The sequence below is a fragment of the Pseudomonas sp. NPDC089401 genome (assembly GCF_044749485.1).
GTDB lineage: Bacteria > Pseudomonadota > Gammaproteobacteria > Pseudomonadales > Pseudomonadaceae > Aquipseudomonas.
Genome location: NZ_JBIVIA010000006.1, coordinates 99,450 through 157,120, shown reverse-complemented (window position 1 = coordinate 157,120; position 57,671 = coordinate 99,450). Strand labels below are relative to the sequence as shown.

The following is a 57,671-nucleotide window of genomic DNA, read 5'->3' as shown; positions in this document are numbered from 1 at the left end:
GGCCGGGCTGGGTGGTGGTGCGCACGTTGGTGCCGAACTGGCCGGGCACGGCGCCGGGGCAGGTGCGTACGCCCTGGTCCTTGATGTAGCCGCTGCCGTCGATGGCGATGAACTGGCCGTCACGGGCCCAGGGCAGGCCGGTGATCTGCACCGGGCCCTTGATTTCCGGCAGGGCGCGGCTTGGACGAATCACATACGGCGCCTTGCCCACCGCTGCGATCTCGATGCGGTAGTGGCCGGGGTTCTGGTTGCTGGTTTCGATGGCCCAGCGCAGGGTGCCGGGCTGGCCATCGTCGCTGTAACGGTCGACCTTCAGGGTTTCGCTGGCCGAAGCGGCGGCCAGGGCGGGCAGGGGCAGCAGCGGCAGCAAGGCCGCGAAGAGGGGGAGCAGACGCATGGGGCAGGTATCCGGAAGCTGTTGTTTTTATAAGCAGTTTGCAGGCGATTCTAGGGGAGCGGGCAGGGCTTGAGCAGGGCGCTGGGGCCGAATCGGTGCGGTATTCGCCCGCAGATTCACCGTTCGGCTTGAAGCCGGAAAATCGAATGAAACTCCTGGCGAGGACCATCGGTCCACCGACTGTCGACACGGTCCACGTGTCTCCATTTGCGGGAGATTTGCCATGAGCGGCACCAAAGACAAAGCGAAAGGCCTGGCCAATGAAGCGGTCGGTAACATCAAGCAGGGCGTCGGCAAGGTGACCGGCAACGACAAACTGCGTGCTGAAGGCAAGGCCCAGGAGTTGAAGGGCGAGGCGCAGCAGATCAAGGGCAATGTGAAGGATGCGGTGAAGAAGCCTTGATCTAGGTTGGCCTGTACCGGCCTCTTCGCGGGTAAACCCGTTCCCACAGGTATCGTGCAGACCTCAAGGGCAGTGCAGTACCTGTGGGAGCGGGTTTACCCGCGAAGAGGCCGGCACAGGAATAAGTAGGAATTTTCCTCAGTAAGCCAGGGAGCAGTACATCGAACGCGAGGTCTATTAGACTTACCCGTTGTACCCCAGAATCAAGCGGCGAAAGGAGACGCTATGATTTTCCCTGACCTGCGCGGCCTGCCCATGCACCGCGTGCTGGTACGCACCGTCAAGGAATTCCTCGACGACGAGATGTCCACCTATGCGTCGGCGCTGGCCTACCAGATGCTGTTTTCGCTGTTCCCGTTCATTCTCTTCCTGATTGCCCTGATCGGCTTCCTGCATTTGCCCGACTTCTTCTCCTGGCTGCGCCTGCAGACCGAGCTGGTGCTGCCGCCCCAGGCGCTGGAGCAGGTGAACCCGGTGATCGACCAGTTGCAGCAGTCCAAGGGTGGGCTGCTGTCGGTGGGTATCGTCATCGCCCTGTGGACCGCGTCTGCCGGTGTGCGCCTGATGATGAGCGCCATGAACGCTGCCTACGACGTGCCCGAGGGCCGCCCGGTATGGAAGCGCATCCCGCTGTCGATCTTCTACACCATCGGTATCGCCGGCATGCTGCTGGCGGCTGCGGCACTGATGGTGCTGGGGCCGCAGGTGATGGAGTGGATCGCCTCGCAGGTCGGCATGCAGGAGGTGATCGTCACGGTCTGGACCATCCTGCGCTGGCCGGCCATCGTCATCCTGCTGATGGTCGCGGTGGCACTGATGTACTACGTGATGCCCGATGTGAAGCAGAAGTTTCGCTTCATCACGCCCGGTTCGGTACTGGCGGTAGTAGTATGGATCATCGCCTCCCTGGGCTTTGCCTACTACGTCAAGACCTTTGCCGACTACAACGCCATGTACGGCAGCATCGGTGCGATCATCGTGCTGTTGCTGTACTTCTACATTTCTGCCGCCGTGCTGCTGCTGGGCGCGGAGATGAATGCGGTGATCGAGCACATGTCGGCCGAGGGCAAGAACCCGGGCGAGAAGGATTTCGCGGGCGAGAAACCCAAGGAAACCCTCACCGTGCTCGGCCATGAACACCCGGTCGAGCCGCAACCGTCCGAGCCGAACACCCAATGATCCGTGACATTCTCAAGATGGGCGACGAGCGCCTGCTGCGCATCGCCCCGCCGGTGCCCGAGCGCCTGATCGGCAGCGCCGAACTGCAGCAACTGATCGACGACATGTTCGAGACCATGCGCCATGTCGGCGGCGTGGGCCTGGCGGCGCCGCAGGTCGGCATCGACCTGCAGCTGGTGATCTTCGGCTTCGAGCGCAGCGAGCGCTACCCGGATGCCGAGCCTGTGCCGCAGACCATCCTGCTCAACCCGCTGATCACGCCGTTGACCACCGAGGTCGAGGACGGCTGGGAGGGCTGCCTGTCGGTGCCCGGCCTGCGCGGGGTGGTGCCGCGTTTCAAGCACATCAGTTATGCCGGCATCGACCCCCAGGGCAATCCGATCAACCGCTTCGCCGACGGCTTCCATGCGCGGGTGGTGCAGCATGAGTGCGATCACCTGATCGGTCGGCTGTACCCTTCGCGCATTCAGGACTTCGCCAGGTTCGGCTACACCGAGGTGCTGTTCCCCGGGCTGGATGCCAGCGACGACTGAGCGCGTACCATCGCCACCAGGCTCTTGCTGCGCTGGTAGCGGAGCAGGCGTGATGCCAGGGCTTCGGGCAGTTCGGTCGTGCCGACGAACCCCAGGCGCTGGTACCAGGCCTCGAGGTCGGGGTGGCAGAACAACCAGGTCGGGCCGTCGTGGTGCGCCAGCGCCGCTTCGACCAGTTCGGCCGCGACCCCGCGCTTGCGTTGTGCCGGGGCGACGAACAGGCCGGTCAGCCAATGGCCGTTGGCGACTGCGCTCAGGCACAGGCCGGCGACGATCCTGTCGCTGCGCGCAACCCACAATTCACCGTCATTGGCAGCGCGCATGCGCGAGCCGTGCTGCTTGTAGAAATGTTCCAGCAACCGGCGTTCGAGGCCGGTGAGCGGGGCGCAGTGCAGGGGTGTCATGGGGTGTCCTGGAACGGGTGGCTCTAGCACGGATGTTCGAGGCCGGCAGGCCGCTTCGCTTTGTCGCAGATTGTTGCAAAAGCTGCAAGGGTGAATGTCCGAGTTCAGGGTTCAACTATTGCCGCCGAGGAGTAGACTTTCACTTATCCCCCCTGGCAGTACGACATAGCGGGATCGGTACTTCGTGTCATCTTCGCAGTCGATGACAACTTCTCCGCGCCATTGACGGCATCAAGAAGTCACTCGATCAGCTGGATTGCTTCAAAGGTCAAAACCCATGAAACCATTACTGATTCTTGCACTGGTCGGTATGTCCTCGTTCGCCCTCGCCGATGAGGCCAAGCCGGTCTCCAGCGAGCCTGTGGCCCAGCAGTACGACTATTCCATGAACCTCGACATCAAACGGGTGATCAACCTGTCGACCATCCCCAATGTCTGCGAAGTGGTGCCTGCGACCATGACGTATGAAGACCATCATGGCCAGGTGCACACCATCCAGTACCGGGCCATGGGCGAAGGATGCCAGCAAGGCTGATGCCATCGATGGCCCTGTCACCGCAACGACGGCGACAGGGCCATGCGTTTACCAACCCACCTCGTGGCGATTAGGATCGGTATACACCTGTACCGATGAAGGAAAATCGCCCATGTTCGACCTCGCCGCCCTGCGCGAAGCCGCCGCTTTCGTTCACCAGCACCTTCCCCCGACCCCACAGCACGTCTGGCCGCTCCTTGCCGAGCGGGCGGGTTGCCAGGTATGGGTCAAGCACGAGAACCATGCCCCGACCGGTGCCTTCAAGGTGCGTGGCGGGCTGGTCTACGTGCGCTCGCTGCTGGCCAACGGCAAGCCACCACGCGGGCTGGTCACCGCCACCCGCGGTAACCACGGCCAGAGCATGGCACTGGCCGCCCGCCAGGCCGGTGTGCCGCTGGTGATCGTGGTGCCTGAAGGCAACTCCAGGGAGAAGAACGCCGCCATGCGCGCGCTGGGCGCCGAGCTGGTGGAGCATGGCGTCGACTTCGACGTGGCCCGTGAGGAGGCGGCGCGGCTGGCTGACGAGCTGGGCTACGACATGGTGCCGTCGTTCCACCCGGAGCTGGTGCGCGGCGTCGCAACTTATGCCCTCGAACTGTTCGAAGCCGTAGGCGAATTGGACTGCGTCTACGTGCCGATCGGCATGGGCTCGGGCATCTGCGGGCTGATCCAGGCGCGCAACCTGCTGGGGCTGAAGACCGAGATCGTCGGCGTGGTGTCCAGCGCTGCCGACGCCTACGCGCGCAGCTTCGAGCAGGGGCACATCGTCACCACCGCGACGGCCGACACTTTCGCCGACGGCATGGCCTGCCGCGTGCCGCACCCGGAGGCTTTCGCCCTGGTGCGCGAGCATGCCGCGCGCATCGTGCGGGTGACCGACGCTGAAGTGGCGGCGGCCATGCGCCTCTACCACGAAACCACCCACAACACCGCCGAAGGCGCAGGTGCCGCGGCGCTGGCGGCCTTGCTGCAAGAACGAGATCGCCAGGCGGGCAAGCGCGTGGCCGTGGTGCTGAGTGGGGCGAATATTGACCGCGAGCGTTATGCGCAGGTGCTGACCGAAAAATCCTGAATCGATATCGGGGAAAAAGTGCTATCTTAATTTGATAGCATTTTCCAATGAACACTCGATACCGCAAAATCTACGACGCCATCTTCAGGGCACCAACGACGGCGTCCTTGGCCTTCGCCGAGGTCGAAGCCCTGGTGCTCCACCTCGGCGGACAAGTGCTGGAGCGGCAAGGCTCCAGAGTCAAGCTGGTGCTTGGCGGCCAGATTTGGCGGTGCCATCGCCCCCATCCCGGCAAGGAAGCCAAACGGTATCAGATCGAAGAAGCCCGCGAATTCTTGCTGCGGGCAGGAGTCAGCCTATGAGTTGCATGCGCTACAAGGGCTATGTTGCCCGTATCGAATACGATGAGCGTGACGACATTTTTGTTGGCCGCGTGCTGGGCATGCGCGACATCATCAGTTTTCACGCAAGCTCGGTCCCCGCGCTTCATGAAGCCTTCCGCGGGGCGCTGGAGGATTACCTGGCCGACTGCGCGGAGCAGGGCATCGCCCCGGAAAAGCCCGCATCGGGGAAGGTCATGCTGCGCATTCGGCCTGAAGTGCACGCTGCTGCCAGCGTCGCTGCCCGTGCTGCCGGCAAAAGCCTGAACCAGTGGGCCGATGAAGTGTTCGAGCAGGCTGCCCTGGCCTGACCGAACGCAACGTCTGCTGGCGGCTTTTGCGGTCAGCGGCGATTTTCTGCCATTTTGCGGTGCCTGTGATGGTTTCGGGCTACCGTGAATTCATCCTTGCCAGCCCACCGCTCACCCGAGGCCCTCATGACCCTGCAACCGATCTCCCCGGCGCGCCATGAAGACGGCCGTACGCTGTACCTGGCCGGTTTCGCCGAACGCTTCGGCATGAACGACCTGAGCGGTCTGCCGTTGCTTTGGCAACGCTTTGCGCCACACATCGGGCATGTGCCCGGACGGCACGGGCATGACAGCTATGGGGTCTGCTACAACCCCGACGAGCAGGGCGGGTTCGACTACCTGGCGGGTGTCGAGGTCAATGCCGGCCAGGTACTGCCCGACGGGTTCAGCACCCTGACCCTGACCCCGCAGCATTATGCGGTGTTCGAGCACCGTGGCAGCCTGCAATGCCTGAAGGCGACCTTCGATGGCATCTTCCAGTGGTTGCCCCGGTCGGGTGAACGGCAGGCCGATGCGGCCTTGTTCGAGCGTTACCCGGCCGGCTTCGATCCTGCCGACCCCGACGCCGTGATGGAAATCTGGATCCCACTGCAGCGCAAATAATTCCAGCGGCCTGTCGATCTCGGCGCCTGCCGTTCGACCAAGAGCTGAAGGTACAGGGCGACCCTGTACCGAAACGCTCATGAGTGATCGGAGGTAACGCCGATGAACACCGCAGCCGAAAGCGAAATCCGCCAACTGATCGATACCTGGATGCAGGCTGTACGCGACCGCGACATCCCGGGCATCACCGCGCCCTACGCCGACGATATCGTCGCCTTCGACGCCATCCAGGCCCTGCAATTCAAGGGCAAGGCCGTCTACCAGAAGCACTGGGAAATGTGCATGAACATGTGTACCGGGCCCATGGTCTTCGAACTCTCCCAGCTCACCGTTCACGCCGATGGCGACCTGGCCCTGGCCCACTGGCTCAACCGCTGCGGCCCGGGCGATGACGAAAGCCAGTGCGGCTTCATGCGCGCCACCGTCGCTTACCGCAGAACAGGCGGCAGATGGCAGGTGATCCACGAACACTGGTCGGCACCGTTCGACATGGAAACGCAGAAAGCACTGTTCGATCTGAAACCCTGAGCCGCTATCGCCAAACGCACGTTGCCAATGCCTGGAGGCAGCCATGAAATACCTGTGCCTGGTCTATTGTGACGAAGGGCTGCTGCACAGCCTGCCCGACAGCCCGCAAGACGCCGAGTGCATGGCCTACGCCGAGTCGCTGCAAGGCGCCGGGCGCATCATCGCCGCCGAGGCGCTGAAGACCGTGCAGACCGCCACTACCGTGCGCGTGCGTGGCGGGCGAATGAGCATCACCGATGGCCCGTTCGCCGAAACCAAGGAGCAGCTCGCCGGCTTCTACCTGGTCGATGCCCGCGACCTCAACGAGGCGCTGAACATCGCCAAGGGCATCCCGGCGGCACGTGTCGGCAGTGTGGAAGTGCGCCCGGTGCGCGAGCTGCAACCCTGACAGCTACGGAGAACAACAAGAATGAACCCGACTCACGCTGCCACCGCGCAGCACGAATTATCCATCAGCCGCCTGATCGATGCGCCGCCTGCCAAGGTGTTCCGCGCCTGGACCGAACCCGAATGGCTGATGCAGTGGTGGGGGCCGCACGGCATGACCACGCCCGAGTGCGAGATGCAGCTGTGGAGCGGCGGCCTGTTCCGCACCCTGATGCGCGCGCCGGATGGTACCGAATACCCGACCCAGGGCGTGTTCCTGGAGATCGCCGCGCCCCGGCGGCTGGTGTTCACCGATGCCTTCCTGCCGGGCTGGGTACCCTCGGCCAAGGCGTTCATGACGGCGGTGATCAGCTTCGACGAGGAACAGGGCAAAACCCGCTACACCGCCCGCGCCTGGCACTGGAGCGCCGCCGACAGCCAGGCCCATGAGGAAATGGGCTTTCATCAGGGCTGGGGAGAAAGCCTGGACCGCCTGGTGGAGGTGGTGACCCAGCGGATGCCCGACTGATGGCGGCGCTGGCGCAAGTGCGCGGCGAAGTCGAGGCGGTGTATCGGCGCGATTCGCGACGCATCCTGGCGACGCTGATCCGCCTGCTGGGGGATTTCGACCTGGCCGAGGAGGCCCTGCATGATGCCTTTTTCGTCGCCGTCGAGCGCTGGCAGCGTGACGGTATCCCCGCCAACCCGCGCGCCTGGCTGGTGTCCACCGGGCGCTTCAAGGCCATCGACGCGCTGCGCCGGCGCGCCCGCTTCGACCGCTCCCAGGCCGACTTGATCATGCTGATCGAGGGCCAGGGGCAGGACCCCAGTGAAGAAGAGCTGCTGGCCGACGACCGCCTGCGGCTGATCTTCACCTGCTGCCACCCGGCCCTGGCGGCCGACGCCCAGGTACCGCTGACCCTGCGCGAGGTGTGCGACCTGACCACCGAGCAGATCGCCCGGGCCTTCCTGCAAAGCCCGGCGACCATCGCCCAGCGCATCGTGCGCGCCAAGGCCAAGATCCGCGATGCCGGCATTCCCTATCAAGTGCCCGAGCTGCAGGAGCTGCCCGAGCGCCTGGAAAGCGTGCTGCGGGTGATCTACCTGGTGTTCAACGAGGGGTATTCGGCATCTTCGGGCGAAGCCTTGCTGCAGCTGGAACTGAGCGATGAAGCGATTCGCCTGGGGCGGCTGCTGGTGCAACTGTTGCCGGATGCCGAGGCGGTCGGTTTGCTGGCGCTGATGCTGCTGCAGGCCTCACGCCAGCGCGCGCGTCTCGACAGCGAGGGCAACCTGGTGCTGCTCGAGCAGCAGGACCGCAGCCTGTGGAATCGCGAACAGATCGTCGAAGGGTGCGAACTGGTGCGCCTGGCGCTGGGCAGCCGGGCGATCGGTGCCTACACCGTGCAGGCGGCGATCGCGGCGGTGCATGCCGAGGCAGCCACGGCGGAGGATACCGACTGGGCGGAAATCGTCGGACTCTACGACGTGCTGCAGCGGCACTGGCCATCAGCGGTGGTGGCGCTCAACCGCGCGGTGGCGCTGGCCAAGCGTGATGGCGCGCAGGCGGGGCTGGTGGCGGTGGAGGCGATTCTGGCGGCGGGGGAGTTGCGTGATTATCACCTGGCCCATGCGGCACGGGCGGAGCTGCATCAGCAGCTGGGCAATGTCGAGGCGGCGCGGGCGGCCTGGCGCGAGGCGCTGGAGCTGACCCGGCAGGTGCCGGAGCGGCGGCATATCGAGCGGCGTCTGCGCGAACTCATGTAGTGGCTGTTCTGGCCTCTTCGCGGGTGAACCCGCTCCCACAGAGTCCGTGTAGGAGCGGGTTCACCCGCGAAAAATCCAGTACCGGTATCAGCTGGCGACGAAGTTCGGCGGCGATACCAGCTCGACGGTCTGTTGCTTGCGCGGCGCGAGGATCTCGGCCTCGCCCTGGACTACCAGTTCGTCGTTCTGGTTGTACACATTGGTGGCGATGCGCACCTTGAACTTGGGCAGCTTCTCGAGGATTTCCAGGCGCACGGTCAGGGTGTCGCCGATCTTCACCGGCTTCTGGAAGCTCATCTGCTGGCCCAGGTAGATGGTGCCGGGGCCCGGCAGGGTGCAGGCCACTGCGGCGCTGATCAGCGCGCCACTGAACATGCCGTGGGCGATGCGCTCGCGGAACATGCTCTTGGCGGCGAACTCGGCGTCCAGGTGCACCGGGTTATGGTCCCCGGACATGGCGGCGAACAGCTGGATGTCGCGCTCTTCGACGGACTTCTGGTATTCGGCCTTCTGGCCGACTTCGAGGGCTTCGTAAGGCGTGTTGGTGACCTGGGTCATGGGGCTTCCTTAAGGGGCGGCGAGAGCGCTTGTCATTCACTGCGAGCCGGGCGGCCAAGGGCCAGCGCCTGCTCGAGCCAGGCGATTATATCGCCGGTGACCTCGTCGCGATTGAGTTCGTTCAGCACTTCGTGCCGCGCCTCAGGATAGACGCGCAGCTGTACATGTCGATTGCCGGTCGCGCGCAGTGCGTCGGCCAGATGGGTGAGACGCTTGCCGGCACTCACCGGATCACATTCGCCGCCGATCACCAGCATGGGCAGGTTCGGATCGATCTGCGCCAGGTTGCGCGGCTGGCTGATCTGCGTCAGCCCTTGCAGCAGGTCGAGCCACAGCTGGTTGCTGCAACGAAAGCCGCACAACGGATCGCTGACATACTGGTCGACCTGCGCCGGGTCGCGGCTGAGCCAGTCGAAGGCCGTGCGGTTGGGCTTGAAGGCCTTGTTGAACGAACCGAACGACAACCATTCGATCAACGCGCTCTGCCCCCCGGGCCCCTGGCGCCAGGCTTCCAGGCGGGCGATCTGGCGGGCCACGCGGTACAGCGCCGGCGGTTGGAAGTTGGAGCCGCTGAGGATCGCGCCGTGCAGGCTGGCGCTGTGGTGCAGCAGGTAGGCCTGGGCGATGTAGCTGCCCATGCTGTGGCCGAACAGGAACAGCGGCGTGCAGGGGAACTGCTGGCCGATGTGCTGGGCCAGCAGGCCGAGGTCGTTGACCACGGCATTCCAGCCATGATGCCGGGCGAAAAGGCCGAGGCTGCCCAGCTCGGCAGTGCGACCGTGGCCGCGCAGATCCGGCGCCAGCAGGGCGAAGCCATGCGCGCTCAAGGCATGGCCCAGGTGCTGGTAGCGCCCGGCGTGCTCGGCCATGCCATGCGCCAGCAGCACCACGGCCTTGACCGGCGTGCCCGGCAGCCATTGGTGCACGTACAGGCTGCAATGCTGACTGGCGGGCAGCCAGAAGGCGTCGTGGGGCATGGCGAATCCTGTGCGCGAGGGGTACCCGCACAGTGTATGCGCAACCGCGCGGATTGCAGGACGGGCATAAAAGAGATTCACAATGTTAATGGCGGCACTTGGCGTGTATGCCACCCCGGGCTTACCTGCTAACGTCTTTTCAACGCCCGTTTGCCATTCGGCAGGCGGGGCAGGGAATCAGCGCGGGCTCAGGCAGAGGAACAATAATAAATGCAAGCCGACTTCTGGAATGACAAGCGCCCGGAGGGCGTTCCTTCCACCATTGACATGCACGCGTACGCCTCGGTGGTCGAAGTGTTCGAGCGCTCCTGCAAGCGCTTCGCCGACCGCCCGGCGTTCAGCAACCTCGGCGTGACCCTGAGCTACGCCGAACTCGAGCGCCATTCAGCGGCCTTCGCGGCGTGGCTGCAGCAGAACACCAGCCTTCAGCCGGGCGACCGCATCGCGGTGCAGATGCCCAACGTCCTGCAATACCCCATCGCGGTGTTCGGTGCCCTGCGCGCCGGGCTGGTGGTGGTCAACACCAACCCGCTGTACACCGAGCGCGAGATGCGCCACCAGTTCAAGGACGCCGGGGTACGTGCCCTGGTGTACCTGAACCTGTTCGGCAAGCGCGTGCAGGAGGTGCTGCCCGACACCGGCATCGAGTACCTGATCGAGGCGAAGATGGGCGACCTGCTGCCCGCAGCCAAGGGCTGGCTGGTCAATACCCTGGTCGACAAGGTGAAGAAAATGGTGCCGGCCTACCAGCTGCCCCAGGCCATCGCCTTCAAACAGGTGCTGCGCGAAGGGCGTGGCCTGGCCCACAAGCCTGTGCCGCAGGCCCTCGGCGACATCGCCGTACTGCAATACACAGGCGGCACCACGGGCCTGGCCAAGGGCGCCATGCTCACCCATGGCAACCTGGTGGCCAACATGCTGCAGGTGCTGGCCTGCTTCGCCCAGCACGGGCCGGATGGCCAGCAATTGATCAGGGAAGGGCAGGAGGTGATGATCGCGCCGCTGCCGCTGTACCACATCTATGCCTTCACCGCGAACTGCATGTGCATGATGGTGACCGGCAACCACAACGTGCTGATCACCAACCCGCGGGATATCTCGGGCTTCATCAAGGAACTGGGCAAGTGGCGCTTCTCGGCGCTGCTGGGGCTCAACACCCTGTTCGTCGCACTGATGGACCACCCCGGCTTCCGCCAACTGGACTTCTCGGCGCTGAAGATCACCAACTCCGGCGGCACGGCATTGGTCAAGGCCACGGCCGAGCGCTGGGAAGACCTCACCGGGTGCCGCATCGTCGAGGGCTACGGCCTTACCGAAACCTCGCCGGTGGCCAGTACCAACCCTTACGGCAAGCTGGCCCGCCTGGGTACGGTGGGTATCCCGGTGCCGGGCACGGCGTTCAAGGTGATCGACGACGAGGGCAATGAGCAGCCCCTGGGCGAGCGCGGCGAGTTGTGCATCAAGGGGCCGCAGGTGATGAAGGGCTATTGGCAGCAACCTGAGGCCACGGCCCAGGCGCTGGATGCCGAAGGCTGGTTCAAGACCGGCGATATCGCGGTGATCGACCCGGACGGTTTCACCCGCATCGTCGACCGCAAGAAGGACATGATCATCGTTTCGGGCTTCAACGTGTACCCCAACGAGATCGAGGACGTGGTCATGGGCCACCCGCAAGTGGCCAGCTGCGCGGTCATCGGCGTGCCGGACGAGAAGTCGGGGGAAGCGGTGAAGCTGTTCGTGGTGGCGCGCGAGGGCGGGGTCAGCGTGGATGAGCTCAAGGCCTTCTGCAAGGCCAACTTCACCGGCTACAAGGTGCCCAAGCATATCGTGGTGCGCGAGTCGTTGCCGATGACGCCGGTGGGCAAGATTCTGCGGCGTGAGTTGCGTGATACCGCTTGATTCCTCGTTGGCTTCTTCGCGGGTAAACCCGCTCCCACAGGTACAGCGCCATGCTGGAAATGGGTGGAGTACCCTGTGGGAGCGGGTTTACCCGCGAATGCTTCAAATAGCTCTAGCAGGCAATTTACAGCTCCATTCGCGACATTTCGGTCAAATACTCTAAAAATGACCTGTATCGTTCATTGAGTCATTTTTGTGACCGTAAGGCCTCCTTTAGCCCCTAGGCGACCCCATTTAAAGCTGTTACTCTCGGCCCGCTTTCGGATGATCAGGTTTGCAACGAACCCTCATCACATATCAATAATAAACGCATAGACGCGTGAATCGAACTTCGCTGTTGCTGAAGGAGTGGGCTTCCATGATCGAACATTTTTGGAAGGATAAATACCCAGCCGGGATTACGGCGGAAATCAATCCTGACGAATTCCCCAATATCCAGGCGGTACTCAAGCAATCCTGCCAACGCTTTGCCAACAAACCGGCCTTTAGCAACCTGGGCAAGACCATCACCTACGGCGAGCTCTACACGCTGTCGGGTGCCTTCGCCGCCTGGCTGCAGCAGCACACCGACCTCAAGCCGGGTGACCGTATCGCTGTCCAGTTGCCCAACGTCCTGCAGTACCCGGTCGCCGTGTTCGGGGCCCTGCGTGCAGGCCTGATCGTGGTCAACACCAACCCGCTGTACACCGTGCGGGAGATGGAACACCAGTTCAACGACTCCGGCGCCAAGGCCCTGGTGTGCCTGGCCAACATGGCGCACCTGGCCGAGAAGGTGGTGCCCAAGACCCAGGTCAGGCACGTCATCGTCACCGAAGTGGCCGACCTGCTGCCACCCGTCAAGCGCCTGCTGATCAACAGCGTGATCAAGTACGTGAAGAAGATGGTGCCGGCCTACAACCTGCCGGCCGCCGTGCGCTTCAACGACGCCCTGGCGTTGGGCAAGGGCCAGCCGGTCACCGAGGCCAACCCGCAGGCCAACGATGTCGCTGTGCTGCAATACACCGGTGGCACCACCGGTGTGGCCAAGGGCGCGATGCTGACCCACCGCAACCTGGTGGCCAACATGCTGCAGTGCCGCGCGCTGATGGGCGCGAACCTGCAGGAAGGCTGCGAGATCCTCATCACCCCGCTGCCGCTGTACCACATCTATGCGTTCACCTTCCATTGCATGGCGATGATGCTGATCGGCAACCACAACGTGCTGATCAGCAACCCGCGTGACTTGCCGGCGATGGTCAAGGAACTGGGCAAGTGGAAGTTCAGCGGCTTCGTCGGCCTCAACACCCTGTTCGTCGCCCTGTGCAACAACGAGGCGTTCCGCGCCCTGGACTTCTCGGCGCTGAAGATCACCCTGTCCGGTGGCATGGCCCTGCAACTGAGCGTGGCCGAGCGCTGGAAGACCGTCACCGGTTGCGCCATCTGCGAAGGCTACGGCATGACCGAGACCAGCCCGGTGGCGGCGGTCAACCCGGCCGAGGCCAACCAGGTCGGCACCATCGGCATCCCGGTGCCGTCGACCCTGTGCAAGGTCATCGACGACGCCGGCAACGAACTGCCGCTGGGCGAAGTGGGCGAACTGTGCGTCAAGGGCCCGCAGGTGATGAAGGGCTACTGGCAACGTGAAGACGCCACCACCGAGATCCTCGACGGAGAAGGCTGGCTGAAGACCGGCGACATCGCCTTGATCCAGGCCGACGGCTACATGCGCATCGTCGACCGCAAGAAGGACATGATCCTGGTGTCGGGCTTCAACGTGTACCCGAACGAGCTCGAAGACGTGCTCGCCGGCTTGCCGGGCGTGCTGCAATGCGCGGCCATCGGTGTGCCGGACGAGAAGTCGGGCGAGGTGATCAAGGTGTTCATCGTGGTCAAGCCGGGCATGACCCTGACCAAGGAGCAGGTGATGGAGCACATGCGTGCCAACGTCACCGGCTACAAGGTGCCGCGCTACATCGAGTTCCGCGATGCGTTGCCGACCACCAACGTCGGCAAGATCCTGCGCCGCGAGCTGCGCGATGAAGAGCTGAAGAAGCAAGGGCTGAAGAAGATCGCCTGACTTTCTGAATCTTCACTGGTTTCACTGGCCTCTTCGCGGGTAAACCCGCTCCCACAGGGTAATGCGATCTCCTGTGGGAGCGGGTTTACCCGCGAAGAGGCCAGTCAATTCAGCGCAGTTTCTCGAGCATCTGGTAGTACCACATCCCCGCCGCCAGCAGCGGATTCCCCAGCAAGTCCCCCATCGGCACCCGCACATGCTTGCATGCGGCGAAGGTATCGAACTGCTCCAGCGTTCCGCTCAGCGCCTTGGCCATGATCTCGCCCATGATGTGGCTGGTGGCGATCCCGTGCCCGGAATAGCCCTGGCAGTACCACACGTTGTCCGACAGCTTGCCCAGCTGCGGAATGCGGTTGACCACGATGCCCATCGCGCAGCTCCACTGGAACTCGATCGGCACGCCCTTGAGAACAGGGAAGGTGCGTTCGATGCACGGGCGCAGCTCGCCTTCGATGTCGCGTGAATCCTTGCCCGAATAGTTGGCGCCACCGCCGAACAGCAGGCGCTTGTCGGCGGTCAGGCGGTAGTAGTCGAGGACGAAGCGGCAATCGTACACCGCCAGGTCGTGGGGGTTGATCTGCTCGGCCAGCTCACCCAGCGGCGCGGTGGTGACGATGCCGCCCATGGCCGGGAAGATCTTGCCCTTGAGCTGGCGCTTTTCCAGCTTGTGATAGACGTCGCCGGCCAGCATCACCTGGCTTGCCTCGACCCGGCCATGGGCGGTGACCACTGCCGGGCGCGGGCCGTGGACGATGTCCAGCACTTCGGAATTCTCGAAGATCAGCGCGCCCAGGCCATGGGCGGCGCGGGCTTCGCCCAGGCACAGGTTGAGCGGGTGCAGATGCAGGTTGCGCAGGTTCTTCAGGGCGCCGAGGTACAGCGGGCTTTGCAGGTGCTCGGCAACCCCGGAGCGGTCGAGCAGTTGCACCTGGTCGCCCATGCCGCGGCGCTCGGCCTCGGCCTGGAAGCTGCGCAGCTCATCCATGTGCGAAGGCTTCATCGCCGCATGCAGGTGGCCGTGCTTGAGGTCGCAATCGATGCCATGACGCGCCACCCGTTGCTGGATGATTTCATGCCCGCGCCAGCGCAGGTGCCAGATGAAGTCGTCCACCTCGCTGCCCAGGCGGCTGCGCATCTGGGTGCGCATGGCTTCGTCGCCCGAGAGACTGCCGGTGACCTGGCCGCCGTTGCGCCCGCTGGCGCCCCAGCCGATGCGGTTGGTCTCGACGATCGCCACTTTCAGGCCGCGTTCGGCCAGCTCCACCGCGGTGGCGACGCCGGTGAAGCCGCCGCCGATGATGGCCACATCGACCTGCACCGTGCCCCTGAGCTGCGGGTATTCGCTGTGGTCGTTCAGGGTGGCGCTGTAATAGGACGGCGCGCGCTGGGCCGGGCCGTCGTTCAGTGCTGCGTTCATGGGTGTTCCTTGTTTTGAATGGGGTAAGGCTCAGGCCTGGTGCAGGTACCAGCGCCAGTCCTGCTCGCTGACCTCGGCCATGAACTGGCGGTACTCGGCACGCTTGACCTTCAGGTACACGCCGAGGAACGCCTCGCCGAGGGCTTCGCGGGCCCAGTCCGAACGCTCCAGGGCGTCGAGGGCGGTCAGCCAGTCGGTGGGCAGGTGCTCGGTGGCCTGGGCATAGCCGTTGCCTTCGACCGGGGCGCCCGGGTCGAGTTGTTCGCGGATGCCGCGGTGGCTGGCGGCCAGAATGGCAGCGGCGGCCAGGTACGGGTTGGCGTCGGCGCCGCAGATGCGGTGTTCCACATGCCGGCTGTTGGCCGGCCCGCCCGGCACGCGCAGGCTCACGGTGCGGTTGTCGACGCCCCAGGTCGGCGCCAGCGGCGCGTAGCTGTTGGCCTGGAAGCGGCGGAACGAGTTGGCGTTGGGGCAGAACAGCAGCAGCGACTCGCGCAGGTGGCGCAGCATGCCGGCTACCGCCTGGCGCAGCAGCGGCGTGCCGGCCGGGTCGCTGCTGGCGAACAGGTTGTTGCCGGCGCTGTCGGCCAGGCTCAGGTGCATGTGCATGCCGGTGCCGGCCAGTTGCGCGAACGGCTTGGCCATGAAGCAGGCCTGCATGCCGTGGGCGTGGGCCACGCCCTTGACCAGGCGCTTGTAGCGCACGGCCTGGTCCATGGCTTGCAGCGCATCGCCATGCTCCAGGGTGATTTCCACCTGGCCCGGGGCATACTCCGAGATTGCCGTGCGCGCCGGGATGCCCTGGGCCTTGCAGGCGGCGTAGAGGTCGGCGAGGAAGGGTTCGATCTGTTCCAGTTCGCGCAGGCCATAGACCTGGGTGCTGCGTGGCCGGCCGCCGTCGCTGTCCAGTGCCGGTTGCGGGCGGCCCTGGGCGTCGCGTTGCTGGTCGAGCAGGTAGAACTCCAGCTCGCAGGCCATTACCGGGTGATAGCCGTCGGCTTTCAGTGCTTCGATGGTGTGCAGCAGCACGTGGCGCGGGTCGGCGACGCTGGCCGGCAGGCCTTCGCTGGGGTGCATGCTGACCTGCACCGCAGCGGTCGGCACGCGGCGCCAGGGCAGGCGCACCAGGCTGCCTTGCAGCGGGTAGGCGCGGCAGTCGATGTCGCCGACGTCCCAGACCAGGCCGGAGTTTTCCACGTCGTCGCCATTGAGAGTCAGGCCGAGGATGGTGCTGGGCAGCGGGCGGCCGCTCTGGTACACCGCCAGCAGCTCATCGCGGTGCAGCAGCTTGCCGCGGGGTACGCCGTTGGCGTCGAGGATGAACAGTTCGAACAGTTCGATATCAGGGTTTGCGGCCAGAAAATGGCTGGCCTGCTCTACAGGTGCAAAGTGCATGATGGGTTCGCTCACGGGTGCACGGGACCGGCGCGCACGCGCGGTCCGGTCGAGTCAAGCGGCCGGATGGCGGCCGGGTGTGTTCACAGGTGCGTGAGCGCAGCGTCCGGTGGGCGTGCGTGGCGGCAGTGCCACAGGGCCCAGAAGGCGAGGATGATGTGCACCAGCGGATTTTCACCGGCACGGCGCCGGGCCTTCGGCGGCGAAGGGCGGGACGACGGTGGGGCGATGGGCTGGGCGGGGGTCATGCCTTTGATACTCACATGCGGCGTAAGGTTGATTAAAGCAGTGAATGGCAACCTTTACGTCGGGCCTGGCTAAACATTTGTGCTGCCTGTGCGGGCCCTTTCGCGGGTGAACCCGCTCCTACAGGGATCGCACAACATCCAGCCTTGATGCAACACCCTGTGGGAGCGGGTTTACCCGCGAAGAGGCCCGTACAGGCAGCAGAAAACCGGCAAATCTGCGACAATCCCCCCGACTTTCCGAATGCCGATCAGAAAAAAGCAGGCCCACCTGCATCACTAAAAAGCCCCATGACTGACCACGCCATCGACAAACTGCTGCAAAACCTCGACCACGCCATGATCGCCGACCGCCATCGCCTGCGTCGGCAACTGCATGAGCTGCGCAAGCGCCCGGACGAGGCCAAGCTCGCGCAATGGGCCGAGAAGGTCCAGGCGTCCTGCGCCCAGGTCACTGCGCGCCAGCGCAGCGTGCCGCACATCCGCTACGACGACAGCCTGCCGATCGCCGCCAAGCGCGACGAGATCAAGAAGGCCCTGGCCGAACACCAGGTGCTGGTGATCGCCGGTGAAACCGGTTCGGGCAAGACCACTCAGTTGCCGAAGATCTGCCTGGAGCTGGGCCGTGGCAGCCATGGCCTGATCGCCCACACCCAGCCGCGCCGGATCGCCGCGCGCAGCGTCGCGGCGCGGGTCGCCGAAGAACTGGCAACGCCCCTGGGCGGGCTGGTCGGCTACCAGGTGCGGTTCGAAGACCAGAGCGATGCCAACACCCTGGTCAAGCTGATGACCGACGGCATCCTGCTGGCCGAGACCCAGCACGACCGCTTCCTCGAACGCTATGACACGATCATCGTCGACGAAGCCCACGAGCGCAGCCTGAACATCGACTTTCTGCTCGGCTACCTGAAGACCCTGCTGCACCGTCGCCCGGAGCTGAAGTTGATCATCACCTCAGCGACGATCGACCTGGAGCGTTTCTCCAAGCACTTCGACGATGCGCCGATCATCGAGGTATCGGGCCGTACCTACCCGGTGGACACCTGGTACCGCCCGCTGACCAGCGAGCAGGACGAGGAGGGCAACCAGATCGAGGACGACCTCACCGTCGACCAGGCGATTCTCGCCACCCTCGACGAGATCGCCCAGCACGAGCGCAGCGTGGGCAAGGGCCCCGGCGACGTGCTGGTGTTCCTCCCCGGCGAGCGGGAAATCCGCGATGCCGCGGAGATCCTGCGCAAGGCGCAGTTGCGTCATACCGAGATCCTGCCGCTGTATGCGCGCCTGTCGCCGGCCGAGCAGCAGCGCATCTTCCAGTCGCACACCGGGCGCCGCGTGGTGCTGGCCACCAACGTCGCGGAAACCTCGCTGACCGTGCCCGGCATCCGCTACGTGATCGACACCGGCACCGCGCGCATCAGCCGCTACAGCTACCGCGCCAAGGTCCAGCGCCTGCCGATCGAGGCGGTATCCCAGGCCAGCGCCAACCAGCGCAAGGGCCGTTGCGGCCGGGTCGAGCCGGGTATCTGCATCCGCCTGTACAGCGAAGAAGACTTCAACGGCCGCCCGGCCTTCACCGACCCCGAGATCCTGCGCACCAACCTGGCGGCGGTGATCCTGCAGATGCTGCACCTGCGCCTGGGCGCCATCGATGCCTTCCCGTTCATCGAGCCGCCGGATGGCAAGGCCATCAGCGACGGCTTCAACCTGTTGCAGGAGCTGTCGGCGGTCAACCGCGAGAACCAGCTGACGCCGATCGGCCGCCAGCTGGCGCGCCTGCCGATCGACCCGCGGCTGGGCCGCATGCTGCTCGAAGGCGCCCGCCAGGGCAGCCTGCAGGAAGTGCTGATCGTCACCAGCGCGCTGTCGGTGCAGGACCCGCGCGAACGCCCGCCGGAGCGCCAGCAGGCTGCCGATCAGGCGCATGCCCAGTGGAAGGACGCCGATACCGACTTCGCCGCGCTGGTCAACCTGTGGCGCGGCTTCGAGGAGCAGCGCCAGGCACTGACCGCCAGCCCGCTGCGCAACTGGTGCCGCAAGAACTTCCTGAATTACCTGCGTCTGCGTGAATGGCGCGATGCCCATCGTCAGTTGTCGTTGATCTGCCGCGAGTTGCAACTGACGGTAAACAAGGAACCGTCCGACTACCAGAAGGTGCACAAGGCGATCCTCAGCGGCCTGCTCAGCCAGATCGGCCAGAAGACCGAAGAGGGCGATTACCAGGGCGCGCGCCAGCGGCGCTTCTGGGTGCACCCGTCTTCCGGCATCGGCCGCAAGCGCCCGCAGTGGGTAATGGCCGCGGAACTGGTCGAAACCACCAAGCTGTATGCGCGCATGGTGGCCAAGATCGAACCCGACTGGATCGAGCCACTGGCCACCCACCTGATCAAGAAGAACCACTTCGAGCCGCATTGGGAGAAGAAGCGCGGGCAAGTGGTGGCCTATGAGCAGATCACGCTGTATGGCCTGATCCTGGTGGGCCGCCGCCCGGTGCACTTCGGCCCGATCGACCCGGTCACCTCGCGCGAGCTGTTCATCCGCGAAGGCCTGGTTGGCGGCGAAATCCAGTCGCGGGCCAAATGCCTGGCGGCGAACAAGCGCCTGCTCGAAACGCTGGACGAACTGGAGGCCAAGGCCCGTCGGCGCGACATTCTGGCCGATGAAGAAACCCTGTACGCCTTCTACGAGGCGCGCCTGCCGGCGGAAATCCACCAGACCGCGACCTTCGACGCCTGGTACCGCATGACCAGCCAGAAGGACCCCAACCTGCTGATCATGCGCGAGGAAGACGTGCTGGCCCGCGAGGCCAGCGAAGTCACCGCTGCGCAGTACCCCGACAGCCTGCAGGTGGGCGAGCTGCGCCTGCCGCTGACCTACCACTTCGAGCCGGGCCACCCGCGTGACGGCGTGACCGTGCGGGTGCCGGCGCCGCTGTTGCCGAGCCTGCCGGGCGAGCGCCTGGAGTGGCTGGTGCCGGGCCTGCTGGAGGCCAAGTGCGTGGCCCTGGTGCGCAACCTGCCCAAGGCCCTGCGCAAGAACTTCGTGCCGGTGCCGGACTTCGTCAAGGCCTCGCTGGCACGCATGACCTTCGGCCAGGGCGCCTTGCCCCAGGCCCTGGGCCAGGAGCTGCTGCGCATGACCGGAGCGCGGGTGGCCGATGAGGCCTGGGCCGAGTCGGTCGGGCTGGTCGAAGGCCACCTGCGCATGAACATCGAAGTGGTCGACGGCCAGGGCAAGTTCCTCGGCGAGGGCCGCGACCTGGCCGAGCTGACCGCGCGCTTTGCCGCCGCCAGCCAGGCCGCGCTGGCCGTGCCGCGCAACGAGAAGAGCGAGCAACCGGTACAGGCCAAGGCCTTCAGCGAGGTCAAGCAGACCGCTCAGCAGAAGATTGCCGGGCTGTCGATGACGGTGTATCCGGCGCTGGTGGAAGAAAGCGGCAGCGTGCGCGAAGGGCGATTCTCGACCCAGGCCGAAGCCGAGTTCCAGCACCGCCGCGCCTTGCAGCGCCTGTTGCTGCAACAGCTGGCGGAACCGGCCAAGTTCCTGCGCGGCAAGCTGCCGGGGCTGACCGAGCTGGGCTTGCTGTACCGTGAGCTGGGGCGCATCGAGGCATTGGTCGAAGACATCCTGCTGGCCAGCCTGGACAGCTGCATCCTCGACGGCGAAACCCCGCTGCCTCGTGATGGCGCGGCGTTGGCCGGGCTCGCCGAGCGCAAGCGCGGCAGCTGGGCCGAGCACGCCGAGCGCCTGGCCCGCCAGACGCTGGAGGTGCTGAAGCTGTGGCATGGCTTGCAGAAGCGCTTCAAGGGCAAGATCGACCTGAGCCAGGCGGTGGCGCTGAACGACATCAAGCAGCAGTTGGCCAACCTGGTCTACCCAGGCTTCGTGCGCGAGACCCCGGCGGTATGGTTCAAGGAGCTGCCGCGTTACCTCAAGGCCGTGGAGCTGCGCCTCGAGAAACTGGGCAGCCAGGTGCAGAAGGACCGCGTCTGGAGCGGCGAGCTGAGCAACCTGTGGGCGCAGTACAAGGCGCGGGCCGACAAGCATGCCCAGGAGGGCAAGCGTGACGAGCAGCTGACGCTGTACCGGTGGTTGCTGGAAGAATATCGGGTGTCGCTGTTTGCCCAGCAGCTGGGGACCAAGGTGCCGATTTCCGACAAGAGATTGAGCAAGCAGTGGAGCCAGGTGGAAGGCTAACTTCCTTGATTTGTGGCACACTTCTGGGAATTTGGGCCGCTTTGCGGCCCTTCGCGGGCAAGCCCGCTCCCACAGGTTTTTGTGGGAGCGGGTTTACCCGCGAACGAGGGCTCAGCCCTCGCCCTTAAACTGGCACTAAAGTGCCATTGTTCTGTCAATTTCCCAGCCAGCGCCCACGGCGATGGCCTTTGAGCAGAGGATCGATCGTGCACAACGTCGTGATCAGCGGCACCGGCCTGTATACCCCGGCCCAGAGCATCTCCAACGAAGAACTGGTGGCCTCCTTCAACGCCTGGTCGCAGCAGTACAACCAGGACAACGCCGCCGCCATCGAGCGCGGCGAAGTCGAAGCGGCACCGGTATCCGACGCGGCCTTCATCGAAAAGGCCTCGGGCATCAAGAGCCGCTTCGTCATGGACAAGGCCGGCATTCTCGACCCGCAGCGCATGAAGCCGCGCCTGCCGGAGCGTTCCAATGACGAGCAGTCGATCCTCTGCGAAATGGGCGTGGCCGCCGCACGCCAGGCCCTGGAACGCGCCGGTCGCAGCCCAGCCGATGTCGACGGGGTGATCGTCGCCTGCTCCAACCTGCAGCGCCCGTACCCGGCCATCGCCATCGAAGTGCAGCAGGCACTGGGCATCGACGGTTTCGCCTTCGACATGAACGTGGCTTGCTCATCGGCCACCTTCGGCATCCAGACCGCTGCCAACAGCGTGCAACTGGGCCAGTCCCGGGCCGTGCTGGTGGTCAGTCCGGAAATCTGCACCGGGCACCTGAACTTCCGTGACCGCGACAGCCACTTCATCTTTGGTGATGCCGCCACCGCGGTGCTGGTCGAGCGTGCTGACCTGGCCACTTCGGCGCACCAGTTCGACGTCCTCGGCACCAAGTTGAAGACCGCATTCTCCAACAACATCCGCAACAACTTCGGCTTCCTCAACCGCGCGGCGGAAGAGGGCATCGACGCCCGCGACAAACTGTTCGTGCAGGAAGGGCGCAAGGTGTTCAAGGAAGTCTGCCCGATGGTCGCCGAGCTGATCGGTGTGCACCTGGGCGAGAACGACCTGCAGCCGTCCGACGTCAAGCGCTTCTGGCTGCACCAGGCCAACCTCAGCATGAACCACCTGATCGTCAAGAAGCTGATGGGGCGTGAGGTGGACGCGCAGGAGGCACCGGTGATTCTCGACCGCTATGCCAATACCAGTTCGGCAGGGTCGGTGATTGCGTTCCATTTGTACCAGGATGACCTGGCGCCAGGGTCGCTGGGCGTGTTGAGCTCGTTTGGCGCGGGGTATTCGATTGGTAGCGTGATTCTGCGTAAACGCTGAAGTTTGTAGCGATTTTACCGGCCTCTTCGCGGGTAAACCCGCTCCCACAGGATCACCACAATATTCGATGTTGTGGTGATCCTGTGGGAGCGGGCTTGCCCGCGAAGGGGCCGGATGCATTTCTGGCAGGCAAAAAAAGGCGGGAAATGCTGGATGGGGTCAGCATTTCCCGCCGCAGAGTGAAGCAGAGGAGCGTGTCGCTTAGAACTTGGCTTCCAGGTCTACCTGCAGGGTGTCTACGCTGGCATCGCTGTTCGGCAGGTTGGAGTAGTCGGTCTTGGCCATCAGGTAGGCCGCGCCCAGGGCGAAGTTCTTGTCGATTTCGTAACCGACCTTGAACTTGTGACCACGGGAACCGGTGAAGCCGTTGCCGAAGTCGGAGTCGGTGAACAGGCTCACGACACCGTTACGCTGTACGTCGCGGTAGTTGTAGTCCAGGCTCCAGGCACCCAGCTTGGTCTTCAGACCGGCCAGCCAGGCGGTGTCCTTGCCGTCGGTGCTTTCGGTGTTCTTCACGTACTGGCCATAAGCCGACAGCGGGATGGCGAAGCCGGTGAAGTCGACCTGACCGAAGCCTTCCACCAGGTTGAACTCGTCGGTGGTGTTGCCCAGCGAGCGCAGCAGCGCCGAAGCCTTGTCGTTGTCGTAGCCGTAGAGGCTGGCACCGACGGTGACCTTGACGGTGTCAGCCGCGTTGAACTTGGTACCCAGCTGGGCTGCGTACAGCTGAGCGTCGTGCTTGTACTGCACGCCGTCGCCGTCGACGTTGTCCTTCAGGTTGTAGTGGCCGATGCTGCCGAACACTTCGGCGGCGCCGAGGTTGGTCTTGTAGGTAGCCGCCACGCCTTCCGGGTTGATGTCGCTGTCCCAGATGATGTCGCCCATGCTCACCCACGGCTGGTTCATCTTGCCGCCGATCAGGTGCAGGTTGGGGATGGCGGTCGGGTGCCAGTCGAGGTAGGCCAGGTCGACCCACAGGGCTTTCTTCTCGAAGTAGTTGTCCAGGCTCTGGTTGGTCGAGCGGGCATCGGCGCTGCTGCCGGTGGCCACACGGATACCGGCGTCGACCTGCGGGTTGATCTCGCTGTAGAAGCCGACACGAGCGCGGACGCGTTCGCGGTCCTGGTTCGGGCTGCGGGAGATCGGGTCGTCGACATTGACGTCTTCGTAACGCAGGCGCACATCACCCTTGATCTGGGTCTTGGCGGCCCATGCCACTTTCTGTTCGAAAGAGCTCATACGGTCGGACTGAGCTTTCTGCGCGGCCTTTTCCTTGGTTTCCTGGGCCAGGTCGCCCTGCAGTTCGTTGTACTGCGCCTGGTTGATCGAGCCGTTGGCGCGGAGCATTTCGAGCAGCTTGGCGTCGACGGCCGCACTGGCCGGAGTACTCAGAGCCAGCATCATGCCGGTGAGGCTCACTCCGGTAAGTGTAGAAACAAGACGCATAAGGTTCTCCCTACTGAAAAGATTCGGGGAGGCTCAAACGCCTGCCCCCGTGTTGGCATGTCTTCGGAAAGGGCCTGAGTAGACAGGTTCTGGGGTTCCGGAAAACAGGCGCAAGTATTGCGGGGGCGAATGACAGAATAATGTCTAATTAGTGGCACTGTTGTTAAGTAATTGAGAATAAAAGGGTTCGGCGCGGCAATCGGCATTTGAGTGAAGGGCCGCAATTCCCCGATACTGGTGGCCTTGAAGGGAGAGCCGAAACCGTGACCAGCCTCTACAGCCTTGCCCATCTGCGTGACCTGCCGGCGGCCACCTGGGATGCCCTGGTGCCTGCCGGCGAGCCGTTCCTGCGTCATGCCTTCCTCAGTGCCATGGAGGACAGCGGCAGCGTCGCGCCCAATACCGGTTGGGCGGCCGAGCACCTGGTGCTGGAGCGTGACGGCCAGGTGCGGGCGCTGCTGCCGGCCTACCGCAAGTGGCATTCCTACGGCGAGTACGTGTTCGATCATGGTTGGGCCGATGCCTGCGAGCGTGCCGGCATCGCCTACTACCCCAAGCTGCTCGGCGCCGTGCCGTTCAGCCCGGTCAGCGGCCCACGGCTGCTGGCCAGCGACCCGGCCGATGGCCTGTTGGTGCTGCAGGCGCTGCCCGAGTACCTGGGCAAGGGCGGCTTGTCGAGTGCGCACATCAATTTCACCGACCCACAACTGGATGCGCAGATGGCTGGCCTGCCGGGCTGGCTGGAGCGCCTGGGTTGCCAGTTCCATTGGCGCAACCGGGGCTACCGCGACTTCCAGGACTTTCTCGACAGCCTCGCCTCACGCAAGCGCAAGCAGATGCGCAAGGAGCGCGAGCAGGTGGCGGGGCAGGGCATCGATTTTCGCTGGTACCGGGGCGATGAACTGATCGAGGCGCAGTGGGATTTCGTCTACCGCTGCTACGCCAATACCTACGCGGTACGCCGACGTGCGCCCTACCTGACGCGGGAATTCTTCAGCCTGCTGGCCGCGCGCATGCCCGAGGCGGTGCGGGTGGTGATGGCACGCCAGGCGGGGCGCGACGTGGCCATGGCCTTGAGCCTGGTGGGTGGTGACAGCCTGTTCGGTCGTTACTGGGGTTGCCTGGATGAGTTCGACCGGCTGCACTTCGAGACCTGTTTCTACCAGGGCATGGACTTTGCGATTGCCGAAGGGTTGCAGCGTTTCGATGCCGGGGCCCAGGGGGAGCACAAGCTGATTCGCGGGTTCGAGCCGGTGCTGACGCGGTCGTGGCATTACCTGCTGCACCCAGGGTTGCGGCGGGCGGTGGAGGAATTCCTGGTTCAGGAGCGGGAAGGGGTGCGGGGGTATGCCGAAGAGGCCAGGGAGATGCTGCCCTACCGCAAGGGTTGAAGTCTCTATTGCCTGTGCCGGCCTCTTCGCGGGTAAACCCGCTCCCACAAAGATCACCGCAGCCCTGTGGGAGCGGGTTTACCCGCGAAGAGGCCGGCACAGGTTTTAGTCGACCCCGACAAACCCCCCGGTCTGGTGATGCCACAAGCGGGCATACAACCCCCGGTGCTCCAGCAGCTCACTGTGGCTGCCACTCTCGACGATGCGCCCCTTGTCCAGCACCACCAGCCGGTCCATCCGGGCGATGGTCGACAGCCGGTGGGCGATGGCGATCACGGTCTTGCCCTGCATCAGCGTCTCCAGGCTTTCCTGGATCGCGGCTTCGACCTCCGAGTCCAGCGCCGAGGTCGCCTCGTCCATGATCAGGATCGGCGCATTCTTCAGCAGCACCCGGGCAATCGCGATGCGCTGGCGCTGGCCACCCGAGAGCTTCACGCCGCGCTCGCCGACATGGGCATCGAACCCGGTGCGGCCCTGGGCATCGGACAGCTGCGGGATGAACTCGTCGGCCCGCGCCCGGCGCACGGCTTCGCGCAGTTCCGCCTCCGTGGCCTCCGGGCGGCCATACAGCAGGTTGTCGCGGATCGAGCGGTGCAGCAGCGAGGTGTCCTGGGTGATCATGCCGATCTGCGCGCGCAGGCTGGCCTGGCTGACCTCGGCGATGTCCTGGCCATCGATCAGGATGCGCCCGCCCTGCACGTCGTACAGGCGCAGCAGCAGGTTGACCAGGGTCGACTTGCCGGCACCGGACGGGCCGATCAGGCCGATCTTCTCGCCGGGGCGGATGTCCAGGTCGAGCCCTTCGATCACGTTGGCGGCCTTGCCGTAGTGGAAGTCCACGTCATCGAAGCGCACCGCGCCGCGGCTGACCTTGAGTGCCGGGGCCTGGGGCTTGTCGGTGACGGTGACCGGCTGGGCGATGGTCTGCAGGCCGTCCTGGACCATGCCGATGTTCTCGAAGATGCCGTTGACCACCCACATGATCCAGCCCGACATGTTGACGATGCGGATCACCAGGCCGGTGGCCAGGGCGATGGCGCCGACGGTGATCAGCGACTGGCTCCACAGCCACAGCGCCAGGCCCGTGGTGGTCACCACCAGCAGGCCGTTGAGGGTGGTGATGACCACGTCCATGCTGGTGACCACGCGCGAGGCCAGCTGGGTTTTCTCGGTCTGTTCGCTGATCGCTTCGCGGGCGTACTGCTGCTCGAAGTCGGTGTGGGCGAACAGCTTGAGGGTTGCGATGTTGGTGTAGCCGTCGACGATGCGCCCCATCAGCTTGGAGCGGGCGTCGGAGGACACCACCGAACGCTCCTTCACCCTGGGCACGAAGTAGAACAGCGCGGCGACGTAGCCGCCGATCCACACCAGCAGCGGCAGCATCAGCCGCCAGTCGGCCTCGGCGAACAGCACCAGCGAGGTGATGGCGTAGATCAGCACGTGCCACAGCGCGTCCACCGCCTGCACCGCCGAATCGCGCAGCGAGTTGCCGGTCTGCATGATGCGCTGGGCGATGCGCCCGGCGAAGTCGCTCTGGAAGAAGTTCAGGCTCTGCTTGAGCACGTAGGTATGGTTTTGCCAGCGGATCAGGCTGGTCATGCCGGGGTTGATGGTCTGGTGCACCAGCAGGTCGTGCAGGCCGAAGAACACCGGCCGCAGCAGCAGGATGACCACCAGCATCCAGATCAGCTCGCCGCTGTGCTCGCTGAAGAAGTTGGCGTTGGGCGTGCCCTGGGCCAGGTCGATGATGCGGCTGAGGTAGCTGAACATCGCCACCTCGATCAGCGAGGCGAACAGGCCGACCACCAGCAAGGCGAGAAAGCTCGGCCAGACCTGGCGCAGGTAGTACAGGTAGAACGGCCAGACCTGGCTGGGTGGTGACTCGCTGGGCGCGTCGCGGAAAATATCGATCAGTTGCTCGAAACGGCGGTACAGCATGGGTGACAAGACTCCTGTGCGACCCGACCCTCAGGTGGTTTCACGTCCCTGTGAAGCCTGCGGTCAGTCGATGCGTTTGGCGGACTTGATGTACACCGGGTCGGCCGGGACATCGCGCATGCCTTTTTTCACCGTGGTTGGCGAGTTGACGATCTGGTCGACCACTTCCATGCCCTGGGTCACCTTGCCGAACACCGCGTAACCGGCGTCGCGGCCCGGGTTGAGGAAATCGTTGTCGGCCACGTTGATGAAGAACTGGCTGGTGGCCGAGTTCGGGTTCGAGGTGCGGGCCATGGACAGGGTGCCGCGGGTGTTCTGCAGGCCGTTGCTGGCCTCGTTCCTGATCGGATCCTTGGTGTCTTTCTGCACCATCTGGTCTGTGAAGCCGCCGCCCTGGACCATGAAGCCGGGGATCACGCGGTGGAAGATCGTATTGTTGTAGAAACCGCTGTCGACGTATGCCAGGAAATTCTTGGTACTGATCGGCGCTTTTTCTGCATTGAGCTCGATGGTGACCTGGCCGAAGCTGGTGTCCAGCTGGACGTGCGGGGTCTTGTCGGAAGCCATGACGCTGCTGGCGAAGGCGACCGAGCAGGCGGTGAGCAGGAGTTTTTTCAGCATGGGCTCAATGATCCTTGAGAGGTGGAAGCGGCTGCGAGGAACTGCAGCAGGGTCTGGTTGAAGACCTCGGGTTGATCGAGGGGTGTAGCGTGCCGGGAATCGTCGATGACCACCAGCCTGGCGTTGGCCATCAGGGCGACGTAGCGTTCCTTGAGGTGTATCGGGGTGTAATCGTGGTCGGCGGCAATCACCAGCGTGGGACAGCGGATCTGCCCGATGCGTTCCTGCACGCCCCAGTCGACGATGGCGTCGAAGCTCTTGAGGTAGGCGCGCTTGTCGTTGCGCGCCCAGCGTTCGGCCATCTTCCTGCGCAAGTCCGCTTGCCCGGGCTTGGGGAACAGCCGTGCGGCCAGGCCCTGGCCCACCGCCTCGACGCTGAGGATGCGCGCCAGGCCCCAGCGCTTGAGCCACCAGATCCAGTCGCTGCGGGTGCGCCGCTTGACCTCGGGGGCGCTGTTGACGATGCACAGGCTGCGCAGCCATTGCGGGTGGTCGACGGCGAACTGGAAACCGACCATGCCGCCCATGGACAGGCCGACGAAGTGCACCGGGCCGGTGTCGAGGTGTTCGAGCAGGGCCAGCAGGTCTTCGCTGAAGGTGGCGATCTGGTAACCGTCGCGGGGCTTGTCGGAACGGCCGTGGCCGCGGATGTCCATGAGGATCACCCGGTAGTGGCGGCTCAGTTCCGGTATCTGCAGCTCCCAGTCCTGGCTGCTCGAGCCCAGCCCGTGCAGCAGCACGAGGGGTTCGCCCTGGCCGTATTGCTGATAATGCAGCGAGCATCCTTCATGTTCGAAATAGGCCATGGGCGCGGTCCTCTCAGGCTTGTGGGGGGGCTGCGAAGGGCACGTCCAGCGGCGCGGTGTCGAAATTGCGCAGCAGGTCGATGAGGATCTGCGTGGCCGGGCCCAGGGTCTTCTCTTTGCTCGAATAAAGGTAGAACAGTGGGTGGCGACTGCCACCTTGATCCAGCGGCAGGGGCTTGAGGATGCCGTCGCGCAGCTCGCGCTCGATCATGTGCCGCGGCAGCCAGGCAAAGCCCAGGCCGCTGCCGACGAAGGTGGCGGCGGTGCCCAGGCTGCCGACCGTCCAGCGCTGTTCGGCGCCGAGCCAGCCGACGTCGCGCGGCTGGGCGCGGCCGGAGTCGCGGATCACCACCTGCAACTGGCTTTCCAGGTCCTGGAAGGTGATCTCGCGCCCCAGGCGGTGCAGGCTGTGTTCGGGGTGGGCGACGGCGATGAACTCCACGGCGCTGAGCTCGCTGCCCAGGTAGCCGCCGATGCTGTAGCTGCTGATGGCCAGGTCGGCGATGCCTTCGTGCATCACTTCCTCGACGCCGGACAACACTTCCTCGCGCAAGCGCACCCGGCAGCCGCGGCTCTGCGGCATGAACGCGGCCAGGGCGCGCACCAGGCGGGCGCTGGGGTAGGCGGCATCGACCACCAGGCGCACTTCGGCTTCCCAGCCTTGCTCCATGTGGTGGGCCAGGTCTTCGAGCTGGCTGGCCTGCTTGACCAGGTGCCGCGAGCGGCGCAGCAGCACGTTGCCGGCCTCGGTCAGCACGGCCTTGCGGCCATCGATGCGCAGCAGCGGCACGCCCAGCTGTTCCTGCATGCGCGCCACGGTGTAGCTGACCGAAGACTGCGAGCGGTGCAGGGCTTCGGCGGCCTGGGCAAACCCGCCATGGTCGACCACTGCCTGCAGGGTCCGCCATTGATCCAGGGTCACGCGCGGCGCTTTCATGTTTGGCTCCTGTTGTCCTAAGCTGCGCTCTTTCAAGGAGAGCGCCCCGTGAAGAAATATTGTGCGGCAATACTGATGTGCCTGCCCCTTGGGGCCATGGCTTACCCCATCGATGTGGAGAAGACCGTGGACGGGGTCCAGCTGGACTACAACGCCGACGACACCGCCTACGACATCGGTGCCATAACCCTCAACAACTATGGGCAAGTGCCGGCGGCCTGCAAGGTGACGTTCCGCAATGGCCCCGAGGCGCCACGGGTGCGCCGGGTGAATGTGCCGGCCGGCAAAAGCGTGAATGTCACGGCCAAGTTCAACCGGCAGATCATCAAGCTGCGCATCGCGCTGGACTGCAAAGCGCAATAAAACGGATTAATCGATAGATTGAACCCACTTTTTACGCTTTTTAATCGATAGGTCAAGCCTTAATCTCACCTCCATCGAATCGCACCCCTTTTTGCCGATGGAGGCACCCATGTCCCGCGTACTGATCATCGAAAGCAGCGCCCGCCAGCAGGATTCCGTTTCCCGTCAACTGACCCGTGACTTCATCCAGCAGTGGCAGGCCGCGCACCCGGCTGACCAGATCACCGTACGCGACCTGGCGGTGAACCCGGTGCCACACCTGGACGCCAACCTGCTCGGTGGCTGGATGAAGCCTGAAGAACAGCGCAGCGCCGCCGAACTGGAAGCCCTGGCCCGTTCCAACGAACTGACCGATGAAGTGCTGGCCGCCGACGTGTTGGTGATGGCCGCGCCGATGTACAACTTCACCATCCCGAGCACCCTCAAGGCCTGGCTGGACCACGTGCTGCGTGCCGGCATCACCTTCAAGTACACCCCGACCGGCCCGCAAGGCCTGCTGACCGGCAAGCGCGCCATCGTCCTGACCGCCCGTGGCGGCATCCACGCCGGCGCCACCAGCGACCACCAGGAACCGTACCTGCGCCAGGTGATGGCCTTCATCGGCATCCACGATGTGAACTTCATCCATGCCGAAGGCCTGAACATGAGCGGCGAGTTCCACGAGAAGGGCCTGAACCAGGCCAAGGCCAAGCTGGCCGCAGTGGCCTGAGGCGCAAAGAATTCCCAACCCTGACACCTGTTTCAGCTCCTTTGGGTGTACCTGCCCGGCCTGATGGCCGGGCTTTTTTATGCCTGCCATTCTGCTATTGCTTGTGCCGGCCCTTTCGCGGGTAAACCCGCTCCCACAGGTTCAGCACAGGTTTTGAATGTTGTGATATCCCTGTGGGAGCGGGTTTACCCGCGAAAGGGCCGTCACAGCCCCCACATTCCTCATGGTTGAACACCAGGGCCGCACCCGCTAAGGTCGCGCCCTTGATTCACGAGAGGCAACCATGGGCTACCTGATAATCGTCGCGCTGATCCAGGCGTTTTCCTTCAACGTGATCGGCGAATACCTGGCCGGCCACGTCGACAGCTACTTCGCCGTGCTCGCCCGCGTGGTGCTGGCCGGCCTGGTGTTCCTGCCGCTGACCCGCTGGCGCCAGGTCGAGCCGCGCTTCCTGCGCTCGATGCTGCTGATCGGCGCGCTGCAGTACGGCATCACCTATGTGTGCCTGTACCTGAGCTTCCGCGTGCTGACCGTGCCGGAGGTGCTGCTGTTCACCATCCTCACGCCGCTGCACGTGACCCTGATCGAAGACGCCCTGAACCGCCGTTTCAATGCCTGGGCGCTGCTCGCCGCCCTGGTGGCCGTGGCCGGCGCCGGGGTGATCCGCTTCGACAGCATCACAGGCGACTTCTTCGTCGGCTTCCTGCTGCTGCAACTGGCCAACTTCACCTACGCCGCGGGCCAGGTGCTGTACCGCCACCTGGTCGCTCGCCACCCCAGCGACCTGCCGCACTACAAGCGCTTCGGCTACTTCTACCTGGGCGCGCTGATCGTCGTGCTGCCAGCCTTCCTGATGTTCGGCAACGCCCAGCACCTGCCCACTACCGACGTGCAATGGCTGGTGCTGCTGTTCCTCGGCCTGTGCCCGACGGCGCTGGGCCTGTACTGGTGGAACAAGGGGGCGTGCCTGGTCTCTGGCGGCACCCTGGCGGTGATGAACAACCTGCATGTGCCGGTCGGGCTGCTGTTGAACCTGCTTATCTGGAACCGCGACGAGCCCCTGGGGCGGCTGCTGCTCGGCGGTGCGATCATCCTCGCGTCGGTATGGCTGAGCCGTCTGGGCAACCGCACCACGGCGCCGGTGGCGGGCAAGGCCTGACATGCATACCATCATTGTCATCGTCGCGCCGATCTTCGCCCTGATCCTGGTCGGCTTCCTCTGCCGCAAGACAGACAAGCTGGGCGACAAGGCCGCCGCCGAAATCAACAAGATGGTGGTCTGGCTGTGCCTGCCGGCGCTGCTGTTCAAGGTCACCGCCACGGCGACCTGGAGCGAGATCTGGCACCCGGGCTTCATCGTCGCCTTCGGCGCCGGCGCGCTGGCGATGTTCGTCGTCACCCTGGCTTGGCGCCTGTACAGCGGCCATGGTCTGGTGGCGGCGAGCATCGACGGGCTCAGCGCCGGTTACGCGAATACTGGCTACATCGGCATTCCCCTGTGCCTGCTGCTGTTTGGCCAGCCGGGCTTGCAGCCGGCGCTGATCTCCTCGCTGATCGTGGTCTGCCTGGTGTTCGCGATTTCCCTGACGCTGATCGAGATCGGCCTGCAGGAGGAGCGGCAGATTGGCCGTGCGATCCTGTTGGTGAGCAAGGCATTGGCGAAGAACCCGCTGGTGATTTCGCCGCTGGCGGGGGCGGCCTGGGCCATGGGTGGATTGGGGCTGGCCGAGCCGGTGATGCATTTTCTCGACATGCTGGCGTTGGCCACCACGCCGTGTGCGCTGATCTCGCTGGGAGCGTTCCTGGCCGAGAAGCGTACCGGCTCGCAAGCCAGTCCGTGGCCGCTGGTGGCGTTGAAGCTGGTCGGGCAGCCGGCGTTGACCTGGGTATTGGCGTTCAAGGTGTTCAGCCTGCCGACCATGTGGGCGGCCTCGGCGGTGTTGCTGGCAGCGCTGCCGACCGGGACCGGGCCATTCATGTTGGCGGAGTACTACAACCGCGAGGCGGGGCTGATTTCGCGGACGATCCTGTTGTCGACCGTGGCGTCCCTGGTGACTCTGACCGGGCTGCTTTACCTGCTGGGTTATGCGGGCTGATCTGGGGCCGCTCTGCGGCCCTTTCGCGACACAAGGCCGCTCCTACAGGGAAATGCGATCTCCTGTAGGAGCGGCCTTGTGTCGCGAAAGGGCTGCAAAGCAGCCCCAACAATCTCAAACCTCACCCATCTCTTCCACCCGCCGCGAAACCGGCTCCACCCCCCGTCCAGCCAACCCCACCCGCATGTCATTGCCACTCGGCTGCTGATACAGACTCAACCCAAACTCCGGCAAAACCGCCAGCAGGTAATCGAACACATCCCCCTGAATCCGCTCGTACTCCGCCCACACCGTGGTGGTGGTAAAGCAGTAGATCTCCAGCGGCACGCCTTCAGCGGTGGTCTGCATCTGCCGCACCATGCAGGTCATGTTCGGGTGCACGTTGGGGTGGTTCTTCAGGTAGGCCAGGGCAAACGCCCGGAAGGTACCGATGTTGGTCAGCTTGCGCCGGTTCGCCGAGAGCTCCGCCACCGGTCCCAGCGCCTCGTTCCAGGCCAGCAGTTCCTGGCGCTTGCCGGCCAGGTAGTCGCCCAGCAGTTTCACCTGGCTCAGGCGCTGTTCCTCGTCGTGGGTGAGGAAGCGCACCCCGGCGGCGTCGATGAACAGGCTGCGCTTGATCCGCCGCCCACCCGACTGCTGCATGCCGCGGTAGTTGCGAAACGACTCGCTCATCAGGCGCCAGGTAGGGATCGAGACGATGGTTTTATCGAAGTTCTGCACCTTCACAGTGTGGAGCGTGATATCCACCACATCACCATCGGCACCCACCTGCGGCATCTCGATCCAGTCGCCCACGTGCAGCATGTCGTTGCTGGTCAGTTGCACGCTGGCGACGAACGACAGCAGGGTGTCCTTGTACACCAACAGCAGCACCGCCGACATCGCACCCAAACCCGACAGCAGCAACAGCGGCGAGCGGTCGATCAGGGTGGCGACGATGACGATGGAGGCGAAGATCCACAGCATCATCTTGGCCAGTTGCACGTAGCCCTTGATCGAGCGGGTGCGGGCGTGTTCGGTGCGGGCGTAGATGTCCAGCAGGGCGTCGAGCAGGCACGACAGGGCCAGGGTCATGAACAGCAGGGTGAAGGCCAGGGCGACGTTGCCGAGGAAGTGCTGGCTGGTCTCGGACAGCTCCGGCACCAGTTTCAGGCCAAATTGCAGCACCAGCGACGGAACGGTCTGGGCCAGACGGTGGAATACCTTGTTGTGGCGCAGGTCGTCGAGCCACTTCAGCGCCGTCTGCCGGGCCAGCAGGCGGGCGCTGTGCAGTACCAGGAAGCGTGCCAGGCGGCCGAGCACCAGGGAAATCAGCAGCAGCACGGCCAGGCCAATCGAGGCGTGCAGCAGTGGATGTTGGTCGAGGGTGCCCCACAGGTCGAGGCTGTCACGCCAGATGCGTTGGATGTCCATAAGCTTGTAAACCGGTCTTTTACAGCGAAACGAAGCGCCATTAGAGCGCGTAAACCGACGAAGTTGCCAAAAGAAATTCGGCTCCGGCGGCAGAAAACGTTACCCTATGCAACTGAATTTCCCGCACTTGCCTGAGGTTACCTCCGTGTTCTCCCAATTCGCCCTGCATGAACGCCTGCTGAAAGCCGTGGCCGAGCTTAAATTCGTCGAGCCGACCCCGGTGCAGGCCGCGGCCATCCCCCTGGCCCTGCAAGGGCGCGACCTGCGTGTGACCGCGCAGACCGGCAGCGGCAAGACCGCGGCCTTCGTCCTGCCGCTGCTCAACCGCCTGGTCGACCTCAAAGGCGGGCGCGTCGAAATCCGCTCGCTGATCCTGCTGCCGACCCGCGAGCTGGCCCAGCAGACCCTCAAGCAAGTGCAGCTGTTCTCGCAGTTCACCTACATCAAGGCCGGCCTGGTCACCGGTGGTGAAGACTTCAAGGAACAGGCCGCCATGCTGCGCAAGGTGCCGGACGTGCTGATCGGCACCCCGGGCCGCCTGCTCGAGCACCTCAATGCCGGCAACCTCGACCTGTCCCACGTGCAGGTGATGATCCTCGACGAAGCCGACCGCATGCTCGACATGGGCTTCGCCGAAGACATGGAGCGCCTGTGCAAGGAGTGCGAGAACCGCGAGCAGACCCTGCTGTTCTCCGCCACCACCGGCGGCGCGGCCCTGCGCGACATCATCGGCAAGGTCCTGAAAGACCCTGAGCACCTGATGCTCAACAGTGTCTCGCAGCTGGCCGAAGGTACCCGCCAGCAGATCATCACCGCCGACCACGACCAGCACAAGGAAGCCATCGTGCAGTGGCTGCTGGCCAACGAGACCTTCGACAAGGCGATCATCTTCACCAACACCCGCGCCCTGGCCGACCGCATCTACGGCCACCTGGTGGCCAAGGACGTGAAGGCCTTCGTGCTGCACGGCGAGAAGGACCAGAAGGACCGCAAGCTGGCCATCGAGCGCTTCAAGCAGGGCAGCTCCAAGGTGCTGGTGGCCACCGACGTGGCGGCCCGCGGCCTGGACATCGACGGCCTGGACCTGGTGATCAACTTCGACATGCCGCGCAGCGGCGACGAATACGTGCACCGCGTCGGCCGTACCGGCCGTGCCGGCGGCGAAGGCCTGGCGATCTCGCTGATCACCCACAATGACTGGAACCTGATGTCCAGCATCGAGCGCTACCTCAAGCAGCAGTTCGAGCGCCGGGTGATCAAGGAAGTGAAGGGCACCTACAACGGTCCGAAGAAGGTCAAGGCCTCGGGCAAGGCGGTGGGCGCCAAGAAGAAGAAGGTCGACAAGAAGACCGGCGAGAAGAAGGCTGCGGCCAAGCGCAAGCCGACCGCCAAGCCACGGCCGAATGCACCGCTGGCCAGCGCTGATGGCCTGGCGCCGCTGAAGAAGCGCAAGCCGGCGGCCGAATAAGGCCGATGCGCTTCCTCCTGTAGGAGCGGCCTTGTGTCGCGAAAGGGCTGCATGGCAGCCCCGCGATATTAGCGTTGATGCATCAATTCGGGGGCCGCTTTGCGGCCCTTTCGCGACACAAGGCCGCTCCTACAGGGCCAGCAGGCGCTTCTCATCTCGCTGTCGGCGTTCTCTGGCAGAGCCTTCGGATGGTCAACGTCCATCCCGTCACTTGCAACACGCTTGAACTTGATTGCCGTACCGGTAGCCAGTCCGCGGCGAATGAGGATGTGTTGTGCGGGTGAATAATGATTGACTGGATTGCGATCCGCTCGTCGGTTATTTGGCGATTTTTGGCGTTAAAAATTTGACGCGATAATGATGGCACAATAGTATCACCCCCTGAATTTTTACAGGGAGTGGGTATGCGGGCGCATGTTCATCTGGCGCCTCGCAAAGCGCTGTTCATCTTGCTGTTGGCTTTTACCGGCACTACCGCCCTCGCGGCCTCGCCCGGTGATCAGGACCTGATTCGCGACCGCCAGGACCGCCTGCTCCAGGAGCAGCAGCGCCGCCTGGAAGAGCTGCGCACCTTGCCGGGCAAATCCGCGCTCCCCTCCGCGCAGCCACCTGCGCCCGACGCCCGCTGCTTCACCATCCACACCATCGAGCTCAAGGGCGCCGACAGCCTGTCCGCCGCCGATCGCGATGCCCTGCTCAAGCCGTTCATCGACCAGTGCCTGGGCGTTCCCCAACTCAACGCCGTGCTCAAGGCCATCACCGAGCACTACCTCGGCCGTGGCCTGGTGACCAGCCGCGCCTACCTGCCACAGCAGGACCTGTCCTCGGGCCACTTGCAGGTGCAGGTGGTGGAGGGGCGCCTGGAGGGGCTGCGTCCCGATCAGGGCAGCGGCCTGAGCGAGCGCGAGCTGGCCATGGCCTTCCCCGGTGATGTCGGCCAGCGCCTGAACCTGCGGCAAATCGAACAGATGGTCGACCAGCTCAACCGCCTGCCGTCGAACAAGGCGCAGATGGAGCTGACCCCGGGCAAGGCGGTCGGCGGCAGCGAGGTGCTGGTGCGCAATACCTCGCAAAAGCCCTGGCGCGCCTCGCTGTCGCGCAACAACGAAGGCCAGCGCAGCACCGGCGAGCAGACGGCCAATGTCGGCCTGGAATGGGACAGCCCGCTGGGCCTGGCCGACCAGCTGATCCTGCGTGGCGGCCACGACGTGGTCAGTGACCACACCATCGGCTCCAGCAACGGTGTGCTGGCCTACAGCGTGCCCTGGGGCTGGTGGAACTTCAGCTACAGCTACAGCGAGAGCGAATACCGCGCCAAGGCCCAGGTCAGCGGCTTCGACTTCAAGCAGACCGGCGACAGCCAGAGCCACCAGTTGCGCGCCGAGCGCGTGGTGCACCGCGATGCCACCAGCAAGACCTCCCTCAGCGCCGGCGTCGCCCACCTGCGTACCAACAACTACATCGAGGACACGCGCCTGGCGGCCAGCAGCAACCGCCTGAGCGAGGCCCAGTTCGGCATCAACCATGGCCGGCGCCTGGGCAATGCCTTCGTCAACCTCAACCTGGGCATGCAGGACGGCATCGGTGCCTTCGATGCCCAGGCCAACGGCGACCCGGCCCCGGGCGAGCCGGTGGCGCGCTACCGCAAGTACAGCGCCACGCTCAGCTATGTGCAGGGCTTCGAGCTGTTCGGCGAGCGCCTGAGCTTCAGCAGCCTGGCCACCGGCCAGCGCAGCGAGGACGTACTGTTCAGCCCGCAGCGCATCAGCCTCGGCGGGCTGTCGTCGGTGCGCGGCCTGAAGGACCAGTCGTTGTCCGGCGACAGCGGCGGCTACTGGCGCAACGACCTGCGCTGGACCCGCCCGGTGACCTGGCCGGCCTTGCAACCGCTGGTGGCCGAGTATGGCCTGGGCCTGGGCTACGACCTCGGCGTTATCCGCAACGACCGCTACAACGGCGAGTACCACGGCCGAGCCAGCAGCCATTCGCTGGAGCTGTTCGCACGGGGCCAGCACCTGGCCGCCAGCGTGACCTTCGCCCACAGCCTGGAACGCCCCGGCGTGCTGACCGAAAAGGAACGCCCGGTTTACTTCCGCCTGGACTTCTTCATCTAAGCCCCCCTGATTGACGAGACCTGACATGGACGTTCGCCTGTTCGCCTTCCTGGCCCGCCAACGCTCGGCCCGCATTCAGCCGCGTGAGCATTTCTGCGGCCTGCCCAAACGTGCCCTGGCGCTGCTGCTGGCCAACGTCATGTTCTGGCAGCCCCTGTGGGCGCAGGCCGAAGGCATCGCGGTCAGTGGGGCAGGCACCAGCCTGGGGCAGGCGGGCAACGGCGTGCCCATCGTCAACATCGCCACGCCCAACGGCAGCGGCCTGTCGCACAACCAGTTCAGCGACTACAACGTCGGCCAGCAGGGACTGATCCTCAACAACGTCACCGACCGCACCGGGTCCACGCAGCTGGGCGGGATCATCCTCGGCAACGCCAACCTGCAGGGCAAGGCTGCGCAGATCATCCTCAACGAAGTCAACGGCGCCAATGCCAGCCAGCTGCGCGGTTACACCGAGGTGGCCGGGCAGGGCGCCCACGTGATCGTTGCCAACCCGCATGGCATCACCTGTGATGGCTGCGGCTTCATCAACACCCCGCGGGCCACCCTCAGCACCGGCACGCCGGTGATCGACAACGGCCAGCTCACAGGATACCGGGTCGACCAGGGCCAGATCGCCATCGAAGGCGCCGGGGTCAACGCCGGCAACGTCGACAGCTTCGAGCTGATCGCCCGCAGTGCCAGGATCAACGCCGAGATCCAGGCGCGCAACCTGGCGATCGTCGCCGGGCGCAACGATGTCGACGCACGCACCCTGGCCGCCACCGCGCGGGCCGATGATGGCAGTGCCAAGCCGGCGCTGGCGATCGACTCCAGCGCCCTCGGCGGCATGTATGCCGGTGCGGTGAAACTGGTGGGCACCGAGGCCGGCGTGGGTGTGCGCCTCGATGGCCAGATGATCGCCAGCGGCGGTGATATCCAGCTCGATGCCAATGGCCAGCTGCGCATGGCCCAGGCCAGCGCCAGTGGCAATGTGCAGGTCCAGGCCCAGGCCATCGATGCGCAGGGCCCGGTGCATGCCGCGCAGCAATTGCAGATGAGCAGCCAGGGCGAACTGGTCAACCGCCAGGGGTTGACCGCTGCGGGCCAGGTGCAACTGAGCGCCGGTGGGCAACTGAGCAACCTGGGCGGTATCCAGGCGGGTATCGCGACCGATGGCAGCCGTGTTGCCGACGCTGACCTGCGCATCACTGCCGGCTCGCTGGACAACCGCAACCAGAAGCTGATCGCCAGCCGCGACATGACGCTGAACGCCGGGGCCCGCCTGGACAACCAGGGTGGCAGCATCAGTGCCGGGCGTGATGTCGCCGCCAATGCCGCTGCCGTGGACAACCGCGCCGGCCGGATTGCCAGTCAGGCTGCCCTGGGCCTGTCGGGCAGCAACCTCGACAACAGCAATGGCCAGCTTTACAGCGATGCCGCGCTGACCGTGCGCCTCGACCAGGTGCTCGACAACCTCGATGGCCTGGTCTCCGGCGACGGGTTGGACATCCATGCCCTGACGCTGAACAACCAGCGCGGCGTGGTGACCAGCGACGCAGGCCTGGTGCTGGTCACCGGCGCCGCTATCGACAACCGGCAGGGCGAGATTTCCAGCACCGGCGACAGCCAGTTGCACGCCGCCGGCCTCGATAACCGCAAGGGCACCGTCAGCAGCAACCAGGCGCTGGCGGTGAACCTCACCCAGGCCCTGGACAACCGCAATGGCGTCGTGGCCTCTGGCCAGGCACTGGCGGTGAGCGCCGCCAGCCTCGACAACCGTGAGCAAGGCAAGCTGCTCGCCGACGGCGCGCTGACGGCCAAGGTGAGCGGGCTGCTCGACAACCAGGACAACGGCCTGCTCAGCGGCAACGGCGCCAGCGAGATCGACGCCGGCCAGCTGGACAACCGTGGTGGACGCCTGGTGGGCAAGGCGCTGCTGACCCTCAAAGGCCAGCAATGGGACAACCGCGGCGGCCGGATCAATGCTGCCGACGCGCTGACGATCACCGTCGACCGTTTCGACAACCGCGACCAGGGCCTGGTCAGCGGCCAGGCCCTGGTTCGCTACAGCGGCACCGAGCTGCTCAACCGCCTGGGCGTGTTCGGCGCCCAGGGTGACCTGTACTTGCAGGCCGAGCACCTGGACAACAGCGGCGGCAGCCTGACCAGTGGCGGCAACCTCGACGGGCGCATCACCCGCATCGAGCAACTGGGCGGCAAACTGTCCGCCAATGGCCAGCTGGGCCTGCTCGGCAGCGCGCTGGTGAACCAGCAGGGCGGCGTGGTGGGCGCAGGGCAAGGCCTGCATCTCACGGTAGGCACTATCGACAACCGCGGCGGCGAGCTGTCGGCGGCCCAGGCGATCGGCATCGAAGGCCAGCAGTTGGACAACAGCGGCGGCCAGGTGCTGGCCGGTACCGACCTGGCGCTGACTGTCGGGCAGGTAATCAACCAGGCCCAGGGCCTGCTGCGCGCCACCCGCCAGTTGACCCTCGACGGTCAGACGCTGGACAACCGCAACGGGCGCCTGTCCGGGGTGCAGGGGACGCGCCTGCAACTGGGCCAGGCACTGGACAACGGCCAGGGGCTGATCACCACCGAGGGCAACCTCGCCATCAGCGCAGCCAGCCTCGACAACAGCGACGCCACCCTGACCAGCGCCGCTGCACTGACCCTGGCGACCACGGGTGCGCTCGACAACCAGCGTGGCTCGATCACCGCCGACGGCACCCTCGACCTGCGCAGCGCCAGCCTCGACAACCGCGGCGGCGAGCTCGGTGCCCAGGGCGCGCTCGACCTCGCCACGGGCGCGCTGGACAACCGTGACAGCGGCCATGTGGTCAGCAACGACCGCCTGACCGTCAAGGCCGGGCAGGTCAGCAATGCCGGCAGTGACAGCCGTATCGACAGCGTCGGTGCCTTGTCGCTCACTGCCAGCGGTTTCGACCAGCAGGCCGGGCGCCTGCTGAGCAACACATCGATCACCCTCGACCTGGGCCAGGGCGCGCTGCTCAACCATGGCCTGGTCAAGGCGCCGCTGCTGGTGTTGAACAACCTCGGCAGCGTCGACAACCAGCACGGCGTGCTCGCCAGCCCACAGGCCTTCAGCCTGGCCGCCACCACGCTGGACAACCGCCAGGGCCAGCTGCTCAGCGACGCAGGCCTGACCGTGCGCATCGCCCAGGCCCTGGCCAACGCCAAGGGCCTGGTATCGGCCAACGGCCTGGACCTGCACGCCGCCAGCCTGGACAACCAGGGCGGCGTGGTCAGCAGCCGTGGCAACCTGGCCCTGGCCATCGACGGGCGCCTGGACAACCGCCAGGGCACGCTGGTCGCCGATGCTGCCGGCCACTTCAGCGCCAAGGTTGTGGACAACAGCCAAGGCCAGGTGTCGAGCAAAGGGCCGTTGGAGATCGATGCCGAGTCGCTGGTGAACACGGCGGGCACGCTGATCGGCCTGGACCAGTTGCAGGTCAACGGCGCCCAACTGGACAACCGCGCTGCGGGCCTGTTGGGCAGCAATGGCGCGCTGACCCTCGACGTCGACCAGGTCGACAACCGCGGCGGCGAAATCACCGGCAAGGCAAGCGTCGACATCGGCGGCACCTTGCTCGACAACAGCGACGGCGGCCTGCTGGTCGCCGGCAGCGGTCTGACCCTGGCCCTGCAGCAACTGCTCAACCGCAACCAGGGCGCCATCGAGGCCGAGGGCGACCTGGTGCTGAACGGCGCGACGCTGGATAACGCTGGCGGGCGCCTGACCAGCCAGCAGGACATGACCCTGATCCTGACCGGTGAAGCGCTCAACCGCCTCGGCGTGGTCAGTGCCGAGGGCCAGCTAGCCCTGATGGCGCAACGCGTGGACAACAGCAGCGGCCAGCTGAGCAGCGCCGGCCAGCTTCAGCTGACCAGCCAGGGCGACCTGCTGAACAACGGCGGCGAACTGCTCAGCGACGCTGACATCGTGCTGGCCAGCGCCAGTCTCGCCAACACCGACAAGGGCGTCGTCTCCAGCAAGGGCACGCTGGGCATCAACACCGGCCACCTCGACAACAGCCGCCAGGGCAGCATCAGCAGCAACCGCACCCTCGACCTGCATGCCGGCCAGTTGGACAACCGCGACGGTGGCCGCATCGGCAGCCGCGAAGCGCTCACCGCGACGGTGACCGGCCTCGACCAGCAGGGCGGCAAGCTGTTCAGCGACACCTCGATGCACCTGGACCTCGACCATGGCCAGCTGGACAACCGCGGCGGCCTGATCAACGCCCCGTTGCTGGTGCTGGCCAACCTGAACGGCGTGGCCAACCAGGGCGGCGAGATCTCCAGCGCCCAGGCCTTCAGCCTGGATGCCGAGCAACTGGACAACAGCAACGGCCGCCTGCTCAGCAACCAGGGCCTGATGCTGCGGGTCAACCAGCGGCTGGATAACCTCAAGGGCCTGATCGGTGCCCAGGCGCTGGAAGTCCATGCCGGGCAGTTGGACAACAGCGGCGGTACCCTGAGCAGCCAGGGCGGCCTGCAATTGAATGTCGGCGGCCTGCTGACCAACCGCGGCCTGATCGAGGCCCGCGATGCGCTGGCCGTCACCAGCCAGGGCCTCGACAACCGCGACGGCAAGCTGCTGGGCAGCACGATTGCCCTGGCGCTTGGCGGCGGAGACCTCGACAACAGCGGTGGCCTGATCACCACGGCCGGGCAGTTGACCCTCAACCAGCTAGGCACGCTGATCAACCAGCAAGGTGAGCTGTCCACCGCCCAGGCACTGCAACTCGATGCCAGTGCCGTGGACAACCGCCAAGGCAAGCTGATCAGTGAGCAGACGCTGGCGCTTGCCAGTGGTGCAATCGACAACCAGGGCGGGCTGATTTCCGCTTGGCAGGGGCTGACGGTCAGCGGCCAGAGCCTCGACAACCGCCAGCAAGGCACCTTGTCGAGCCGCGCGGGGGGAGTGCAGGCCAGCATTGCCGGCGCCCTGCGCAACAGCGAAGGTGGCGCCCTGGTCGCCCAGCAGCGGCTGGACGTCAGCGCCGCCAGCCTCGACAACAGCGCCAACGGCGTGCTGTCCAGCGCCGGTGCGCAACACCTGGCGATCACCGGCGCGCTGGACAACCAGGACGGTGGCCTGATCGATGCGGGTGGGCAGCTCGACATCGATGCCCAGGCCCTCGACAACCGCAGCGCACGCGTGGCCGCCCAGCAAGCGCTGAACCTGAACGCTTCGCGCCTGGACAACAGCACCGGCAGCTTCATCGCCCAGGGCGAACTCACCCTCGACCTGCTGGGTGAGCTGATCAACCGCCAGGGCAAGCTGGCCAGCGGCAAGGCACTGTTGATCCAGCGTGCCAAACAGGTCGACAACCAGGGCGGCGAGATCGTCAGCCAGGGCCTGTTCAAGCTGCTGGCCGAAAGCGTCGACAACAGCCAGCGCGGCACCCTCGCCGCCAGCGGCCTGCTCACGCTCACCAGCAGCGGGGCGGTGAACAACGCGGCCGATGGCCTGATCTACAGCCAGCAAGGCGACGTGAACCTGCAAGCGGCGAGCCTCGCCAACAGCAAGGGCAGCGTGCAGGCCAGTGGCGCACTGAATGTGCAAAGTGTGGGCGACCTCGATAACCAGGGCGGCAAGCTGATCGCCCAGGACGGCACCCTCGACCTCGGCGCGGCCAACGTCGACAACCGTGGCGGCACCCTGGCCAGCCTCAAACGCTCCCTGGCCATGCGCACCACCGGCGTGCTGCGCAACGGCAGCGACGCGGCCGGCCAGCGCGGCATTCTCCAGGCCCTGAGCCTGGACCTGCAGAGCGCCAGCCTCGACAACCGCGGCGGGCGTATCGCTGCGCTGACGGGCGATGCCTTGATCCGCACCGGTCAGCTCGACAACCGCGACGGCGGTGTATCGGCCGACGGCCTGCTGAAGGTGACTGGCAGCAGCCTGCTCAATGGCGGCGATGCCCGTGGCGAGATGGTCGGTCAGCGTATCGAACTGGCGCTCACAGGCGCGCTGGACAACCGTAGCGGCATCATCGAAAGCGCCAGCACGCTTGATGTTGGCGCAACGGCTCTGGATAACCGGGAAGGTCAGATTCGTGCCTTGGGCACTGCCGGCAAGACCGGCTTCCAGATCGGCGGGCTGCTGGACAATCGCAACGGTGCACTGGAAACCGCCAACACCGACCTGGAGTTGACTGTCGGCAACCTGCTCAACACCGACGGTACGCTGCTGCACGTCGGCAGCGGCAACTTCGGTGTCAGCAGCCAGCAGGTGATGGCGGCGGGCGGGCGAATGTCCACCCGTGGCACCCTGACCCTGGACGCTGACAGCTGGACCAACAGCAGCGTGCTGCAGGCCGGTACGCTGCAGCTCAACGTCGGCAACTTCACCCAGACCGCCAGCGGCCAGTTGCTGGCGACCAACGCGCTGATCGCTCGCGGTGGCGACTGGCACAACGATGGTGTGATTTCCAGTGACGGCACGCTGAGCCTGACGTTGGGCGGGAGCTACTCCGGCAATGGCCGGCTGACCGGCCTTGGCGCCATGAACCTGGCCGCCGCGCAGATGACCTTGGGCAATGCCGCCAGTATCGCGGGCGGCAGCACCATTGGGGTCGACATCAATGGGCAACTGACCAACCACGGCAGCCTGTCCGCCGCCACCGACCTGACCGTGCGCGCAGCTGGCATCGTCAACGACGGCGCCCTGGCTGCGTCGCGCGACCTGGTGCTCAGTGCCGGCACGGTGCTCAACGACCAGGCGGACGATGGCAGCCGAGGCTTCCTGTTCAGCGGTCGGGACATGACGGTTCGCACCGCCGATTTCACCAACCGCTACGCGGACGTCTACAGCCTGGGCAACTTGCTGGTTACCGGTGCCGCTGCGGGCAGTTCGGCGGCTTCGCTGCTCAACAGTTCCGGCAGCATCGAAGCGGCCGGCGACATCGATGTGCAGGCCGCTCGTTTCGTCAACGAGCGCAACAAGTTCAGCGCGACCCAGTCCGTCACCGGCGGCTACATCACCATCCGCTGTGTCCAGCACTGTGGCGATGGTGGTTGGGTACGCGGGCCGGCATACATCTACAAGACCGTGGAGACGGTCGTCCATGAGGACTCGCCGTCGGCGACCCTGGTGGCCGGGCATGACTTCACGGCCGATGCCTCGACGTTCCTCAACTCCCGCAGCGTCATTTCGGCTGGCAATGACCTGGCCATCACGGCAGGCAACATCACTAACCAGGGTGAGCGCTCCGAGTCGGGCACCGTGAGCAAGCAGATCGGCAAGGACGTGAAGATCGCCCAATCGATTTTCTATCAACGGATCAATGACGTGAAGGCCTACGATCGGGCGCACCCGAGCACGGGGCCGTTCGATCAGGAAGCGTTCGCAGAGCTGGTGGCGAAGTTCGACCCGGCGCTTTTCCGCGGCATCGACGAGCCGCTCACCGTCCAGGCCGATGGGCAGTTCATCGCCCCTGCGATCATCCAGGCAGGTGGCGCGGCGAAGCTCAGTGCGACCGGTGACATCAGCAATGTGGTGGTGCAGCAGGCAGCGTCGGGCCTGAGCAACCGCTCCTTCGACACTCACGTCAACAGCGTCACCCAGCCGATTGTCGTGCATCTGAATGCGCAATTGCCACCAGACCTGGCCCGCCAGCAGGTCGACCCGACCCTGTTGCCTGGCTTCAGCCTGCCCGCAGGGCAGAACGGCCTGTTCCGTCTGAGCGGGCAGGGCGGTAATGACGCGAGCGTGTCGGGCCAGCAATGGGCCCTGGGCACGGGCAGTGTCGCCACTCAGAGCCGCCAGGGCAGCGCACCCGGCTCGACCCCGGGTGAATTGCAGGCGGCGAATGCTGGCGCCTACAGCTCGGCAGACAGCCACATCGCCGATGTCGCCCACCAGGGTGGGGCCGTCGGCGGCCGCGCCAGCGCGCTGGGGGTGTACGCACCGGCAGATGCCTCGGACGATTTCACGCTGCCGCAGCGGCAGGCGAATACCGGTAGCGACCCAGGCATCGAGATTCCCGGCGTCACCCGCTTCCCGGCCAGCCAGTACGTCAGCAAACCCCAGAAGTACCTGATCGAAACCAACCCGGTGCTCACCGACCTCAAGCAGTTCATGAGCTCCGACTACCTGCTGGATAACCTGGGCTACGACCCGGATAACAGCTGGAAACGCCTGGGCGATGGCCTGTATGAGCAGCGCCTGATCCAGCAGGCGGTGGTAGCTCGTACCGGCCAGCAGTTCATCGATGGCCAGACCTCGGGTGAAGAGCTGTACAAGCACCTGATGGACAACGCCATCCTCAGCAAGAACGAGCTCAACCTGAGCGTGGGCGTCGGCCTGACGGAGGCCCAGGTGACGGCGTTGACCCACGATATCGTCTGGCTCGAAGAGCATGAGGTGAATGGCGAGAAGGTGCTGGTGCCGGTGCTGTACCTGGCCCATGCCAACAACCGCCTGGCCCCCGATGGTGCGTTGATCGCCGGCCAGGACGTGGAACTGGTTGCCGGCGAGGACTTGAAAAACGTCGGCACCTTGCGTGCTACTCGCGACCTGACCGCGACGACGGGCAACGACCTGAGCAATGCCGGGCTGATCGAGGCCGGCGGGCGTCTGGACCTGCTGGCTGGCAACAACCTGGTCAACAGCGCTGGCGGCATCATCAGTGGCCGTGGCGACGTCAAGCTGACGACGCTCGGCGGTGACCTGATCAACCAGCGCGACAGCAGCCGTGTTGCGCTCGACTATGGCGCCTATCAGCAACAGCTTGACTACCTGGACAGTGGCGCGCGTATCGAGGCCGGCAACGACCTGCTGATCAGCGCTGGCCGTGATCTGCTCAACAGCGGATCGGCCCTGCAGGCCGGCCGCGACCTGCTCGCCAGCAGCGGGCGCGACTTGCTGCTCAGCGCCACCGAGCAGTCCAACCATATGGAAAAGAACGGTCGCCAGCTCACTGGCACCGTCCGCCAGTCCGAGTCGCAGCTCGATGCCGGGCGCGATATCAGCTTGCAGGCCGGTCGTGACTTCAGCGCCATCGCCAGCGATATCGAGGCCAAGCGCAATATCGCCGTCGATGCGCTAGGCAGCATGACCCTGGCCTCCGCCGCGAACGAGGACCACTTCTACTCCAAGACCAAGAAGGTGACCGTCCAGGAGGATCACGTCAGCCAGGTCGGTACCCAATTGACCGCTGGCGGTAATGTGACGCTGACCACCGGCGAGGACCTGACGCTGGTGTCCAGCAAAGTCAGCGCCGGCGACGAAGCCTACCTCTACGCCGGCGGCAACATCGAATTGCTGGCCGAGACCGACAGCGACTATTCGCTGTACGACAAGAAGAGCAAGGGCAGCTGGGGCAAGAAGAAGACCCGCCATGACGAGGTGACCGACGTGCGTCATGTCGGCAGCCAGATCACCAGCGGCGGCGATCTCACCCTGGAAAGCGGTGGCGACCAGCGCTACCAGGCGGCCAGGCTCGAGAGTGGCAATGACCTGACCCTCGACAGTACCGGCACCCTGACCTTCGAGGGGGTCAAGGACCTGCACCAGGAGAACCACGCCAAGAGCAGCAACAGCCTGGCCTGGACCAGTGCCAAGGGCAAGGGCAGCACGGACGAGAGCCTGCGCCAGAGCCAGCTGGTGGCCAAGGGCGAATTGGTCCTCAAGGCCGCCGATGGCGTGCAGGTCGACCTGAAGAACATCGACCAGCGTTCCGTCAGCCAGACCATCGATGCGATGGTGCAGGCCGACCCTGACCTGGCCTGGCTCAAGGAGGCCGAGAAGCGCGGCGATGTCGACTGGCACCGGGTCAAGGAGCTGCACGACAGCTACAAGTACAGCCACTCCGGGCTTGGTCAGGGCGCCATGCTGGCGATCATCATCATCGTCTCGGTGCTGACCGCAGGCGCTGCCAGCGGGGCGCTCGGCACGGCGTTTGCCGGTGCCGGCTCGGCGGGCACCGGCGGGGTCATGGCCGCCGGTGGGATTTCCTCAGCCGGCACCTTCGCTGCCGCAGGCTGGGGCAACATGGCGCTGTCGGCGGGCCTGGGTTCGCTGGCGGGTACCGGTGCCGTCAGCGTGGTCAACAACAAAGGCAACGTGGGTGCAGCGCTGAAGGACACCCTGAGCAAGGACAGCCTGCAGAACGCGGCGATTTCCATGGTCGGGGCCGGGGTAGCGGCCAACTACATCACGCCCAACTTCGGCGGCACCGACGCAGCCTTCAAGAACACCAACGGCTTCAACCTGGGCACGCTCGACGGTATTGCAGGCTTCGGCCTGCAGGCCGGTGTCACTAGCGTTGCCTCGGGGGTGACGCAGACCGTCATCAAGGGCGGAAGCCTTGGCGACAACCTGATGCAGAGCCTGATGTCGCAGGCCGGCAGCGTCGTTGCAGCGGTGGCCTTCAATAACGTCGGCAGCTATGCCGACGAGCAGCAGATCAAGGCCGAGGGCCTCGGGGACAGCAGCGGTGCGGCCTTCTGGCGCGAAGGTGGCGAGGGCCGGATTGCCCTGCATGCCCTGACCGGTGGCGCGATCTCGGCTGCCACCGGTGGTGACTTCACCACTGGCGCAGTTGCGGCCGGGGCCAACCAGGCCATGGCCAACGTGCTCGACCAGACCTTCAAGAGCCAGCCAGCGTTGCGCCAGGCGTTCTCTCAGCTGGTGGGCGCCGCGGCTGCTGGCTTGGTCGGTGGCGATGTGAACAGCGGGGCGTGGATCGCCCAGATGGCCGATCAGTACAACCGCCAGGCGCACCCCGAGGAAACGCGCCTGATCAAGAAGGAGGCGCAGGCACTGGCCGACGCGGCCGGCATCAGCCCCGCCGAAGCCGAGCGGCGCATGGCCCAGGCGTTCGCCTACTACACCGACAAGCAGTGGCAGGATGTGCTGACCAAGCAAGGCCTGGTGATCGACGCCGTGACCATGGACTACCTGGCCAAGGCACTGACACCGATGGCTGCCGGCTACGATGTGACGCACGCGGCGGGTGACGTTCCGGTGGTCGAGGGCGGCAACAAGCAGTACACCCCTGAACAGACGCTGGCATTGCTCAAGGGGTATGCGAGCAACCATAGCGGCTACTTCAACGACGAGAAGATGTACGGTGAGTACCTGCTGGCGGGCAAGGAAAACGAGGACTACTACAACCGCAACCTGAATTTCGGCAAGGTCGACCCCAATGCCCAGCTGCTGGGCGCCGGCAAGGGCGTTGCCGACTCCGTGGTGGAGCAGATCAAAGGCCTGTACGGGTTGGGCGAAGGCCTGGTGACGAACCCGGAAGGTACCACCACCGGCGTCTTGCATGAGCTGATCAAATCGGCGAGCAATCCGCAGGATGTGGTCAAGGCGTTCCTTCAGGCCAAGCAGGATGCCGACGTCCAGGCGCGGCTCTTCCGGCTGCAAGGTGACCCTGGGCAGGCGGCTGAGGTAGAGGCGAAGTGGGCAACGGACTTCGTTTCGACCTTCGTTGCCGTTAACCATACTGCTAAGCTTGGGCAGGTCGCCGAGTCGCTGACGAAGCGGGTAAGTGCGGCGCGAGTGGCTGCGGATGGTAGCGGTGGGGCAAAAGGGTTGGCAGATGTCCCAAAGAATCCTAATCCTACTAGCGCGTTGACTGATGCCGAGGCAGGAACTAGTAGCTTGCCAAAGATCGGTTCTTTGAAAGGGGAGCCTGAGCTTCCACCCAAGAATGCGAGTCCGGAGATGGTTCGATCTATTGATCGGCAGAACGAAGCTGCGAAATCGCTTGCTCAGGCTGGGTATGACATTGAGCAGTTACCAAATATAAAGAAAAACGCAGCGAACCCCGACCTTAAGATAAATGGAGAGTTTGCAGATGTGTTCTCTCCTAGAACCAATAGCCCGATTTCAGTGCTAATGACTGTTGCTGAAAAAGTCGAGAAGCAGGCTCAGAATATTGTAGTGAATTTGGCAGATTCACCGTTGACCTTCAAGCAGATAGAAAGTGCATTGAGTGTCAGGTCAGTTGAAGGTTTAAAGAGTTTGTATCTTCTGAAAGATGGTCAGTTTAAGGTGATTGAGGCTGGGCGATGAGTATAATGATGGCGCTTGAGATTCAAGCTGGAGCTAGTCTTGAGAGTATAGCTGGTACTCTGTCGTCTATAGGGGAGAGCTGCTGCTTAGGCAATGCTAGATTGGACGCAAGCTTCAAGAATTCAGGTTGCCAATTTTCAATTCGTAGTTTGGATCACCCCGAGGAGATCGTGGCTGAAGGGTGCTCTATGAGCTGGAAAGTCGGGTTAAGAGGGGCCTTTCATTGTCGAGGAAGCAACCTTTCTGAAAGCTGGACTGATATAAAATCATTTCTTCAGGAGCTGTCATTGAAGATTGAGTCTGGCTTCGTTTTATCGTTTCAGTATGAAAGTATTTATGCTGTTAGAGATTTTGATGGGTTGTCTTTTGAGAGAAGTATGATTGATTAAAGTCTGCAAGAGATGAAGTTTTGTTGCTGCCCGAACTTGGCTCTGCGGGTGGGTTCGATGCTAATGCATGCTTCAATGCTGACTCTGGGCAAGGATCGAGGCTTCCCGTTCTAATTAGGAATGGCTGTGATGGGGGGGAGCACTAATGTAGCGATTCGTCCCCCAATAGTTGGACGGCAGCGTTCGCTCCTGGCGCTTTCGGCTAAAACTGAAGGGAGTGTGGTAAGCACGTTCTCCAACCAGTATGGTAAATTCGAGGTTAAAGAGTCATTTTTCGTGGGGCCGTCGGGCAAGGCTGTTAACTTTCAGGCCACGTTCCAGGTTCTTGATGATGGGATTCGCAAACTAAGTACAGTCATACCGCTTCACTGAGGGCGCAGTAATGGAGTTTCCGAGCGAAAACGATTTTTTGCAGGAGTTTGGTATTGAACCTATTGAGGTCGATCCAAGCTTGGCCTTGTGCCGTTATGTAATGAAGTCAAGAAGTGGTGATCTTGAATTAGATTTTTCTTTTAGTGTGGTTATGAAGTCGTTTCAGGTTGTACTGAGACTCGCCATGCAGGAATTAGCAGTTTTCTCGTCGGAAAGCGTTAAATCTATCGAGGTGGTGCGAGATGGTTCCGAGGCGGGAATTCGTGTTGTCTTTGATATTTGCGATTCAATTTCAGAGGCTAGGATTGCATTTGAACCTGATTTGAGTTGTCGATGGTGGACCTTGCGTAAAACCTAGCTGGGGCTCTTTAGTTTTGCTTTTTTAAAGGTGTAAAAGGGGCGGGTGCAGGAAAGGCGCCATACTCCTCGACGGTCTCGACGGTCTCGACGGTCTCGACGGTCTCGACGGTCTCGACGGTCTCGGCGGATGCTGAGGCTGGCATGCCGTACAGCCATCCTGTTAAGGAGGCCGCTGCAACAGGCACGCTGAACACATCTTTGCTTGATGAGTTAGCTGCTAATGGTGTGAAATTTACCCCAGAGAATGTCATTGCAACGACTCGCAATCCTAGCGGAAAAGTTGTATTCCTAGAGACTGGGAACTCAAAAGCCGGGTTGCACACATTATTGAGGAACATGGTAGCCAATTCGCTCAGATAGGCGTGTCTGAGGCTCAGATTCCGGGTGTGGTAATGAGGGCCGTTTCTGAGGGTAAGCTCGTTGGTTATCAAGGCTCTGGAGTTGGTCGCCCAATTTATGAGTTAGCTATTAATGGTAAGTTGCAGCGAATTGCTGTGACTATCAGTAATAACGGCTTTGTCGTCGGCGCAAATCTAAGGGGTAGCGTTAAGTGAAAAATATAAAGTTGATGGCTGATTATCAGTGTTATCCGCTTTGGCATATGTCCCCTGATGAGTATGGTGATATAGATCCTTGCGAGCTTCCTATCTCTGAGGCGCTTCAGGTTCGTCTGTTAAGGTGGGCCGCTTTATACAATGAAACGTTAGATGTTGATTATCCACCAAACTCCAAGTTTAAAAGTGAAGAGTTAGAGCGCGAATTCAAACAGGAGGGAGAGCGGCTGGCTGAAAGCTTAAGAAATGAACTTGGTCCGGATTTTTCTATTTTTCTTAAAGTTTAGTTGGGGCGAAAGCAATTGATGGCGCTGCCGACTCCTCGACGGTCTCGACGGATGCACCCTGCACCGGAATTGCGCCGGTGTTGTTTTATTCGCATTAGCTTTTGGTCTTGGCTGCTCATATGGTTATTGCTGCGATGAAGCGATTTGAAGGTTAGATCGTCCTGCCGGTGAGGGGTGAAAATGCCCAAGTACGTATGTAGATGTGGCTATGTCATGAATCTGTCGCGTGGATGGGCCGAATATGAGCTCATGTTGGTGCCAGAGACGATTGTTGAGGAGCTGGGTGAGAAAATGGAATCCCAGGTTGTTTCCGCAGGCTCATTCTATGAGTCTCTTGACAAAAACTCGTTGACCGTCTATCGCTGCCCGCAGTGCAAGAGATTACATGTCGAGAAAGATAGAAATAAGTTCACTGTATATTCGGTTGAGCGCTCAGAGTGAAATAGTCCATCCCTGAGCGCGCGATGGTTTATCTGCGCCATGTTCCGATTAGGGTACATGGCGTTTTTAATTTGACGAGAATATCCAGTGTGACGGTAGTAGATAGCAGGCATGGTCGACTTCCCAATTATCGACATAGTTGAAGCTCGATGCCGGCACCTTACTCCGCCTTCTTCCCCGCTTCCTTCAACTCCTTGATCCTTTTGTCGATCAACTGACACTTATCCGGCAAATCCTTGCTCGCCGTCCCCAGCTCCATCCCCTGAAGCTCATCATTGATCTCCTTGGCCTTCTGCGGGTTCTGCTCGGTCAACTGGCTGACCAGCCCAGCCAGCTCCTCCCGTTTCTGTGCAGCTTCTTCCGGTGTGCAAGCCCAGGCGGGGAGGGCGCAGCACAGGGCGGTGGCACAGGCGATCCTCAGCAGCGGTTTCATCCGTTCTACCTCCGGCGATGGTATTGCCCGGTGGAGGCCCGCGCGCGGCAGTTGGTTCGGCCACAGCGACCAGCGGCTATACCCCTGGGTATATTTACCGCGCTCCCCCTCGGCTCTAGTTTGACCTCACAACCACAACAACCGAGGAACACACCCATGGATCGATTGAAAGGCAAGGTGGCACTGATTACCGGCGGCGCAGGCGGTTGTGGCCTGGCCGCGTCGGAGCTGTTCGCCGCCGAGGGCGCCAAGGTGGTGATCCTCGACTTGCCCACCAGCCAGGGCGAAGCCGTGGCCGCGCGCATCAATGAAGGTGGCGGCCAGGCGTTGTTCGTTGCCGCCGACGTGTCCCAGGCCGACCAGGTGCACCGCGCAGTCACCCAGGCCCAGGCGCACTTCGGCCCGATCACCGTGCTGATGAACCACGCCGGCATCATCGCCGCCGGCCCGTTCCTGGAAACCAGCGAAGCGGAGTGGGACCGGTTGATGAACGTGAACGTGAAAAGCATGTTCCTGGTCACCAAGGCGGTGCTGCCGGGCATGCTCGCCGCCGGCGGCGGCAGCGTGATCTGCACCTCGTCGATTTCCGCCGTTGTCGGCACGCCGATGGAGGTGCTGTATTGCACCACCAAGGGCGCCTGCCATATGTTCGCCCGCGCTCTGGCCGTGGAGTACCGCGACCAGAATATCCGCAGCAACGCCATTTGCCCGGGCTTCATCGGTACCGCCCATGGCCGCCGCGAGCTCGACCTGCTGCGCGGCTACGGCGTGGATGCGTCCGACGAGGCGATCAAGACCATGCAGGGGCGCCTGTGCGACCCGAGCGAGGTGGCCAATGCGGCGCTGTTCCTGGCCAGCGACGAGTCGAGCTTCGTCAGCGGCTCGCACCTGTTCGTCGACAACGCCTACACCGCCATGTGATACCCGGCCGGCGGCGCGCTGCCGGCCACCACAACAAGAACAGCAGCACCTTTCAATTCTGCCCCCAAGCCAATTCCAACAAGACAGAGGCAGCAGATGGAAAACATAGGCACTTACGTCATCTACGTGATCATGGTGTGCGCGGTGATCGGCGCGATCGCCTCGATCGTCAACGCAGAATCCGAGCTGGCCAAGGAATTCACCGCCGGCCTGCACAGCATCGGCCCGATCTTCATCCCGGTGGCCGGGATCATGGCCGCCATCCCGTTCATCTCCAGCTTCATCAGCCAGGTCATCGGCCCGCTGTTCCTGGCCATGGGCGCCGACGCCGGCATCGCCGGGCCGATCTTCATCGCCTCGGACCTGGGCGGCTATCAGCTGGCCCAGGCTCTGTCGCACAGCCCGGAGGGCTGGATCCTCGGCCTGATCACCGGCTTCCAGTGCGGCTCGACGGTGATCTTCGTCATCCCCGTGGGCCTGGCCATGCTCAACAAGGCCGACCACAAGTACATGGCCCTGGGCATCATGGCCGGGCTGCTGAGCATCCCGATCAGCATCGTGTTCATCGCCATGGGCATGCAGGCCATGGGCCTGGGCGTGCGCCCGGACATCGCCACTGCAGGCGCGGCGACCCAGGCGCTGCACTTCACCTTGCCGACCCTGCTGCGCAACCTGTCGCCGCTGATCCTGTTCTGCGTGGCACTGGCGGCGGCGCTGAGGTACTTCCCCAACCTGATGGTCAGCCTGTTCCTCAAGCTTGGGCAACTGATGTATGCGGCGGTGACCCTGGTGCTGGTGGCCTCGATCGTCGAGTACTTCACCGGCGCCTTCACCTCGCTGTTCGGTGGCTGGGGTTTTGCGCCGATCATCGCTGACAAGGCTGACCAGTTCCGCGCCCTGGAGATCGCCGGCTACGTCGGCATCATGCTCTGCGGTGCGTTCCCGATGGTCTACCTGATCAAGCGCTTCCTGTCGCGGCCGATCGAGAAGGTGGCGTCGAAGCTTGGCCTGTCGCCGGTGGGCGCCGCCGGCATCCTTGCGGCTTCGGCCAACATCCTGGCGATGTTCCGCCTGGTGGCCGACATGCCGCCCAAGGACAAGGTGCTGGTGATCGCCTTCGCCGTGTGCGCGGCCTTCACCTTCGGTGACCACCTGGCCTACTCGGCCAACTTCCAGCCGACCCTGATCGGCCCGCTGATCATCGGCAAGCTCGCCGGTGGCCTGCTGGGCATGGGGCTGGCGTACTGGCTGGCGGTGCCAAAGGCGCTGGAACTGGGGCGTCAGGAGGAAGAGAAGGAACTGCTGCCGGCCAGCCCAGCGTTGCACTGACTGGTCCAGGCATCGTTCAATGCCGCTCGGGCTTCCACAGCCGGGCGGCATTCGCGTTTTCTTCCTACACCGCACAGGCCACAGTCATGAACAGCGACAACGCCGACCGCCTGGGCGCGGTCATCCGCAGCATCGGCAGCGACACCCTGGGCCCGGCCCTCGACGACGCGCTCAAGGGCGTGGTCGATTTCGACATGAGCTGCGCCTACCTGTTCCGCTTCAACCAGCCGGCGCTGCTGATCCACGACGGCTACCAGCAGCGCGTGGCCGAGCGCACGCTCAAGGCCTACCTGCGCGGCGGCTACCTGCTCGACCCGTTCTACGTCGCCTGCACCAACCACCACCCCTCGGGGCTGTGGCGCATGAGCGAGCTGGCGCCGGACAGTTTCTTCGCCTCGGGTTTTTCCATCTCCCACGACATCCACCCCTGTGTCTCGTCGCACCACGGCAGCCTGATCGAGGAAATCGGCTTCATCGTCCCGGTGCGGCCGCGTACCGCGCTGGTGTACTCGCTGATGCGCGGCCTCGACAAGGGCGCCTTCGAGGCCGAGGAAGCGCAGCGCCTGGCGGCACTGACGCCGGTGATCGACGCCATCTTCAGCCAGCACCTGCGCCTGGCCCACGCCGACGACCTGGCCGACCCGCAGGAATCGGACAGCCAGTTGGAAGATGCCTTCGTGGATATCCTTCAGGGCCAGCTGACGGAAACCCAGCGGCATGTGGCCAAGCTGATCCTGCAGGGGCACAGCAGCCAGTCGATCTCCCGTGAACTGGGGATTTCGGAGGGAACGGTGAAGGTGCACCGGCACAATATCTGGCAGCGGTTGGGGATTGCCGGGAATGCGGAGTTGTTTCGGTTGTTTATCAATTATCTGGTGAAGAACAGCTAGTGGTGCTTTGAGCTGCGAGAATGTTTCTCTGATAGATGTAGTCCTTTTCTGTTTGTAAGCGATGGTCGCCAGTGGTGCTTCGAGTAGAGATTGTCTTGCCGACTTCACCTTTGACCAGAGCGCTCTGACTGATATCCCCGAACTGAACGACGATTTCTTCCGCAATGCTGAAGCGCTGAGATCTTTCGGAACGCCTGCGACCGGGAGCAGGTCCCAACCTGTGTACCCCCTTCGTCCACAGCAGGAGGCCATCCCCATGAGCAACACCTACGACTGGGACCTGATCGAGCGTTTGCTGCACGAGGTGCAGAACGGCGCCGGTCACAGCTTCACGCCACGCCCCTATGCCGAGCAGCACGCTGCGGCGCTGGCCGCCGAGGGCCAGCCGGTGGGTGACATCGACCACCTGAAAACCCGCGCCTGCGAGTACGAAAAGCTGCTGTTCGAGCGTGGCTTCATCGAAAGCCGGCCACACGAGGAGGGCGGCAATGGCGAGAATTTCGTGCTCACCGAGCGCGGTTCGCGGCTGTTGAGCCTGATCGACAGCAGCATTCCGGGCTTCGAGCACCCGCGGCAGGTGCTCGACGACCAAGCGGACGCGCTGGACGAGACCACTTTCGAGCAGGTGTCCGCCAAGGCGCAGATTGCTTGAGGTCGTTTTGAGGCTGGCAAGGGTGGGCAGGGAAACCCGATAATCGGTGCTTTCCGATCACTGCCGAGCCCTTGCCGATGCCCACCACCATCCAAAAGGCCCGCCCATGAGCGCGGCCCGCAAGAACCCTGACGCCTTCGCCTTCCAGGTCATGCTGGGCCTGTGCCTGATCTGGGGCTGCCAGCAGGTGCTGATCAAAACCGCCGCGGTAGACATCGCCCCGGTGATGCAGGCCGCCCTGCGCAATGCTATTGCCGCCGTGCTGGTGGGCCTGATGATCTGTTGGCGGGGTGGCTGGGAGCAGGTGGGCAGCACCTGGCGCGGCGGTTTGCTGGCCGGCGGGTTGTTCGGCCTGGAATTCCTGTTCATCGCCGAGGGGCTGAAGCTGACCTCGGCGGCGCACATGTCGGTGTTCCTCTATACCGCGCCGGTGTTCACCGCGCTCGGCCTGCACTTCATGTTGCCCAGCGAGCGCCTGCGGTTGTTGCAGTGGCTGGGCATCCTGCTGGCGTTCGGCGGCATCGCCATGGCCTTTGCCGGCGGGCTGTCGTTCGCCGAGATGGACGGGCGGATGTTGCTGGGCGATGCCTTTGGCGTGCTTGCCGGGCTGGCCTGGGGCGCAACCACGGTGGTGGTGCGCGGCTCGCGGTTGTCGGAGGCGCCGGCGACCTTGACCCTGTTCTACCAGCTGGCGGTGGGCTTTGCCGGGTTGTTGCTGATTGCGCTGCTCAGCGGGCAGGTCGGCGAGGTGAAGCTGACGCCGTTGGCGGTGGGCAGCGTGCTGTTCCAGGGGATCGTGGTGTCGTTCGTCAGCTACCTGACCTGGTTCTGGCTGCTGCGCAAGTACCTGGCTTCGAACCTGGCGGTGTTTTCGTTCATCACGCCGCTGTTCGGGGTGACGTTTGGCGTGGTGTTGCTGGGCGAGCCGCTGAGTGCGAACTTCGTGATCGGGGCGTTGATGGTGCTGCTGGGGGTGATCCTGGTGAGCGCCGAGCCCTGGGTGAAGCAGCAATTGCGCAAGTTTGTGGGTTAAGGGCTGCCTGCACCGGCCTATTCGCGGGTAAACCCGCTCCCACAGAGACAGCACAACATTTGAAGACTGTGCTATCCCTGTGGGTCCCACAGAGACAGCACAACATTTGAAGACTGTGCTATCCCTGTGGGTCCCACAGAGACAGCACAACATTTGAAGACTGTGCTATCCCTGTGGGTCC

46 protein-coding genes (1 of these 46 only partly in view) are annotated in these 57,671 nt (G+C 64.1%); 31 read left to right on the top strand and 15 right to left on the bottom strand.

What is annotated here, in order from left to right:
- A protein-coding gene (locus ACIP21_RS15650; protein ID WP_400689032.1) for a nitrous oxide reductase family maturation protein NosD crosses the window boundary here: on the bottom strand, positions 1-397 show its beginning. It extends 1,073 nt beyond the left edge of the window; only the first 397 of its 1,470 coding nucleotides appear in the window; its start codon is at positions 395-397; its stop codon lies beyond the left edge, outside the window.
- Positions 398-620: 223 nt separating this feature from the next.
- Between ACIP21_RS15650 and ACIP21_RS15645 the strand changes: the two genes are divergently transcribed.
- From ACIP21_RS15645 to def, 3 genes are all read left to right on the top strand, one after another.
- On the top strand, positions 621-800 hold the full coding sequence (locus ACIP21_RS15645; RefSeq protein WP_400689029.1) for a CsbD family protein: 180 nt from the start codon (positions 621-623) through the stop codon (positions 798-800).
- Positions 801-1,025: 225 nt separating this feature from the next.
- Complete coding sequence (locus ACIP21_RS15640; protein WP_400689026.1) at positions 1,026-1,979, top strand: YihY/virulence factor BrkB family protein; 954 nt, start codon at positions 1,026-1,028, stop codon at positions 1,977-1,979.
- Positions 1,976-2,512: a peptide deformylase gene (gene def, locus ACIP21_RS15635; RefSeq protein ID WP_400689024.1), complete on the top strand. Its 537-nt coding sequence runs from the start codon at positions 1,976-1,978 to the stop codon at positions 2,510-2,512. The genes ACIP21_RS15640 and def overlap by 4 nt, the downstream gene beginning before the upstream one ends.
- Here the strand turns inward: def and ACIP21_RS15630 are convergent.
- Complete coding sequence (locus ACIP21_RS15630; RefSeq protein WP_400689021.1) at positions 2,467-2,916, bottom strand: GNAT family N-acetyltransferase; 450 nt, start codon at positions 2,914-2,916, stop codon at positions 2,467-2,469. The two genes, def and ACIP21_RS15630, sit on opposite strands and share 46 nt — an antisense overlap.
- Before the next feature lie 277 nt (positions 2,917-3,193).
- Here ACIP21_RS15630 and ACIP21_RS15625 point away from each other — a divergent pair, with 277 nt between their 5' ends.
- The 9 genes from ACIP21_RS15625 to ACIP21_RS15585 all read left to right on the top strand — a co-directional run bounded on the left by ACIP21_RS15625 (position 3,194) and on the right by ACIP21_RS15585 (position 8,418).
- Positions 3,194-3,451 carry a DUF2790 domain-containing protein gene (locus ACIP21_RS15625; protein ID WP_054885703.1) on the top strand — a complete coding sequence of 86 codons (258 nt, stop codon included), beginning with the start codon at positions 3,194-3,196 and terminating at the stop codon, positions 3,449-3,451.
- 112 nt (positions 3,452-3,563) lie between these two features.
- A complete protein-coding gene (locus tag ACIP21_RS15620) occupies positions 3,564-4,523 on the top strand; it encodes a threonine dehydratase (protein WP_400689018.1) in 960 nt (319 codons plus the stop codon).
- A gap of 47 nt (positions 4,524-4,570) precedes the next feature.
- Positions 4,571-4,825 (top strand): type II toxin-antitoxin system HicA family toxin, encoded by a 255-nt coding sequence (locus ACIP21_RS15615; protein WP_400689015.1) that lies wholly within the window; start codon positions 4,571-4,573, stop codon positions 4,823-4,825.
- Complete coding sequence (locus ACIP21_RS15610) at positions 4,822-5,154, top strand: type II toxin-antitoxin system HicB family antitoxin (RefSeq protein ID WP_400689012.1); 333 nt, start codon at positions 4,822-4,824, stop codon at positions 5,152-5,154. The genes ACIP21_RS15615 and ACIP21_RS15610 overlap by 4 nt, the downstream gene beginning before the upstream one ends.
- 126 nt (positions 5,155-5,280) lie before the next feature.
- The gene (locus ACIP21_RS15605) at positions 5,281-5,757 is read left to right on the top strand and encodes a GyrI-like domain-containing protein (RefSeq protein ID WP_400689010.1); all 477 of its coding nucleotides are present in this window, start codon (positions 5,281-5,283) and stop codon (positions 5,755-5,757) included.
- Between the two features lie 102 nt (positions 5,758-5,859).
- Positions 5,860-6,285, top strand: coding sequence for a YybH family protein (locus ACIP21_RS15600; RefSeq protein WP_400689008.1), 426 nt, complete (start codon positions 5,860-5,862; stop codon positions 6,283-6,285).
- A gap of 43 nt (positions 6,286-6,328) precedes the next feature.
- Positions 6,329-6,673 carry a YciI family protein gene (locus ACIP21_RS15595; protein WP_400689006.1) on the top strand — a complete coding sequence of 115 codons (345 nt, stop codon included), beginning with the start codon at positions 6,329-6,331 and terminating at the stop codon, positions 6,671-6,673.
- Between the two features lie 21 nt (positions 6,674-6,694).
- Positions 6,695-7,180 (top strand): SRPBCC family protein, encoded by a 486-nt coding sequence (locus ACIP21_RS15590; RefSeq protein WP_400689003.1) that lies wholly within the window; start codon positions 6,695-6,697, stop codon positions 7,178-7,180.
- A complete protein-coding gene (locus tag ACIP21_RS15585) occupies positions 7,180-8,418 on the top strand; it encodes an RNA polymerase sigma factor (RefSeq protein ID WP_400689000.1) in 1,239 nt (412 codons plus the stop codon). Before ACIP21_RS15590 ends, ACIP21_RS15585 begins: the two co-directional genes overlap by 1 nt.
- An 87-nt stretch (positions 8,419-8,505) precedes the next feature.
- Here the strand turns inward: ACIP21_RS15585 and ACIP21_RS15580 are convergent, their stop codons facing one another.
- On the bottom strand, positions 8,506-8,976 hold the full coding sequence (locus ACIP21_RS15580; RefSeq protein WP_400688998.1) for a MaoC family dehydratase: 471 nt from the start codon (positions 8,974-8,976) through the stop codon (positions 8,506-8,508).
- Positions 8,977-9,008: 32 nt separating this feature from the next.
- Positions 9,009-9,953 (bottom strand): lysophospholipase, encoded by a 945-nt coding sequence (locus ACIP21_RS15575; protein ID WP_400688995.1) that lies wholly within the window; start codon positions 9,951-9,953, stop codon positions 9,009-9,011.
- Positions 9,954-10,163: 210 nt separating this feature from the next.
- Between ACIP21_RS15575 and fadD2 the strand changes: the two genes are divergently transcribed.
- Both fadD2 and fadD1 read left to right on the top strand, forming a co-directional pair.
- Positions 10,164-11,852: a long-chain-fatty-acid--CoA ligase FadD2 gene (gene fadD2, locus ACIP21_RS15570; protein ID WP_400688993.1), complete on the top strand. Its 1,689-nt coding sequence runs from the start codon at positions 10,164-10,166 to the stop codon at positions 11,850-11,852.
- 358 nt (positions 11,853-12,210) lie between these two features.
- A complete protein-coding gene (gene fadD1 / locus ACIP21_RS15565; RefSeq protein WP_400688990.1) occupies positions 12,211-13,908 on the top strand; it encodes a long-chain-fatty-acid--CoA ligase FadD1 in 1,698 nt (565 codons plus the stop codon).
- Positions 13,909-14,017: 109 nt separating this feature from the next.
- Here fadD1 and ACIP21_RS15560 read toward each other — a convergent pair whose 3' ends face one another.
- The 3 genes from ACIP21_RS15560 to ACIP21_RS15550 form a co-directional block, all read right to left on the bottom strand.
- A complete protein-coding gene (locus ACIP21_RS15560) occupies positions 14,018-15,325 on the bottom strand; it encodes an NAD(P)/FAD-dependent oxidoreductase (protein WP_400688987.1) in 1,308 nt (435 codons plus the stop codon).
- A 30-nt stretch (positions 15,326-15,355) separates the two neighbouring features.
- Positions 15,356-16,720 (bottom strand): glutamine synthetase family protein, encoded by a 1,365-nt coding sequence (locus tag ACIP21_RS15555; protein WP_400688984.1) that lies wholly within the window; start codon positions 16,718-16,720, stop codon positions 15,356-15,358.
- Positions 16,721-16,803: 83 nt separating this feature from the next.
- Positions 16,804-16,968, bottom strand: a complete 165-nt coding sequence (locus ACIP21_RS15550) for a hypothetical protein (RefSeq protein WP_400688982.1) — start codon at positions 16,966-16,968, stop codon at positions 16,804-16,806.
- Between the two features lie 288 nt (positions 16,969-17,256).
- Here ACIP21_RS15550 and hrpA point away from each other — a divergent pair, with 288 nt between their 5' ends.
- Together hrpA and ACIP21_RS15540 are read left to right on the top strand one after the other, a co-directional pair.
- Positions 17,257-21,162 carry an ATP-dependent RNA helicase HrpA gene (hrpA, locus tag ACIP21_RS15545; protein ID WP_400688979.1) on the top strand — a complete coding sequence of 1,302 codons (3,906 nt, stop codon included), beginning with the start codon at positions 17,257-17,259 and terminating at the stop codon, positions 21,160-21,162.
- Between the two features lie 206 nt (positions 21,163-21,368).
- Entirely contained in the window at positions 21,369-22,490 is a 1,122-nt protein-coding gene (locus tag ACIP21_RS15540; protein WP_400688976.1) for a beta-ketoacyl-ACP synthase III, read from the top strand.
- A 201-nt stretch (positions 22,491-22,691) separates the two neighbouring features.
- Here ACIP21_RS15540 and ACIP21_RS15535 read toward each other — a convergent pair whose 3' ends face one another.
- Positions 22,692-23,936: a putative porin gene (locus ACIP21_RS15535; RefSeq protein WP_400688973.1), complete on the bottom strand. Its 1,245-nt coding sequence runs from the start codon at positions 23,934-23,936 to the stop codon at positions 22,692-22,694.
- 263 nt (positions 23,937-24,199) lie between these two features.
- Between ACIP21_RS15535 and ACIP21_RS15530 the strand changes: the two genes are divergently transcribed.
- Positions 24,200-25,327 (top strand): GNAT family N-acetyltransferase, encoded by a 1,128-nt coding sequence (locus tag ACIP21_RS15530; protein WP_400688970.1) that lies wholly within the window; start codon positions 24,200-24,202, stop codon positions 25,325-25,327.
- A 105-nt stretch (positions 25,328-25,432) separates the two neighbouring features.
- On the opposite strand, the gene ACIP21_RS15525 is transcribed toward ACIP21_RS15530, so the two are convergent.
- The 4 genes from ACIP21_RS15525 to ACIP21_RS15510 all read right to left on the bottom strand — a co-directional run bounded on the left by ACIP21_RS15525 (position 25,433) and on the right by ACIP21_RS15510 (position 29,629).
- Positions 25,433-27,265, bottom strand: a complete 1,833-nt coding sequence (locus ACIP21_RS15525; protein WP_400688967.1) for an ABC transporter ATP-binding protein — start codon at positions 27,263-27,265, stop codon at positions 25,433-25,435.
- A gap of 63 nt (positions 27,266-27,328) precedes the next feature.
- A complete protein-coding gene (locus ACIP21_RS15520) occupies positions 27,329-27,886 on the bottom strand; it encodes a peptidylprolyl isomerase (protein ID WP_400688965.1) in 558 nt (185 codons plus the stop codon).
- Positions 27,880-28,692: an alpha/beta fold hydrolase gene (locus tag ACIP21_RS15515; protein WP_400688962.1), complete on the bottom strand. Its 813-nt coding sequence runs from the start codon at positions 28,690-28,692 to the stop codon at positions 27,880-27,882. Before ACIP21_RS15515 ends, ACIP21_RS15520 begins: the two co-directional genes overlap by 7 nt.
- Positions 28,693-28,705: 13 nt before the next feature.
- Positions 28,706-29,629, bottom strand: a complete 924-nt coding sequence (locus tag ACIP21_RS15510) for a LysR family transcriptional regulator (protein ID WP_400688960.1) — start codon at positions 29,627-29,629, stop codon at positions 28,706-28,708.
- Between the two features lie 48 nt (positions 29,630-29,677).
- On the opposite strand from ACIP21_RS15510, the gene ACIP21_RS15505 reads away from it, so the two are divergent.
- The 4 genes from ACIP21_RS15505 to ACIP21_RS15490 all read left to right on the top strand — a co-directional run bounded on the left by ACIP21_RS15505 (position 29,678) and on the right by ACIP21_RS15490 (position 32,797).
- Positions 29,678-29,992, top strand: a complete 315-nt coding sequence (locus ACIP21_RS15505; protein WP_400688957.1) for a 3-phosphoglycerate kinase — start codon at positions 29,678-29,680, stop codon at positions 29,990-29,992.
- Between the two features lie 109 nt (positions 29,993-30,101).
- A complete protein-coding gene (locus tag ACIP21_RS15500) occupies positions 30,102-30,701 on the top strand; it encodes an FMN-dependent NADH-azoreductase (protein ID WP_400688954.1) in 600 nt (199 codons plus the stop codon).
- A gap of 283 nt (positions 30,702-30,984) precedes the next feature.
- A complete protein-coding gene (locus ACIP21_RS15495; protein WP_400688952.1) occupies positions 30,985-31,860 on the top strand; it encodes a carboxylate/amino acid/amine transporter in 876 nt (291 codons plus the stop codon).
- 1 nt (position 31,861) lies between these two features.
- Complete coding sequence (locus ACIP21_RS15490) at positions 31,862-32,797, top strand: AEC family transporter (RefSeq protein WP_400688950.1); 936 nt, start codon at positions 31,862-31,864, stop codon at positions 32,795-32,797.
- Positions 32,798-32,911: 114 nt separating this feature from the next.
- Here the strand turns inward: ACIP21_RS15490 and ACIP21_RS15485 are convergent, their stop codons facing one another.
- The gene (locus tag ACIP21_RS15485; RefSeq protein ID WP_400688947.1) at positions 32,912-34,210 is read right to left on the bottom strand and encodes a mechanosensitive ion channel family protein; all 1,299 of its coding nucleotides are present in this window, start codon (positions 34,208-34,210) and stop codon (positions 32,912-32,914) included.
- Positions 34,211-34,316: 106 nt separating this feature from the next.
- Here ACIP21_RS15485 and ACIP21_RS15480 point away from each other — a divergent pair, with 106 nt between their 5' ends.
- The 4 genes from ACIP21_RS15480 to ACIP21_RS15465 all read left to right on the top strand — a co-directional run bounded on the left by ACIP21_RS15480 (position 34,317) and on the right by ACIP21_RS15465 (position 50,948).
- Entirely contained in the window at positions 34,317-35,678 is a 1,362-nt protein-coding gene (locus ACIP21_RS15480) for a DEAD/DEAH box helicase (RefSeq protein ID WP_400688944.1), read from the top strand.
- Between the two features lie 404 nt (positions 35,679-36,082).
- Positions 36,083-37,792 carry a ShlB/FhaC/HecB family hemolysin secretion/activation protein gene (locus ACIP21_RS15475; protein WP_400688941.1) on the top strand — a complete coding sequence of 570 codons (1,710 nt, stop codon included), beginning with the start codon at positions 36,083-36,085 and terminating at the stop codon, positions 37,790-37,792.
- 25 nt (positions 37,793-37,817) lie between these two features.
- Entirely contained in the window at positions 37,818-49,829 is a 12,012-nt protein-coding gene (locus ACIP21_RS15470) for a filamentous hemagglutinin N-terminal domain-containing protein (protein WP_400688938.1), read from the top strand.
- A 771-nt stretch (positions 49,830-50,600) separates the two neighbouring features.
- Entirely contained in the window at positions 50,601-50,948 is a 348-nt protein-coding gene (locus tag ACIP21_RS15465; protein WP_400688937.1) for a hypothetical protein, read from the top strand.
- Positions 50,949-50,958: 10 nt separating this feature from the next.
- On the opposite strand, the gene ACIP21_RS15460 is transcribed toward ACIP21_RS15465, so the two are convergent.
- Positions 50,959-51,288 carry a hypothetical protein gene (locus tag ACIP21_RS15460; protein WP_400688934.1) on the bottom strand — a complete coding sequence of 110 codons (330 nt, stop codon included), beginning with the start codon at positions 51,286-51,288 and terminating at the stop codon, positions 50,959-50,961.
- Between the two features lie 212 nt (positions 51,289-51,500).
- Here ACIP21_RS15460 and ACIP21_RS15455 point away from each other — a divergent pair, with 212 nt between their 5' ends.
- Entirely contained in the window at positions 51,501-51,791 is a 291-nt protein-coding gene (locus ACIP21_RS15455; RefSeq protein ID WP_400688932.1) for a hypothetical protein, read from the top strand.
- Positions 51,792-52,392: 601 nt separating this feature from the next.
- On the opposite strand, the gene ACIP21_RS15450 is transcribed toward ACIP21_RS15455, so the two are convergent.
- A complete protein-coding gene (locus ACIP21_RS15450; protein WP_400688930.1) occupies positions 52,393-52,665 on the bottom strand; it encodes a hypothetical protein in 273 nt (90 codons plus the stop codon).
- A gap of 156 nt (positions 52,666-52,821) precedes the next feature.
- On the opposite strand from ACIP21_RS15450, the gene ACIP21_RS15445 reads away from it, so the two are divergent.
- The 5 genes from ACIP21_RS15445 to ACIP21_RS15425 all read left to right on the top strand — a co-directional run bounded on the left by ACIP21_RS15445 (position 52,822) and on the right by ACIP21_RS15425 (position 57,490).
- Complete coding sequence (locus ACIP21_RS15445) at positions 52,822-53,586, top strand: SDR family NAD(P)-dependent oxidoreductase (protein ID WP_400688927.1); 765 nt, start codon at positions 52,822-52,824, stop codon at positions 53,584-53,586.
- Positions 53,587-53,682: 96 nt separating this feature from the next.
- On the top strand, positions 53,683-54,915 hold the full coding sequence (gene eutH / locus ACIP21_RS15440; protein ID WP_400688924.1) for an ethanolamine utilization protein EutH: 1,233 nt from the start codon (positions 53,683-53,685) through the stop codon (positions 54,913-54,915).
- An 86-nt stretch (positions 54,916-55,001) separates the two neighbouring features.
- Positions 55,002-55,805, top strand: a complete 804-nt coding sequence (locus ACIP21_RS15435; protein WP_400688922.1) for a LuxR C-terminal-related transcriptional regulator — start codon at positions 55,002-55,004, stop codon at positions 55,803-55,805.
- A gap of 256 nt (positions 55,806-56,061) precedes the next feature.
- Positions 56,062-56,457, top strand: a complete 396-nt coding sequence (locus ACIP21_RS15430) for a transcriptional regulator (RefSeq protein WP_400688919.1) — start codon at positions 56,062-56,064, stop codon at positions 56,455-56,457.
- 106 nt (positions 56,458-56,563) lie between these two features.
- The gene (locus ACIP21_RS15425) at positions 56,564-57,490 is read left to right on the top strand and encodes a DMT family transporter (protein WP_400688916.1); all 927 of its coding nucleotides are present in this window, start codon (positions 56,564-56,566) and stop codon (positions 57,488-57,490) included.
- Positions 57,491-57,671: the final 181 nt, after the last annotated feature.

What these genes read in the sequence shown, in the direction of transcription:
- ACIP21_RS15645 (WP_400689029.1), top strand. Translation starts at nt 621, where the DNA reads ATGAGCGGCACCAAAGACAAAGCGAAAGGCCTGGCCAATGAAGCGGTC.
- ACIP21_RS15640 (WP_400689026.1), top strand. Translation starts at nt 1,026, where the DNA reads ATGATTTTCCCTGACCTGCGCGGCCTGCCCATGCACCGCGTGCTGGTA.
- def (WP_400689024.1), top strand. Translation starts at nt 1,976, where the DNA reads ATGATCCGTGACATTCTCAAGATGGGCGACGAGCGCCTGCTGCGCATC.
- ACIP21_RS15630 (WP_400689021.1), bottom strand. Translation starts at nt 2,916, where the DNA reads ATGACACCCCTGCACTGCGCCCCGCTCACCGGCCTCGAACGCCGGTTG.
- ACIP21_RS15625 (WP_054885703.1), top strand. Translation starts at nt 3,194, where the DNA reads ATGAAACCATTACTGATTCTTGCACTGGTCGGTATGTCCTCGTTCGCC.
- ACIP21_RS15620 (WP_400689018.1), top strand. Translation starts at nt 3,564, where the DNA reads ATGTTCGACCTCGCCGCCCTGCGCGAAGCCGCCGCTTTCGTTCACCAG.
- ACIP21_RS15615 (WP_400689015.1), top strand. Translation starts at nt 4,571, where the DNA reads ATGAACACTCGATACCGCAAAATCTACGACGCCATCTTCAGGGCACCA.
- ACIP21_RS15610 (WP_400689012.1), top strand. Translation starts at nt 4,822, where the DNA reads ATGAGTTGCATGCGCTACAAGGGCTATGTTGCCCGTATCGAATACGAT.
- ACIP21_RS15605 (WP_400689010.1), top strand. Translation starts at nt 5,281, where the DNA reads ATGACCCTGCAACCGATCTCCCCGGCGCGCCATGAAGACGGCCGTACG.
- ACIP21_RS15600 (WP_400689008.1), top strand. Translation starts at nt 5,860, where the DNA reads ATGAACACCGCAGCCGAAAGCGAAATCCGCCAACTGATCGATACCTGG.
- ACIP21_RS15595 (WP_400689006.1), top strand. Translation starts at nt 6,329, where the DNA reads ATGAAATACCTGTGCCTGGTCTATTGTGACGAAGGGCTGCTGCACAGC.
- ACIP21_RS15590 (WP_400689003.1), top strand. Translation starts at nt 6,695, where the DNA reads ATGAACCCGACTCACGCTGCCACCGCGCAGCACGAATTATCCATCAGC.
- ACIP21_RS15585 (WP_400689000.1), top strand. Translation starts at nt 7,180, where the DNA reads ATGGCGGCGCTGGCGCAAGTGCGCGGCGAAGTCGAGGCGGTGTATCGG.
- ACIP21_RS15580 (WP_400688998.1), bottom strand. Translation starts at nt 8,976, where the DNA reads ATGACCCAGGTCACCAACACGCCTTACGAAGCCCTCGAAGTCGGCCAG.
- ACIP21_RS15575 (WP_400688995.1), bottom strand. Translation starts at nt 9,953, where the DNA reads ATGCCCCACGACGCCTTCTGGCTGCCCGCCAGTCAGCATTGCAGCCTG.
- fadD2 (WP_400688993.1), top strand. Translation starts at nt 10,164, where the DNA reads ATGCAAGCCGACTTCTGGAATGACAAGCGCCCGGAGGGCGTTCCTTCC.
- fadD1 (WP_400688990.1), top strand. Translation starts at nt 12,211, where the DNA reads ATGATCGAACATTTTTGGAAGGATAAATACCCAGCCGGGATTACGGCG.
- ACIP21_RS15560 (WP_400688987.1), bottom strand. Translation starts at nt 15,325, where the DNA reads ATGAACGCAGCACTGAACGACGGCCCGGCCCAGCGCGCGCCGTCCTAT.
- ACIP21_RS15555 (WP_400688984.1), bottom strand. Translation starts at nt 16,720, where the DNA reads ATGCACTTTGCACCTGTAGAGCAGGCCAGCCATTTTCTGGCCGCAAAC.
- ACIP21_RS15550 (WP_400688982.1), bottom strand. Translation starts at nt 16,968, where the DNA reads ATGACCCCCGCCCAGCCCATCGCCCCACCGTCGTCCCGCCCTTCGCCG.
- hrpA (WP_400688979.1), top strand. Translation starts at nt 17,257, where the DNA reads ATGACTGACCACGCCATCGACAAACTGCTGCAAAACCTCGACCACGCC.
- ACIP21_RS15535 (WP_400688973.1), bottom strand. Translation starts at nt 23,936, where the DNA reads ATGCGTCTTGTTTCTACACTTACCGGAGTGAGCCTCACCGGCATGATG.
- ACIP21_RS15525 (WP_400688967.1), bottom strand. Translation starts at nt 27,265, where the DNA reads ATGCTGTACCGCCGTTTCGAGCAACTGATCGATATTTTCCGCGACGCG.
- ACIP21_RS15520 (WP_400688965.1), bottom strand. Translation starts at nt 27,886, where the DNA reads ATGCTGAAAAAACTCCTGCTCACCGCCTGCTCGGTCGCCTTCGCCAGC.
- ACIP21_RS15515 (WP_400688962.1), bottom strand. Translation starts at nt 28,692, where the DNA reads ATGGCCTATTTCGAACATGAAGGATGCTCGCTGCATTATCAGCAATAC.
- ACIP21_RS15510 (WP_400688960.1), bottom strand. Translation starts at nt 29,629, where the DNA reads ATGAAAGCGCCGCGCGTGACCCTGGATCAATGGCGGACCCTGCAGGCA.
- ACIP21_RS15500 (WP_400688954.1), top strand. Translation starts at nt 30,102, where the DNA reads ATGTCCCGCGTACTGATCATCGAAAGCAGCGCCCGCCAGCAGGATTCC.
- ACIP21_RS15495 (WP_400688952.1), top strand. Translation starts at nt 30,985, where the DNA reads ATGGGCTACCTGATAATCGTCGCGCTGATCCAGGCGTTTTCCTTCAAC.
- ACIP21_RS15490 (WP_400688950.1), top strand. Translation starts at nt 31,862, where the DNA reads ATGCATACCATCATTGTCATCGTCGCGCCGATCTTCGCCCTGATCCTG.
- ACIP21_RS15485 (WP_400688947.1), bottom strand. Translation starts at nt 34,210, where the DNA reads ATGGACATCCAACGCATCTGGCGTGACAGCCTCGACCTGTGGGGCACC.
- ACIP21_RS15480 (WP_400688944.1), top strand. Translation starts at nt 34,317, where the DNA reads ATGCAACTGAATTTCCCGCACTTGCCTGAGGTTACCTCCGTGTTCTCC.
- ACIP21_RS15475 (WP_400688941.1), top strand. Translation starts at nt 36,083, where the DNA reads ATGCGGGCGCATGTTCATCTGGCGCCTCGCAAAGCGCTGTTCATCTTG.
- ACIP21_RS15470 (WP_400688938.1), top strand. Translation starts at nt 37,818, where the DNA reads ATGGACGTTCGCCTGTTCGCCTTCCTGGCCCGCCAACGCTCGGCCCGC.
- ACIP21_RS15465 (WP_400688937.1), top strand. Translation starts at nt 50,601, where the DNA reads ATGGAGTTTCCGAGCGAAAACGATTTTTTGCAGGAGTTTGGTATTGAA.
- ACIP21_RS15460 (WP_400688934.1), bottom strand. Translation starts at nt 51,288, where the DNA reads ATGTTCCTCAATAATGTGTGCAACCCGGCTTTTGAGTTCCCAGTCTCT.
- ACIP21_RS15450 (WP_400688930.1), bottom strand. Translation starts at nt 52,665, where the DNA reads ATGAAACCGCTGCTGAGGATCGCCTGTGCCACCGCCCTGTGCTGCGCC.
- ACIP21_RS15445 (WP_400688927.1), top strand. Translation starts at nt 52,822, where the DNA reads ATGGATCGATTGAAAGGCAAGGTGGCACTGATTACCGGCGGCGCAGGC.
- eutH (WP_400688924.1), top strand. Translation starts at nt 53,683, where the DNA reads ATGGAAAACATAGGCACTTACGTCATCTACGTGATCATGGTGTGCGCG.
- ACIP21_RS15435 (WP_400688922.1), top strand. Translation starts at nt 55,002, where the DNA reads ATGAACAGCGACAACGCCGACCGCCTGGGCGCGGTCATCCGCAGCATC.
- ACIP21_RS15430 (WP_400688919.1), top strand. Translation starts at nt 56,062, where the DNA reads ATGAGCAACACCTACGACTGGGACCTGATCGAGCGTTTGCTGCACGAG.
- ACIP21_RS15425 (WP_400688916.1), top strand. Translation starts at nt 56,564, where the DNA reads ATGAGCGCGGCCCGCAAGAACCCTGACGCCTTCGCCTTCCAGGTCATG.